Origin of the sequence: Streptomyces sp. NBC_01294 (genome assembly GCF_035917235.1) — a bacterium.
In the GTDB taxonomy this organism is placed as follows: Bacteria; Actinomycetota; Actinomycetes; order Streptomycetales; family Streptomycetaceae; genus Streptomyces; species Streptomyces caledonius.
Genome location: NZ_CP108423.1, coordinates 5,050,494 through 5,105,138, shown reverse-complemented (window position 1 = coordinate 5,105,138; position 54,645 = coordinate 5,050,494). Strand labels below are relative to the sequence as shown.

The window sequence follows — 54,645 nt, the reverse complement described above, 5'->3', positions numbered from 1 at the left end:
CTTGGTCCGCCGTTCGGCGATCTCATAGAGCGCATCGGTCAGTTGGCGGCCCGGAAGTACGTCCGGGAGCATGGACCTCAGTACGGATTCCCGCCACCCCTTCGGCAGCATCGGGGTTCCGTCCTCGTCCGCGTCCAGATCGCTGATCGCCGTGTGAAACATCGCGGTCCAGGCGTCCTGCGCGATCTGGGTAGCCGCGAGATCACGCAGCATCCGCTCCGCCGGGCTGCCACCGGACCCGCGGAGCGCCTCCATCAGGCCCTCGACGGCTCCGATGTTGAGGTACACGGTCGGAACGTCACCCGTGGTCTCGACGATCCAGGCAGACTCCTTGTAGGGCCGGAGCCACTCGTGCTCACCGTCCTTGAAATCCACCTCGACGATCTCGATCTCGCGTTGCCTCGCGGGCGTCGAAGCCTTCAGATCGACGTACCAGTCACTGCCGGCGGACCCCACCAGGCGGCCTGCCACGCCTTCCACCGTCGCGACCACCGACACGCCCAATGTGGCCCGCCGCAGGTACGCCACGCTGTCCAGCTCGATGGTTCCCTGCATCGTCCCGTCGCCGGCCGGGGACAGCACCACGGTCGTACGGGCGTTGGTCGCCTTCTCCGCGAGGACGGCGAGGAACACCACATCGGACCACGGGCCCGATCGGAGTTCCGCCTCCGGGAAGGTCACCGAGAGCCGGAGGCGTGCCCGGTCCCACGCGCCTCGCCCCGTCTGATGCAGGGCGACCGCCCGATCCGCGACGGAGATCATCGTGTACGGGAGCTCCCTGTTGTCCACCGAGACGGACACGACTCTCAGCTCCACGTCCCCGAAGAGCGTCGGATAGGGAAACACCGATGTCACGCCGAACCTCCGCGAGCCTTCTGGACCTCCACCACGAGTCGGGCGTACCCGCTGCGCACCAGGTGCGTGGCGGGATCCGTGACCCCGCGGAAGACCGCCCTGCGCACGCCGGGCTCGACGACGAGATCGCCCTTCTCCACACGGCAGTCTTCCTCGGCGGCAAGGGCCGCCCACTCGACTACCGGACGACCTCCCGAGCGCACATCGAACTTCGCGACGGGTGTCAATCGCCACGGGTCCTCGGCAAGGGGTAGCTTGACATCCACGATCACGCTCCAGGCACCGGATTCCTCCACTCGTGCCGTCACCCCGCGGACCGTGGGGAAACCTTGCGTCCGCCGTGCCGAGCCGGTGTGCGTGTCCCAGGTGAGCAGCTCGCGCAGCGCCGCGGGACCGCCCGCCCGCTTCGTTTCGCGCCTGCCTACCAAGGCGCGCACGGCCTTGTCCACATCACTGCGGAACTCCTTGAGACGGCTGACGGCGCCACGTTCGTAGAGCGAGGTGAGTTCCTCCGTCCGGTCCCAACGGTCGTGCTCGGGTGGCTCCGAAGCGCGCAGGAACTCCTCGGCCAGGGCCACGTCCTCGCCGACCCGGTCCGTTGCGTAGCCGGCCAGCAGCACGGCCTGGAACGGCATCGTTCCCAAGGGGAGTTCGCGTGGCCGATGCTCCGTGATGGTCATACGGTTTCCCCGCATGCAGACCACCCGGCTGTGCCGCTCGTCCGCGTCGGCCGCCGGAGTGAGCAGGAGAACGGCCAGGTGCTCCCGACCCTTGTCCCGCGCTCTGCCCTTGCCCTTCAAAGGCGTCACGATCAGAGGCACCTCGGCACGCGCCACGTGATCCTCCGACGTCAGACTGTCGACCGTCTGGCCGTCGAGGTGGGCTTGGAGGGCGCGACTCAATGCAGGGTGGCGGGTGTACGGATCGACCCGCTCCTCGGGCACGACCACTTCGCCGTCACGAAACGTGGACACGCACGCCTCCAACAGGGGACCGGCCGCGACACCCCCGATCATCGCCGCCCAGAAACCGTCGGCCAGTGATCGCACGACTTTGTCGTGGAGGTCACGCAGCTCCTCGGCGTCGCCCGAGGCGTCGTGGGCGCCGACAACCAGGAACGACGTGCCCGGTTCGCCGGAGTGCCGCTCGAGGTGCAGACTTCGCGCCGTCTCCTCGTCGGCCCACCAAGACCGCGACACGTCCTTGTGTGCAGGGTCCGTATCCGGCTCGCCGAACCACGCCGGCCCCGCAAAGGCCTCGCCGTCGACCTGCCGCCACGGCAGGTCGAGACGTCCGATCACGCGTCGTTCGGTCCTGCCCTCGTGTGGCTCGGAAAGCGTGGAGTTGATGAGCACGAGACCGAAACGGCTGGCCGCCCACAGCGTTGCCTTGCCCAGTCCATAGGACCCGCCCGCACGACCTCCGGACTGCTTGTGACTGTCGAGCTGACGCCTGACGACGGCGGCGAAGCGACCGTCGTGATACTCCGGTCCGGTGAGCCCGTTGGCGTTGAAGTCGTCCACCCGCAGCAGAAGCAGCGAGTCCTTCGAATCGAGCTCGTCCAACGCGGCCCGCAGGCTCCTCGACACCTTCTGCTCCGCCGAGGCCGCCCGATCGTAGTGCGGGCGCAGCTCGTCCCATTGGAGGGCGGCCAGGAACGAGGACAGGTGCCGGCCCGTCAATTCGTGGAGGGTGTAGTGCACTCGAACCGGCGCGTCGGTGTCGAGTCGCTCGTCAAGCGCGTTCTGGGTGGCTTCCCTGGCCAGTACGGCCATGTCCGCGTCGAAGGCGAAGGCAGCGGCGTTGCCGTACTCGCGCCCGCCGTCGGCATGGGCCGTGCGATGGTGCCAGCGCAATGGTCGATGTGTCGATATGTCGCTGGTTCGGCTGTCGACCAGATCGGGGTTGGTGCCGAACACCTCGGCAAGCGACCGTTTGGTCTCCTCCCGAGGCTCCGCTCGCCCGTTCACCCAGGCGGAGACAGCCGCACGGGTCAACCCGAGCCGGGTAGCCAGGTCGGATTGCGACATGTCCATCCGGCTCAACTGCCGCGCGAGCCAGGGGCCGAAATCCTCACCTCGGTGCTCCATGCATCGCCCTCCGCTGTTCGGCTCGCCACGGCGTACGTCGCGATCACCCTAACAGGGCATATTTGACAAGGAGAGTACTGTCAAATATTCGAGATGGATCCCTTGTTTCGGGCCTTGGGACCTGCGCTCGCGCGACGACTCGCAACGACGGCCAGCACGCGTGCCGCCGCCTCGTCCGCCTGCTCGTGCTCCCAGACGCGCACGGCCAGCCATCCCGCCTCGGCCAACCGGGCGTCCGTGTCCAGGTCCCGACTCCGATTCCCCTCGATCTTGGCGCGCCAGAACTCGGCGTTGTTCTTCGGCCACGTAGCGTGCACGGGGCAGCCGTGCCAGAAACAGCCGTCCACGAACACCGCCACACGCGCGGGTCCGAACACGATGTCGGCCTCGCGCCTCACGCCCTTCACCGGCTTTCGGTGGATCCGATACCGAGCCCCCTTGGCGTGCAGCGCCTTGCGCAATGCAACCTCCACGCCTGTGTCACGGCTCTTCTGGCGACTCATCCGAGTACGCACGGTGACCGTCGTTGCCAATTTCTCCACCCCACCATTGTGACCGGCCGGTCGCAGACCCATTCAGAGCGGCATCGGGAGCTGCCGGTGCCCACGCGCAGCGGTCGGCGAAGGGCTGGGGCTTGCCGCTGCCAAGGGGAGGAATGCAGGGAGAGCCGCCAGTGCTTCTGTCGGAGTGTCGCGGAGCAGCGACAGGGTGGTGGCCGCCATCGGGATACCGTGCAACGCCAAGGCATCGCGGGTGTAGTGGTAGTCCGCCCGATCGGTCGCCAGGGCCGCTCCCTAATCGGGCCAGTGGGCGTCCGGCCTCCTACGATGGAGGGGTTCGCCGTTGCCGACGGGGGGCTGGGGGCGTGATGACGCAGGACGGATCGCTCAGGCTCCGGATGGTGCGGGTGTTGCCCGCGGCGCCCGGGGTGGTGTTCGAGGCCTTGACCGAGCCCGGGGAGCTGGCGAAGTGGTGGGGGCCCGACGGGTTCGTCGTTCCCCGGGTGGAGAGTGATCTGCGGCCCGGTGGGGCCTATCGGATCGAGATGCAGCCGCCCGAAGGGGCTTCGTTCTTCCTCGCCGGCGAGTTCCTGGAGGTGGACCCGCCCGCCCTGCTGGCGTACACCTTCCGCTGGGAGGATCCCGACCCCGACGACCGGGAGACGACCGTGAGCCTGGAGCTGCGCGGCGACGGCGCCGGTTCGACGCGGCTCGTGTTCGTGCAGGGCGACTTCGCCACCGAGGGGCGGCTCGCCCTGCACGACGAGGGCTGGACCCAGGGCTTCGACAAGCTCGAAGGCCTGCTGAGGCGTCGATGAGAGGCCGGTGCGGTCCCGATGGCGGGCCGCTCGAGGGCCTGCTGCGGCGCCGGTGAGGGGTTAGCGGTCGGCCGTTGCGTAGGCGGCTGCTGCCATCGTGCCCGCCGCGGTGAAGACCGCCGACCAGGGGCCGATCTTCTTGGCCAGGGGGTGCGATGCGGCGAAGGCGGCGATGTAGGCCGCGCCGAGCAGGGCCGTGGTCGTCGGTGAGGTGCGGCGGTGCCACTCGCGGGCCGCCAGGGCGCCGGCGGCCGCGAGGACCACGCCGCCGAGCGGCCGCTTTCCGGTCCAGCGGGCGGCGGCGTAGCCGCCGACCAGGCCGCCTGCGGCCACTGCCGAAGTGGGGATCTGTGCCATCGTGGGGGCCTCCAGCCGTTCGAACGTCACCGGTCGAGGCTAACGGGCACGGCGGGTGAAGCGGCGCGCGGCCATCACTCCCAGCACGACGACGGCTCCGCCGAGGACTCCGGGCGGGACGGTGTCCTGGATTTCGCGGGGGAGCACGGACATGACGCCCAGGAGGATGAAGAACGCCACCGCGCAACCCCCGACGGCGACCAGGACTCGGGTGAAGAGGGTGTGCGGCACTCTGGGCTCCGGTGGGGTCGTTCGACATCGCGCTGTACTGGTTCAACGCCGGGCCGGGCGTTGCCGATACGGGCGGTCCGAGGCACCGTACGGAAGTCGGATTTGTCGCACACCCTCCGGATCCGCGGACCTGCCGTCCGGGGAACCTCACCGGCGTAGATTCCCTCTACGAGAGGGGCGATACGACCGAAGCCGCCCAAGCCGGCCCAAGGAGCTGCAAACGTGATCTGTTATGGACCGGCCGTCCTGGACCTGTCGGACGAACTGGCCGACACCTACAGCGAAGTGTTCTCCGCTCCGCCGTGGAACGAAGACGAAGAAACCATTCGCCTCTTCACCGCCAGGCTGCAGGCCGACAGCCGCCGCACCGGATTCCGGACCGCCTTCGCGCAGTCGGCCGTCGGCATCGACGGATTCGCCACCGCCTGGCTGACGCCCAAGACCTTCCCCACGGACCGTGCGTACGGACAGGTCGCCGCCCAGCTCGGCCGCAAGCGCGTACGGGAACTGCTCATCGGCGCCCTGGAGATCGACGAGCTCGCTGTCCGCCCGCACGCCCGCGGGCACGGCACCGGGCGCGCCCTGCTCGCCGAGATCACCGCCGACGCCCCGGACGCGCGCGCCTGGCTGCTCACCGCCCGCGTGGCCACCGACACCGTCGCCACCTACCGCCGGCTCGGCTGGCACGAGGTCACCCCGCTGCCCGGGACGCAGAACGGCGTCGTCGTCTTCCTCGCCCCGAACCACCCCTCGGCCTGAGCATCGGGCGCCCGCCACCGGGCATACCCGGGGCATGATCACTCGTATCGCTCGTACCGCCCGGCGCCAGCTGAACCTGGCCACGTACCGCCAGCTCACGCAGGCCGGGATCCCGGCCGCGACCATCAGCGGCCGCAGTCGCCGGGGAGGGCCCTGGCAGCGGCTGCTGCCACGGGTTTACTTGTTGCAGACCGGGCCACCGGACGGCAGTCAGCGCGCGCTGTCCGCGGTCCTGTACGCCGCCCACCCCTCGGCCGATCCGCTCTCCGGGGCGACGGCCGCGCTCACGGGCGGCGCGGCCCTCGCGCTCCTGGGCATCCGCGACGCGCCGCCCGAGCCGCTGGACGTCCTCGTCCGCTCGCCGCGCTCGGCGACGCCCGCCGGACGGGTCCGGCCCGCCTCGACCGCCCGCTGGCCCGCGACCATCCACGTCTCCGGCGTCCCCAGCAGCCGCCCGGTCCGGGCCGCCGCGGACTTCGCGGCGCGCACCGACGACGCGGACCTGGTGCGCTCCGTCCTGGCGAACGTCGTCCAGGGCGGCTGGTGCCACCCGCACGACCTGCACGCCGAACTCCGTGCCGGCCGGATCGCGAACCGCCCGGCCGCCCGCGCCGCGGCCGGCGAGCTGGTCGCCGGGGTCCGCTCGATCGCCGAGGGCCGGGCCCGCGACACGCTGTCGGCCACGGACCTCCCCGCCCCGCTGTGGAACGCCCGCCTCCACGGCCCGGACGGCGCGTTCCTCGCCAGCCCCGACGCGTACTGGCCCGAGGAGGGCGTGGCGCTGGAGATCGATTCCGCCGAGTACCACTACACGCGCGACTCCTGGCAGGCGACGCTGCGCCGGCGGCTGCGGCTGGAGTCCCGAGGGGTCCTGGTGGCCAGTACGACGCCGGGGATCCTGCGCGACGCACCGGCCGACGTGATCACCGCCCTGCGCGCGCTCCTCGCCGTGGGAGCGGCCCGGCCCGCGCCCCCGGACGTCACGGCTCGCGGACACGCCCAGCTGGAGCTGTCGGTGCCGCTGTCGGTGCCGCGGCCGGTGCCGCGGCCGGTACCGCTGCCCGGGGCGCTGTCGGTGCCGCGGCCCGTCCCGCTGCCCGTACCACTGCCCGTCCCGCTGCCCGCGCCGCCGTCAGTGCCGCTGCCCGCCGCCTACGCTCCGAAGGCCCGGGACACCGTGTAGATCAGCAGGCCCGCCAAGGCGCCGACCACCGTGCCGTTGATCCGGATGAACTGCAGGTCACGGCCGATGTGGGCCTCGATCTTGCGGGAGGTGTGCTCGGCGTCCCAGGCCGCCACCGTGTCCGTGATCAGCGAGGTGATCTCACGCCGGTAGGTGGTGACGACGTAGACGACCGCGCCCTCGATCCAGCCCTCCACCTTCGCCTGCAGCCGGGCGTCGGTGGCCAGGCGCGCGCCCAGGGAGATCAGCGAGGCGCGGACCCGCAGGCGCAGCTCGCTCTGCTCGTCCTCCGCCGCCGAGATGATCATCGACCGGATCGCCGACCAGGCGGAGGCGATGACGTCCTGGACCTCGTCGCGCGCCAGGATCTCGGACTTGAGGCGCTCCACCTTCGCGCGCGTCTCCGTGTCCGACTGGAGGTCGTCCGCGAAGTCCGCCAGGAAGCGGTCCAGCGCCCCGCGCGCCGGGTGCTCGGGCATGTCCCGCATCTCCGTGATGAACCGGAGCAGCTCCTTGTACACGCGCTCGCCCACCTTGCGGTCCACGAACCGCGGGGTCCAGCCCGGGGCTCCCCCCTGGACCGCGTCCGTGATCGAGTCCCCATGCGTGACCAGCCAGTCGTGCGCCTTGACGCAGACGAGGTCGACGGCCCGGCGGTGGCCGCCGTCCGCGACGACCCGCTCCAGGGTCTTGCCGATGCCCGGCGCGATCTCGGCGGTCTCGGCGCGGCGGGTGATGGCCTCGCCCACGACGGCCTGCACGTCGGAATCGCGCAGTACGGTCAGGGCTCCGCGCAGCGCGGTCGCCAGCTCGGCCGTGACCCGGTCGGCGTGCGCGGGCTCGGCCAGCCAGGCGCCGAGGCGGCCACCGATGCCGAGGGCGTGGAGCCGGGCCCTGACCACGTCGGAGGAGAGGAAGTTCTCCCCGACGAACTCGCCCAGCGTGACGCCGAGCTGGTCCTTCTTGGTCGGGATGATCGCGGTGTGCGGGATGGGCAGGCCGAGCGGGCGCCGGAAGAGCGCGGTGACGGCGAACCAGTCCGCGAGCGCGCCGACCATGCCGGCCTCGGCCGCGGCGGCGACGTACGCGGCCCAGCCGCCGGCGCCCCAGGCGTGCTGGGCGTACTTGGCCAGTACGTAGACCAGCGCGACCAGGATCAGCAGACCGGTCGCGGTGGCCTTCATCCGGCGGACGCCGCGGCGGCGCTCCTCGTCGGCGGCGCTGAACACGAACGCTCCGCGAGAGGTGACGGGGTGCGGTCCGGGGGGCTCCGCCCGTGGTGCGGTGCCGGTTGTTGTGGTGCCGTTCTCCACGTGCTCCTGCCTTCCCCCGGGGCGCCGGTTTTGTCTGCTTGACGTCTCCCCAGGTGAATATGGGGATTCCCGCCTGGCCACCGCTGTTGAGCGCCGACCTTCGGGCGGTTCCTGTTTCATCACCCACCGCCCGGCATGCCGGGTCTCACACGGGCTCCGCAGGCGTTTTACGTGCCCGGTCGTCCCTCGGCCACAATCCTCCGTCCCTCAAAGCGTAGGTTGTGCTCGGCGTTCTGGTCCCGATCGTGGGTGGTGCCGCAGTCGCACGTCCAGGTGCGTATCCGTAGACCTTCGCGTCCCTTCGGTCCTGACAGGGAACCGCAGTACGAGCAGAGTTGAGTACTCGGGAAGAACCGGTTGACCCTGACGAAGGTGCGCCCGTACCTCACGCATTTGGCTTCAAGCGTACGAGTGAACATTCCGAGTGACTGGTCGTGGACGGACTTGCCGAACCGGCCGGAGCAAGCGATGCCCTTCACGTTCAGGTTCTCCACGTAGACCGCTTGGCTCTCACGGACTATTCGAGTGGTTTCCTGCTCAATGAAGTCGCGTCGCTGGTCGGCGATACGCGCATGAACCTTGGCGACGGCCAGCTTGGCCTTGCGGCGGTTGTTGCTGCCCTTCGCGCACCTGCTGAGCTTGCGCTGAGTGCGCTTGAGCTTCTTCTCCTGCCGACGAAAGAACTTCGGGGAGGCGATTTTCCGGCCGCGAAGGACCTCGATGACGAAGGAAGCGAAGAATCTTCCGGCGGCCCGATCTTCAGCCCCTTGCGGGTGCCCTTCTTCGACGCCCAGAAGTTACTGTGTGCCGCCTGGAGATCCCGGAGGGACGACTGGAGCACGACGGCCGAAACCTCGCCGAGCCATGCACGCTCAGGTGTTTTCTTGGCCTCGGTGAGCACCGATTTCGCCAATGCGGTAATGGACGGAACCGGCTTGCCCTGCTTGTAGGCGTCCTGGCGGATACGCAGCGCGTCATTCCATACGACGCGGGCGCACCCGAACGCCTTCGCCAGCTCCTGCTGTTGAGAAGGGCCCGGGTACACGCGGAACTGGTACCTGAGCTTCACAGTGATCACTGTACCCTAGGTGACACTATGATGGTGTCATGATTCGCATCACCCTTCGACTTCCTGACGACGTACACGAACGCCTCACTTCCCAGGCAGAGGCCGACCGGCGGTCCCTCAACTCTGAGATCGTGCACTTGCTTGAGGTCGCGCTCACCACCGTGGAAGCAGATGGCGAATCGCCCTGACGGCGATTCGTCTTCCCTACCCCGCTACGCCATTTCGCTCCCGTGGGGGGATGCGGTGTGGGTAGCCTTGGAAAACCCTTCGAGCCGCCCCCGCCCTTCCGCCGGGGATACCCCAGGGCCCCGGCAGGGCACCGCGTGGCCTTACAGCTCCTTGCGGAGTGAGTGGCCACCCAAGGGGGGCTTCGGGTGTTTGACCTTGACTTCCACGCCGCCCCAGAAGGCGAAGCCCGTCACCACGACCCGCGGGGCGCCCGGCTGGGGCGGGCCCGGGCTGTCCCGCTGGTCGAAGGCGCCCATGAAGCCGACGCCCCGTACGTCCAGCTCCACACCCGGTGGCACCGTGATCTCGATGCCACCCATGATCGCGACGCAGTTGATGACCACCTCGCGCTCCGCGAAGTCCGCCTCGCGCAGGTCCAGCTCACCACCGCCCCAGAACACCACCGCGTCGAAGCGGGCCGGCACCGTCCACCGCCCCCGGCGCTGGAACCCCGACATCACCGCGACGCCCGTCGTGGACGTTCCCGCCCCGCCGACCCGGCCCCGCCACGGCTCGGCCGCCGCCCCCGGGACCGCCGCCGCCCGGGCGGCCGGCCCGGTGGGCGACGGCAGGTCCCGCGTCAGCGGTTCCAGTTCCGCGTACGTCCGGGACTTGTACGCCGCCTCCAGCCGCTCCTCGAACTCCTCCATGTCGATCCGGCCCTCGGCGACGGCGTCCCGAAGGCGCTCCACCACCCGCTCCCGGTCGGCATCAGACGCCCTCAACTCCGGCAACGGCTTCTCCGGCCGCTCGTCACTCATGCACACCAGACTATGCAGTGTTCTCGGGGAGTTGTACGGGGCCCGCCCCTGAGATCGCCCCCGGCTTTCCCCTGATCCCCGGTCCCGCTTTCCCCTGACTCCCGGTCCCGTTTTCCCCTGATCGGGTTCCGGCCACCGTGCCGACGACCACCCCGAGCCCACCGAGCCCGCCGGACCCGCCGAGCCCGCCGGACCCGCCGGACCCGCCGGACCCGCCGGACCCGCCGACCGGCGGCCTCAGCCCCTGCCCGCGTACATCCGCGCGATCACGTCCTCGATGTCCGGCTCCCGCACCGACAGGTCCACCAGCGGGTACTGCGCCGCCACCGCCGCCACCAGCGGCGCCGCCGACGCCCCCGCCGGGAACGCCAGCCACTGCCGCGGCCCCTCCACCTTCACCACCCGCGCCCCCGCCACACTGATCGGCGCGAGCTCCCGCTCCAGGTCCACCACCAGCGTCCGCTCGCTCTCCGCCACCGACCCCGCCGCGTGCAGCCCGCCCAGCGCCCCGTCGTACATCAGCCGCCCGTGGTCGATCACCATCACCCGCTCACACAACTGCTCGATGTCCTGCAGGTCGTGCGTGGTCAGCAGCACCGTCGTGCCGCGCTCCTCGTTCAACTGCCGCAGGAACCCCCGCACCTTCGCCTTGCTCACCACGTCGAGCCCGATCGTCGGCTCGTCCAGGTACAGCACCTCCGGATCGTGCAGCAGCGCCGCCGCGATGTCCCCGCGCATCCGCTGCCCGAGCGACAGCTGCCGCACCGGAACGTCGAGCAGCTCGGCCAGGTCCAGCCGCTCCACGCACCGATCCAGGTTCTCCTCGAACCGCGCCCGAGGCACCCGGTACAGCCGCCGCATGAGCCCGTACGAGTCCTTCAGCGGCAGGTCCCACCACAGCGTGGTGCGCTGCCCGAAGACCACCCCGATCCGGTGCGCGAGACGCATCCGCTCCCGCGCCGGGTCGATGCCCGCGACCCGCAGCCGTCCGCCGCTCGGCGTCAGGATCCCGGTCAGCATCTTGATCGTGGTCGACTTCCCGGCGCCGTTGGGCCCGATGTAGCCGACCATCTCCCCCCGCGTGACCTCGAAGCTGATCCCGTCCACCGCCCTGACCTGGCGTTTCTCCCGGCGCATCAGGCTCACCCGGCGCCGTACGTCGAAGACCTTCTCGACCCCGTCCAGCGAGATCAGCGCATCCGCCACAGCCAACTCCTAGCTTCCCGTGCTTCGGTACGAACGGACTCCCGCGCGCCACGCCAGCGACGCGGGCAGGAACACCGCGAAGGCCACCAGCGGGCTCAGGTACGCGACCCACCCGGGCAGTCCCAGCGGATCGGGCCGCCCCAGCACGTACAGCGCGGGCAGCCAGTTGACGAAGGCCAGCGGGACGACGAAGGTCACCCCGCGCAGCAGGTCCTTCGCGAAGATCGTCGGCGGGTACTGGAGCATCGTGCAGCCGCCGTACGTGAAGGAGTTCTGCACCTCCGCCGCATCCCCGGCGAGGAACTGGAACGCCGCCCCGGCCACCATCACCGCCGCGAAGATCGCCGCCCCGGCCACGATCATCACGGGCACCAGCAGCACCTTCCCGGCCGTCCAGTCCACGTCCAGCGTCCAGAGCGCCCAGCCCAGCACCCCCAGCCCCTGCCCGACCCGCCCCAGCCGGCGCAGCGCGAAACGGTCCGCCGCGACCTGCGCGAGCACCGGGACCGGCCGCACCAGCATCGTGTCGAGCGAGCCGTCGCGGATCCGGACGCCGATCCGGTCGGTGTTGCCCATCAGCAGGTCCGCCAGGCCCAGGGAGGCCGAACAGGAGCCGTACAGCAGGGCGATCTCGGGCAGCGTGAAGCCCCCGAGGACGTCCACGTGGGAGAACATGATGTAGATCGCGAGGAAGTCGAGGAAGGTGATCGTCGCGTTCCCGAACACCGACAGGGCGAAGGACGTCCGGTACGTCATCGTCGAGCGGATCCACATCGCCACGATCAGCCCGTAGCCGCGCAGCCCTTCCCGGACCCGCCCGCGTCGCCGCTCCGCCGCCGGCACCGCCGGCGCTGCCACCACGGTCGCCGTCACCGCCGCAGCCACGGTCGCCGTCACCGCCGCAGCCCCATCAGCCCTCGCCGCCGCAGCCACCTCGGCCGTCTCCGCCGCAGCCACGTCCGCCGTCGCCGCCGTCTCCGCCGTCTCCGCCGTGTCAGCCACCCTGGACCACCACCTTCCGTGTCGCGGCCGACTGCAACAGCCGCCCCGCGCCCAGCAGTACGAGCGCCCACCCGGCCTGGAAACCCAGCGCCCTGGCCGCGCCCCCGGCCCCCGCGTGCTTGCCCAGCAGCACGTCCATCGGGACCTGGAGCATCGCCGCCCACGGCAGCGCCCGGACGAACTCGCCGAAACCACCCGGGAAGACGGTCAGCGGCAGCAGCATCCCGGAGAAGAAGATCGAGACGACCGTGGCCATCATGTTGATCCCCGACCCGTCCATCAGCCAGAAGGCCAGCAGCCCCAGCAGGTAGCGCACCGCGAAGCTCACCACCAGCCCGAGCGTGACCGACACCAGGAACAGCAGCCAGCGCAGCGGATCCACGGGCAGCGCCAGCGGAAAGGCCAGCGCCCCCGCCACCAGCGGCACCAGCCCGCGCCCCAGCAGCTGGAAGGCGGCCCGGCCCATGTCGGCCGCGAGCCACCACATCTGAAGGTCCGCCGGCCGGTACAGGTCGACGGCGATGTCGCCCGTGCGGACCCGCTCCTGGATCTCCTCCTGGAAGCCGCCCCCGATCAACGCCCCCGCGGCGAGCAGCGACTGACTGACCCACACGAACGTCAGGGCCTGCGCCTGGTCGTAGCCCCCGAGCCCCGGCCGCTCTTCCCACAATGCGATGTACGTGTACGCCACGATGAAGCCGAACACGGTGTTGGTGAACACTCCGGCCGCGGTGGCGGTCCCGTAGGTGGCGTACCGCCGGAATCCCCCTGCCGCGACCGCGAGGTACAGACGCACTCTCCGGCGCACCGTATCCCTCCGTTTTCCACGTCGTTCCTACGTCGGCCAAAGCGCGCGAGCTTAGTGCGGAGGGGCGATCCACGCGACCGATTTATGCCCGTCCGGAGCGTAATCACCGGCCATCGGGTAGACACCATGAGGTACAGAAGTGGATATTTCGAACGGCGTCGAGGAGTCCTGGAGATGAGCGACCAGTCACCACCCCCGGGCTGGACCCCTCGCGACCCGGACACCCCGCCCGACCGGCCGCAGCCGCGAAGACACCAACAGCCGCCGGGACCCCAGGCCGAACAGCAGCCGGGGTCGGGGCCGGAGCCGGGGCCCGGCCCGCGACCGAACCCGCCCGGGCCGGGGAAGAAGGCCCGCCGCAAACGGACCGGCTGGCGCCGCGCCCTCCCCACCTGGCGCATGGTCCTGGGCGGCGTCCTGCTCCTCGCCCTCCTCCTCGGCGGTGCCCTCGTGGCCGGCTACCTGCTGGTCGACATCCCGCCGGCCAACGCCGCCGCCACCGCGCAGTCCAGCGTCTACCTCTACTCCGACGGCTCGCAGATCGCCCGCGACGGCGAGGTCAACCGCGTCAACGTGCCGCTCTCACAGATCCCCCGGACCGTCCAGGAGGCCGTACTGGCCGCCGAGGACCGGGACTTCTACTCCGAACGGGCGGTCGACCCCAAGGCGATGCTCCGCGCCGCCTGGAACACGGCGACCGGCAAGGGCACCCAGTCCGGATCGACCATCACCCAGCAGTACGTCAAGAACTACTACCTGGGCCAGGAACAGACCATCAACCGCAAGGTCAAGGAGTTCTTCATCGCGATCAAACTCGGTCGCGAGAAGTCGAAGGACTACATCCTCGAGGGCTACCTGAACACCAGCTACTTCGGCCGCAACGCCTACGGCATCCAGGCCGCCGCCCAGGCCTACTACGGCAAGGACGTCGCCGACCTCACCACCGCCGAAGGCGCCTACCTCGCCACCCTCCTCAACTCCCCCAGCGCCTTCGACGTCGTCTCCCACCCCCAGAGCCGCCCCCGCGCCCTCGCCCGCTGGAACTACGTGCTCGACGGCATGGTCAAGAAGAGGTGGCTGTCCGCGGCCGAACGCGCCACGACGCAGTTCCCCGAGCCCGGCAAGGTCCGCGCGGCCGCCGGAATGTCCGGCCAGCGCGGCTACCTCGTGGAAGCGATCAAGGAATTCATCATCGAGCGGGGCATCCTCGACGACAAGACCCTCGCCGAGGGCGGCTACCGCATCACCACCACCATCGACAAACGCCGCCAGAACGCCCTCGTCGAGGCCGTGGACACACAGATGGTCGCCAAACTCGACCCCGGAACCCGCAAGGCGGACCGGCTGGTGCGGGCCGGCGGGGTCTCCATCGACCCGGCCACCGGCAAGGTCGTCGCCATGTACGGCGGCATCGACTACACCAAGCAGTACGTCAACAACGCGACCCGGCACGACTACCAGGTCGCCTCCACCTTCAAGCCGTTCGTCTTCGCGGCCGCCGTCGAGAACGACTCCCGCACCCAGGACGGCCGCCGGATCACCCCGAACACGATCTACAACGGCGACAACAGACGCCCCGTCGTCGGCGGCCGGATCCGCTTCGCCCCCGAGAACGAGGGCCAGGTGTCCTACGGCAACATCTCCGTCAACACCGCCACCGACCTCTCCGTCAACGCCGTCTACGCACAGATGGCCGTCGACGTCGGCACCACCAAGGTCAAACAGACCGCCATCGACCTCGGCATCCCCGAGAACACCCCGAACTTCGTCGTCGGCCCGGCCATGGCCCTCGGCACCCTGCAGGCCAGCGTCCTGGACATGACCCAGGCCTACGCGACCCTCGCCGACCACGGCCGCCGCACCCCCCACACCTTCGTGGAGAAGATCACCAAGGGCGACGACACGATCGGCCTGCCCGAGCGCACCCCCGTCCAGGCCATCAGCCGCGAAGCCGCCGACACCACCACGGCCATGCTGGTCAGCGTCGTGGACAACGGCACCGGTACGGCGGCCCTCGCCGCCGGCCACCCGGCCGCGGGCAAGACCGGCACCGGCGAACTGGACCGCTCGGCCTGGTTCGCCGCCTACACCCCGAACCTGGTCACCGTGATCTCGATGATGGGCCAGGACCCGGACACCGGAACCCTGCAGTCGCTGTACGGAGCCCTCGGCGAGGCCCGCATCGGGGGCGGCGGCTACCCGGCCCGGATCTGGGCCGCGTACACCAAGACCGCCCTGGAGGGCAGCGACCCCCTCGACTTCGACCTCGAACTCCAGCCGGGCGCGGCGCAGCCCCCGCCTCCCCCCTCCCTCCCGTCGGACGACCCGCGGGAGACACCCGGCGGCGGCCTCACCCCGACCCCCTCGCAGCGGCCGACCCCGCCGACACGCGGCCAGGACAACGGCGGGCAGGACAACGGCGGCCAGAACCAAGGGGGTCAGAACAACGGAGGGCAGAACCAGGGAGGCCAGAACAACGGCGGCCAGAACCAGGGAGGCCAGGACAACGGCGGCCAGACGCAGGGCGGTCAGAACAACGGCGGCACCACCCAGGGCGAGGGCGACCAGGGCGGCACCACCACGGGCAGCCAGGGCACGACGGGCTCGGGAGGCGCGGACGGCGGGACCACCGAAGGCCTGCGCCCGCCGTCCGCGTTCCTGGAATAGCCGGTGATCAGTGGCCGGAGGTCACCTTCAGCCCGATCACGGCGACCAGCAGCAGACCGATGAAGAAGATCCGGGAGGCGGTGACGGGCTCACCCAGCACCGCCATACCGAGCACGGCCGCACCGGCGGCGCCGATGCCCACCCACACCCCGTACGCCGTACCGATGGGCAGGGTCTTCGCGGCGTAGGACAGCAACACCATGCTCGCGACGATCCCGGCACCCGTGAACACACTGGGCCACAGACGTGTGAAGCCCTCGGTGAATTTCATGCCGATCGACCAGCCGACTTCGATCAGACCGGCGACGAGAAGAAGAACCCATGCCATGACGGCACCTCCGAGACATCGAGCGATACGGGGGTGCGTCGTCTTGTCGTACCCGGTACGGCGCGTCTCGTCGGGTTCCCCTCCACCGTAGCAAAGGGCAGCCGAAAGGGCCGGTGACCTCGGCCACCGGCCCTTTCACCCACTACTCGACATCAGAGGTACAGCAATCAGAGGTACAGCCCGGTGGAGTCCTCCGACCCCTCCAGCCGCTCCGCGGCCACGGCGTGCAGGTCCCGCTCGCGCATCAGCACGTACGTCGCGCCCCGCACCTCGACCTCGGCACGGTCCTCAGGGTCGTACAGCACCCGGTCGCCGGGCTCGACCGTCCGTACGTTCTGCCCGACCGCGACCACCTCGGCCCAGGCCAGCCTCTTGCCCACGGCGGCCGTCGCGGGGATCAGGATGCCGCCGCCCGAGCGCCGCTCGCCCTCCGGAAGGTCGGACTTCACGAGCACGCGGTCGTGCAGCATGCGGATGGGCAGCTTGTCGTGGGTGGTGTTCTCGCTCACGCCCCGAACCTACCTGTCCGCGAGCGCCCCGTACCGCGCAGGGTCATCCGCGCCTGCGGCGCGCCGACACCACGAGCAGCCCGACCAGGCCCACCGCGACCAGCGCGACGGGCGCGATGCGGTCGAAGCGCGGGGCCCCGTCGTCGTGGCGCAGGCCGTCCCGCAGATCCGTCACGAGCGCGTTGACCGTGGCGAAGGCCCGGCCGGCGGTGTGGTCGACGGTCGAGGCGACCCGGGCCCGCACGTCCCCGATGATCGTCTTCGGATGCATGCGCACGCCGATCTCGTCGAGCGTCTCGGCGAGCTGCTCGCGGCGGCGGACGATGTCCGCCTCGATCTGTGCGGGGGTCCTGGCTTCCTGTGCGGGGGTCCTGGCTTCCGACACCGCGCTGCCTCCGTCGTCGTGGTCTGTAGGGCGTAGTCCGCCATGAACAGTCTGTCAGCTTAGTCTCAGTGGGATACCGATCCCCTCCCGAGGAGACTGTCACGATGAGCGAGCGACTCCAGCCGGGCGACACCGCCCCCGCCTTCACCCTGCCCGACGCGGACGGCAACGACGTCTCGCTCGCCGACCACAAGGGCCGCAAGGTGATCGTCTACTTCTACCCGTCCGCGCTGACGCCCGGCTGCACGAAGCAGGCCTGCGACTTCACGGACAACCTGGCCGTCCTGGCCACGGCGGGCTACGACGTCATCGGCGTCTCGCCGGACAAGCCGGAGAAGCTGGCGAAGTTCCGCGAGAAGGAAGACCTCAAGGTCACGCTGGTCAGCGACCCGGAGAAGGAGACCCTGACGGCGTACGGCGCGTACGGCGAGAAGAAGCTGTACGGCAAGACGGTCACCGGGGTCATCCGCTCCACGGTGGTCGTCGACGAGGCGGGCAAGATCGAGCACGCCTTCTACAACGTCAAGGCCACGGGCCACGTAGCCAAGATCATCAAGGACCTGGGCATCTGACCCGCCCCCCTCTCCCTGACGCAGCGGCCCGCACCCAACCGGTGCGGGCCGCTCCGCTTATCGGACAAAACAAGCCGTAACCGTCCGACTATCGGTCCGTTACTCCGTACGAGGGCCGCACGCGCGGCCGGAAATGGAGGAGTGACGGGATGCCGATCAGCCCGTACACGAGGGAACGCCTGGCGCAGGCGGCCGAGGCGTCGCGCACGCTGACGGAAGCGCTGGAGCGGCTGGGGGTGGACCCAAAGAGCGGCTCGCGCCGGTACCTGCACGACCGCATGCGGAAGCTGGGCGTGGACGTCTCGCACTTCGAGCCGGAGGGGGCGAAGTGGACGAGGGAGATCCTGGCGGAGGCCGTCGCCGCCTCGACGACGATGTGTGAGGTGCTCCGGCGGCTCGGGCTTGAAGTCGTCGGCGGCCACCACACCCACATCACTCGCCGCGTGAAGACCTTCGGCATAGACACGTCCCACTTCAAGCTGCCGTCACCGGCGGGCCGCCCCAAGGTCCGGCGGACGCCGGAGGCGATCCTCGTCATGCACGACGGGCCTCGCGCCCGCCGCGTACAGGGCGAACGGCTGAAGAGGGCACTCGCATCACTGGGCACCCCGGAACAGTGCCGACTGTGCGGCATCGCACCCACCTGGCAGGGATATCCGCTGCCGCTGGAGGTCGACCACATCGACGGCGACTGGCGCAACAACCGCCCCGAGAACCTGCGGCCCCTGTGTCCCAATTGCCACTCGACCACGGACACGTACCGCGGCCGGGCGAAGGGGCGCCAATGAGCACGGGCAACCGCTACACCCGTGAAGTCCTGGCCGAGGCCGCGGCGAGGTGCAATGACATCAACGAGGTCATCGCCCACCTCTGAACCGAGCCCTACGGGCAGCTCGCGCGCTACTTGATGAGGCGCTTCGCGCACCACCGGATCGACGTCTCACACTTCGCGCCCACCCGCGGGCGCGGCAGGCCGACCCGCGATGAACTCCAGGGCGCGGTGGCCCAGTCGTGCAGCATCGCCGAGACGCTGCGACGCCTCGGGCATCCCGACACCAGTGGCCGACGTGCGGCGCTCCGTCAGTGGACGACCGACTACGGCATCCCCACGGCACACTTCCTCGGTCAGGCACACCAACGCGGCAGGGTCGGGCCCACGCCGGTCAAGGCCGCGGCAGAAATCCTCGTCAAGCACGACGGGAAGCGGCGCTCCGGAACCCACCTCCTGCGGCGCGCTCTGCGCGAGATCGGCGTCCCGGAGTGCTGCGACATGTGCGGAACGCCTCCGGACCGGCTCGGACGGCCGATGACGCTGGAGGTCGACCACATCAACGGCGACTGGAGCGACGACCGGGCGGAAAACCTCCGGCTCCTGTGCCCCAACTGCCATGCGGTCACTGACACGTGGTGCAGGACACGTCACCGCAAGGCGGTCGCCCCTCGGACCTCAACGGTCGTAGACTGACCGGAGCCAAACTGGCCCAATGTCTGAATTGGGCCAAAATAGGCGGCCGTGGTGGAATTGGCCTACACGCAACTTTTAGGTAGTTGTGGGAGTAATCCCTTGAGGGTTCGAGTCCCTCCGGCCGCACCGATACGACGGCCCTGTACGCAGCAGTTGCGTACAGGGCCGTCGGCGTGTCCGGGCTCAGCCCAGCAGGGCGCGGACGAAGGGGATCAGGGCGCGGAAGGCCTGGCCTCGGTGGGAGATGGCGTTCTTTTCCGACGGGGTCAGTTCCGCGCAGGTGCGGGACTCGCCCAGGGGCTGGAGGATCGGGTCGTAGCCGAAGCCGCCCGTGCCGGAAGGGGTGTGGCGCAGGGTGCCCAGGAGGCGGCCCTCGACCACGCGTTCGGTGCCGTCCGGGAGGGCCAGGGCGGCGGCGCAGAAGAAGTGGGCGCCGCGGTGCTCGTCGGCGATGTCGCCGAGCTGGGCCAGGAGCAGGTCCAGGTTGGCCTTGTCGTCGCCGTGCGCGCCGGCCCAGCGGGCCGAGAAGATGCCCGGGGCGCCGTTCAGGACGTCCACGCACAGGCCGGAGTCGTCGGCGACCGCGGGGAGGCCGGTGGCCTGGGCCAGGGCGTGGGCCTTGAGGAGGGCGTTCTCGGCGAAGGTGACGCCGGTTTCCTTGACGTCCGGGATCTCCGGGTACGCGTCCGCGCCGACCAGCTCGTGCGGCAGGCCGGCGTCGGACAGGATGGCGCGGAGTTCGGAGACCTTGCCCGCGTTGCGGGTGGCCAGGATCAGACGGGGCGGCATGGAGGGCGTGGAGGGCGTGGAGGTCATGTGCCTCATTATTTCCGGCCCGCCGGATCGCACGGCCCGTCAGGCCCCGCCCGGCTCGCCGGCCCCACCTGCCCCGCCCGGTCTCGTCAGCCCGGGGTGCAGACCTTGGAGATCTCGCTCGCCGCGTCCGCGACCGGCTGGATGTCCGGGACGGTGTTGCCGCTCTCGATGGAGGTGCGGACGTTCTTGACCGCGGTGTTCATCGAGTCGATGGCCTTGCCCAGGTCGGCGTTGTTCGTCTGGTCGCCGATCTTCTTGAGGTTCGCGTCGATCTCGTCGAGGGCCTTCTGGGCCTCCTGGGGGCTGTTGCCCGCCTGGGAGACGGCCTGCTGGAGGTCGTTCGCGCCGTCGGTGATGGCCACTGCCGTGCTCGCGCAGTCCATCGCCGTGGAGATCGCGTCGCAGGCGGTAAGGGCCGGGACGGTCAGGACGGCTGCCACGGCTACGGCCGCTATGCGGAGCTTCATGCGGTTCTCCCCCGGTGGGCTCGGATGTGCAGGTGCATGGATGGTACGTACGTACATACATGCGTGCAGACGTACACGGCGGATGACATGTACGCGGACGGGCGCACGGCTGTGACGCCGTGCGCCCGTGTCTGCGTAGACGCCGGGCCGGGCCCGGCGGTTGCCGCCTACAGTTCGAGCGCGCCCAGCTGGATGGCTTCCAGGTCCGCGCAGCCGCCGGCCGCGAGGTCGAGGAGGGCGTTCAGTTCCTTGCGGTCGAAGGGCTCGCCCTCGGCGGTGCCCTGGACCTCGACGAAGCGGCCGTCGCCGGTGCAGACCACGTTCATGTCGGTCTCGGCGCGCACGTCCTCCTCGTAGCAGAGGTCGAGGAGCGGGACGCCGTCGACGATGCCGACGCTGACGGCGGCGACGGTGCCGGTGAGCGGCTTGCGGCCGGCCTTGACGAGCTTCTTCTTCTGGCCCCAGGAGACGGCGTCGGCGAGGGCGACGTAGGCGCCGGTGATGGCGGCGGTGCGGGTGCCGCCGTCGGCCTGGAGGACGTCGCAGTCCAGGACGATGGTGTTCTCGCCGAGGGCCTTGTAGTCGATGACGGCGCGCAGCGAGCGGCCGATGAGGCGGGAGATCTCGTGGGTGCGGCCGCCGATCTTGCCGCGTACGGATTCGCGGTCGCCGCGGGTGTTGGTGGAGCGGGGCAGCATCGAGTACTCGGAGGTGACCCAGCCTTCGCCGCTGCCCTTGCGCCAGCGCGGGACGCCTTCGGTGAAGGAGGCGGTGCAGAAGACCTTGGTGTCTCCGAAGGAGATGAGGACGGAGCCCTCGGCGTGCTTGCTCCATCCGCGTTCGATGGTGACCGGGCGGAGCTGTTCGGGCGTACGGCCGTCGATGCGAGACATGGCTCCGAGCCTAGCCGCTGCCGGGGAACGCGAAGACCCCGTCCGGGTGGTTCCGGGACGGGGTCCGTCGTGCTGCGGGCGCGGGGCCGGACTAGGGGGTCCGGGTCACATCATGTCTTCGATGTCGGCGGCGATCGGGTCGGCGTCGGTGCCGATGACGACCTGGATCGCGGTGCCCATCTTGACGACGCCGTGGGCGCCGGCTGCCTTGAGTGCGGCCTCGTCCACGAGGGACGGGTCGATGACCTCGGTGCGCAGGCGGGTGATGCAGCCCTCGACCTCTTCGATGTTCTCGATGCCGCCGAGCCCGGCGACGATCTTCTCAGCCTTGGTGGCCATGTGCTTCTCCCTGAGTGTTTCGAAGAACGAGTCTCGACGGCCGGGTTGTGGGTGCCCACCTGCACGGACCGCTTTGTCACGGTAACGCACGGTTGGCCCATCTATGCGGGCGCATGACCGGTGGCTGCCGAATGATGACGATCAGCAGCAACCTGCCCACAACTGGTCTACACCAGTGTGCCGTAAGTGTTGCGGCAGCCAAAAACGGGCCGGTCAGGGAGGACGCCGATGACCGCGAGCATGTCCAAAGCAGTGCCACGACCGCCGTGGCGGAACCGCCTGTTCCAGGGGCTGCAGAAGATGGGTCGCAGCCTGCAGCTGCCGATCGCCGTACTGCCCGCGGCAGGCATCCTGTTGCGGCTGGGGCAGCCGGACGTCTTCGGCGAGGACGGCCTCAACTGGACGGACGTGGCGAAGGTGATGGCGGGCGCGGGCGGGGCGCTGCTCGACGCCGACCTGGGCCTGCCGCTCCTCTTCTGCATCGGCGTCGCGATCGGCATGGCGAAGAAGGCGGACGGTTCGACCGCCCTCGCGGCGGTGGCGGGCTTCCTCGTCTACCGGGGGGTGCTGCACGCGTTCCAGAAGGCCTGCCCGGCGGGGACCAAGGACATCGGGGGCGGCTGCCTGGGGCCGGACGACACCTTCGTGGCGTACACGTACCAGAACCCGGGCGTCTTCGGCGGCATCATCATGGGGCTGCTGGCGGCCTGGTTCTGGCAGCGCTACCACCGGGTGAAGCTGGTGGACTGGCTCGGCTTCTTCAACGGCCGCCGGCTGGTCCCGATCATCATGTCCTTCGTCGCGATCGCGTTCGCCGCGCTGTGCCTGTGGGTCTGGCCGCCGGTGGGTGACGCGCTGGAGAGTTTCTCCGACTGGCTGAGCGGGCTGGGTTCGTGGGGCGGCGGCATCTTCGGTGTGGCGAACCGCGCGCTGCTGGTGATCGGTCTGCACCAGTTCCTCAACGTGCCGGTCTGGTTCCAGTTCGGGTCGTACACGACGCCGGAGGGCAAGACGTTCCACGGCGACATCAACATGTTCCTGAACGGCGACCCGAATGCGGGCCTGTTCCTGTCCGGCTTCTTCCCGATCATGATGTTCGCGCTGCCAGCGGCGGCGCTGGCGATCACGCACTGCGCGAAGCCGCAGCGGCGTGCGGAGGTCGGCGGCCTGATGCTGTCGGTGGCCCTGACGTCGTTCGTCACGGGCATCACCGAGCCGCTGGAGTACTCGTTCCTGTTCGTGGCGCCGGCGCTGTACGCGGTGCACGCGGTGCTGACGGGCGTGTCGATGGCGGTGACCTGGGCGTTGGGCGTCCACGACGGGTTCAGTTTCTCGGCGGGCCTGATCGACTACGTCATCAACTGGAAGCTGGCGACGAAGCCCTGGCTGATCATTCCGATCGGACTGTGCTTCGCGCTCGTCTACTACGTGGTGTTCCGTTTCGCGATCACGAAGTTCAACATCCCGACGCCGGGCCGGGAGTCGGACGAGGAGATCGCGGCGATGGAGGCGGACAACACCAAGGTGTAACCGGTGTGGTGCGCAGGGCCGTTGGGCCCGCCCGTCGAAGGCCCTCGGATCCGGGATCCGAGGGCCTTCGGCCCGTCCCGGGATCCGGGGGCCGGGCCGTTCCGGCGGCGGGGGCCGCGTGTGGCGTAGACCACAGGAAATCGAAGGTTCCTTATCTAACCCTCACCGTGCTACAACTGGTCTACACCAGAATTGGTGTAGACCACGCAGGCCTGTCTGAGCCCGCGTACCCCCCAAATCTGAGACGTCGCCGTCCCCCGTTTCCCTCTGGCGTCGCCTTGCCCACTGGAGGAAGTTGTGTCCACGGCTACCGCCCCCGCGGCGGAAAAGAAGAAGGGCGCTGGCGTGATGGCCGTCATGCAGCGCATCGGCCGGAGCCTCATGCTCCCCGTTGCCGTGCTGCCTGCCGGCGCGCTCCTGCTCCGCCTGGGCGCGGACGACATGCTCGGCGACAAGGACGTCTTCCCGACGTTCGTCCTCAAGATCGCCGGTTACATGGCCGCCGGCGGTGGCGCGATCCTCGACAACATGGCGCTGCTGTTCGCCGTCGGCATCGCGATCGGCTTCGCCAAGAAGTCGGACGGCTCCACCGCCCTGGCCGCCGTCACCGGTTACCTGGTCTTCCAGAAGGTGCTCGCCACCTTCACGGACAGCAACCTGCCTCAGAAGGCCACGGTCGCCGGCGGCAAGATTGTCATGGTGGACGCCCCGGTCAACGCCGGTGTGCTCGGCGGTGTCGTGATGGGTGTCATCGCGGCCCTGCTCTACCAGAAGTTCTACCGGACCAAGCTGCCGGACTGGGCGGGCTTCTTCGGCGGCCGCCGTCTCGTCCCGATCCTCGCCGCCCTCGCGGGTCTGGTCACGGGCATCGTCTTCGGTCTCATCTGGCCGGTCCTCGGATCGGGTCTGCACGGCCTCGGTGAGTGGCTGACCGGATCCGGCGCCGTCGGCGCGGGCATCTTCGGCATCGCCAACCGTGCGCTCATCCCGATCGGCATGCACCACCTGCTGAACTCCTTCCCGTGGTTCCAGGCCGGCTCGTTCGACACCCCCGACGGCGCCGTCCACGGCGACATCGGCCGCTTCCTCGCCGGTGACCCGACCGCCGGACAGTTCATGACCGGCTTCTTCCCGATCATGATGTTCGCCCTCCCGGCGGCCTGCCTCGCGATCGTCCACTGCGCCCGCCCCGAGCGCCGCAAGGTCGTCGGCGGCATGATGTTCTCCCTCGCGCTCACCTCGTTCGTCACCGGTGTGACCGAGCCGATCGAGTTCACCTTCATGTTCATCGCCCCGGTGCTGTACGCGATCCACGCGGTGCTGACCGGTGTCTCCATGGCCCTCACCTGGGCCCTGGGCATGCGCGACGGCTTCGGCTTCTCGGCCGGCCTCGTCGACTTCCTGCTGAACCTGGGCATCGCGGAGAAGCCGTGGATGCTGGCGGGCGTCGGCCTCTGCTTCGCGGCGGTCTACTACGTCGTCTTCCGCTTCGCGATCACCAAGTTCAACCTCCCGACGCCGGGCCGCGAGTCCGACGAGGAGCTCGCCGAGCTGGTGAAGGCCGAGGCCAAGTAGGCAGCCCCGTACCACTGCGAAGCCCCCGCTCTCCCGAAAGGGAGGGCGGGGGCTTCGTGCTGCTGCGGGGGCCGGCGCCGGGGCCGGGACCGTCAGATCTCGTAGACGGCGCCCGGGTGCGCCAGGTCCACGCGGCCGTCGTAGACCGCGCGGGCGTCCGCCAGGTTCTGTCCGGCGTCCGTCCACGGCGGGATGTGGGTGAGGACGAGCCGGCCGACGTTGCCGCCGCGCGCGTACTCGCCGGCCTCGCGGCCGTTCAGGTGGAGGTCCGGGATGTCCTCCTTGCCGTGCGTGAAGGAGGCCTCGCACAGGAAGAGGTCGGTGCCGTCGGCGAGCAGGCCCAGTTCGGGGCAGGCGCCGGTGTCCCCGGAGTAGGTGAGGGAGCGGCCGCCGTGCTCGATGCGGATGCCGTAGGACTCGACGGGGTGGGCGACCCGCTCGGTGCGGACCTGGAAGGGGCCGATCTCAAAGGTTCCGGACTTCAGGGTGCGGAATTCGAAGACCTCGCTCATCGAGCGCTCGTCGGGGACGTCGTCGTAGGCCGTGGTCAGGCGCTTCTCGGTGCCCTCGGGCCCGAAGACGGGGATGGTGCCGCAGCGGCCGCCCTCGTGCCGGTAGAAGCGGGCGACGAAGTACGCGCACATGTCGATGCAGTGATCGGCGTGCAGATGGCTCAGGAAGATCGCGTCGAGGTCGTAGAGGCCGATGTGGCGCTGGAGATCGCCGAGGGCGCCGTTGCCCATGTCGAGGAGCAGCCGGAAGCCGTCGGCCTCGACGAGGTAGCTCGAACAGGCCGATTCCGCGGACGGGAACGACCCCGAACAGCCGACGACGGTGAGCTTCATGGAGCGTGAACCTCCGTGGACGGTCCGTGGACGGAATGCGGGCCGTGCGTGCGTCGAGCGTAAGGCGCGAAAGGTCCGGTCGCTCCTCCGCGGCAGGCCGTTGTGGGGGGAATCACCTGCGCTGTCACCCGGGGGAGCGACGGTGGGCACGGACGTTGCCGTGCCGGGGCCTTCCCGCACGGCTACGGTCGAAACATGGACACGTCCTGGTGGCTCGCGGTGGCCGCGGTCGTGGCCCTGGCATTGGTGATGCTGATCGCCGGGGGGCGGCTGGGGCTCCCCCGTCGGGCTCCGCCGGCGCACGGCAGCGGCCCGCCGCCGCATCCGCGGGCGGGCGAGCTGTGGGGCCTGGCCGACGGCCGGACCTGCCTGGTCCTCGCGGTGGGCCCGGTACGGAGCCATCGGGCGCGGGTCGCGTGGATCACCGGGAAGTACGACGACCGGCGCGCCGGGGTGATTCCGCTGCCCCCGGGGACGGTGGGGGTCCAGGGCCGGGCGAGCTTCCTGGAGGCGGACCGGCCGGCCGAGGTGTCGCTGTGGGAGTTCCGGACCCGGATGGGGGTGCTGGACCCGGCGGTGTGGGACGAGGTCAAGGGACTGGGAGGCGGAGGGTGATGGCGGCGAAGCCGGTGGTGCGCGGGGTCCGCGTGCGGCGTGTGTACGACCCGCCGGAGCCGGGGGCGGACGGGGTCCGGGTCCTCGTGGACCGGCTGTGGCCGCGGGGGCTGGCGAAGGCGGCGGCGGGGGTGGACGAGTGGCCGAAGGCGGTCACCCCGTCCACGGAGCTGCGCAAGTGGTTCCACGACGGGGGGTCGGCCGAGGAGTTCCGGGCGCGGTACGAGGCGGAGCTGGCGGAGCCGGGGGCGGTGGTGGAGCTGGAGCGGCTGCGGGGCCTTGTGGCGGCGGGGCCGGTGACGCTCCTGACCGCGGTCAAGGACCCGGCGTCCAGCCATGCGGCCGTGCTCGCGGAGCTGCTGTCGGCCTGACCGGGCTCCGCCGGGCCCGGTCCTCAAGCGCCGGACGGGCTGGAATGGTCCGGCGCCGGTCACGACACGGCGCTCCGCGCCCGCGCCTCAAACGCCGGCGGGGCTGGAATTGCGCTTCGCGCGTCCAGCCCCGACCGGATACAAGGCGGCGCCGGCACATCCAGCCCCGCCAGGGGGCACCTCCCAGCGGTAGCTGGGGGAGTTTGAGGCGCGGGGGTCTGGGGGCGGAGCCCCCAGGAGCGGCGGCCCGCCCGGGCCGGACGGGCAACCCCGCCGGGCAACCCCGCAGGGGCTACGCCCAGAGTTGGCCCTGGAGGACCTCGATGGCCTCTTCGGTGGTGGCGGCCGTGTAGACGCCCGTCGAGAGGTACTTCCAGCCGCCGTCGGCCACGACGAAGACGATGTCCGCCGTCTCGCCCGCGGCCACCGCCTTGCGGCCGACGCCGATCGCCGCGTGCAGGGCGGCTCCCGTGGAAACGCCCGCGAAGATCCCCTCCTGCTGCAGCAGCTCCCGCGTGCGGGTGACCGCGTCCGCCGAGCCCACCGAGAAGCGGGTGGTGAGGACGGAGGCGTCGTAGAGCTCCGGGACGAAGCCCTCGTCCAGGTTGCGCAGCCCGTACACGAGGTCGTCGTAGCGCGGCTCGGCCGCGACGATCTTCACTCCGGGCACGTGCTCGCGCAGGTAGCGGCCGACGCCCATCAGGGTGCCGGTGGTGCCCAGGCCCGCCACGAAGTGGGTGATCGAGGGGAGGTCGGCGAGGATCTCCGGGCCCGTGGTGGCGTAGTGGGCGCCCGCGTTGTCCGGGTTGCCGTACTGGTAGAGCATCACCCAGTCCGGGTGCTCCGCGGCCAGTTCCTTGGCCACCCGGACGGCGGTGTTCGAGCCGCCGGCGGCCGGCGACGAGATGATCTCGGCTCCCCACATCGCCAGCAGGTCGCGCCGCTCCTGGCTGGTGTTCTCCGGCATCACGCACACGATGCGGTAGCCCTTGAGCTTGGCCGCCATCGCCAGCGAGATGCCGGTGTTGCCCGAGGTGGGCTCCAGGATGGTGCAGCCGGGCTGGAGCCGGCCGTCCTTCTCGGCCTGCTCGACCATGTGGAGCGCGGGGCGGTCCTTGATCGAGCCGGTCGGGTTGCGGTCCTCCAGCTTCGCCCAGATGCGGACGTCGTCCGAGGGCGAGAGCCGGGGCAGGCGGACCAGCGGCGTGTTGCCGACCGCGGCCAGCGGGGAGTCGTAACGCATTACTTCGATCCGCCGGCCACGGCCGGGAGGATGGTGACGCTGTCGCCGTCCTTGAGCTCGGTGGAGATGCCGGCGAGGAAGCGGACGTCCTCGTCGTTGAGGTAGACGTTCACGAAGCGGCGCAGCTCGCCGCCCTTGGCCTCGTCGATGATGCGCTCCTGGATGCCCTTGTGGCGGGTCTCCAGGTCGGCGAAGAGGTCGGCGAGGGTCGCGCCCTCACCGGTGACGGCCTTCTCGCCTTCGGTGTAGGTGCGGAGGATGGTGGGGATGCGGACCTCGATGGCCATGGCTGGGCTCCAGTCGTCAGGGCGTGGGCAGGGGGTGCGTGGGACACGGGCGCGCGGTTCTCGGCCCCCGCGCGCGAGGGCTCTGGTGCTCAGGCGGCAGTACAGATGGCGCTGGCGAGGCGGCACAGGTCGACGTGCAGCCGCGCCACGAGCAGCAGCCTGCCGGGCGTCTCGATGCTCACGTCGTGGGAAACCATGCGGTCATGTTAACGATTCCCGGTCCCCGCTTTGGAGTGTGATCCCGCATCGTGGACGCAGACTGCTCACATGATGGTCAGTAGGCCTCGACGACCCGTACTTCTTCCTCGGTGATCACGCCGTCGACGATCCGGTACGAGCGGAACTGGAACTCCCCGAGGCCGTCCTTGTCCGCCGTGGAGACGAGGACGTAGTGCGCGCCGGGCTCGTTCGCGTACGTGACGTCCGTGCGCGAGGGGTAGGCCTCGGTCGCGGTGTGCGAGTGGTAGACGATCACCGGGTCCTCGTCGCGGTCGTCCAGCTCGCGGTAGAGCTTGAGCAGATCCTTCGAGTCGAACTCGTAGAACGTGGGCGAGCGGGCCGCGTTGAGCATCGGGATGAACCGCTCGGGGCGGTCGGTGCCCGCCGGGCCGGCCACGACGCCGCACGCCTCGTCGGGGTGGTCCTGGCGGGCGTGCCCGACGATCTGGTCGTACAGGGCCTGGGTGAGGGTCAGCATGAGCGACAGGATAAGCAGACGGGCCCCCGCGTACCGAGGAGTGGTACGCGGGGGCCCGGATGCTGGACAGGGGGTCCGTGGCGTCAGACGTCCACGCTCAGCGAGACCTTCACGGAGGTGCCGCCGCCCTGGCCGCGGCGCTGGGAGAACAGGTAGGCCAGACCCAGGATCAGGCCCCACAGCGGGGCGCAGTACAGCGAGACGCGGGCGTCCTTGTCGGCGCCCATCATCACGATGACCATGCCGATGAAGGCCAGGGCGAACCAGCTCGTGTACGGGGCTCCGGGGGCGCGGAACGCGGACCCGGGCAGCTCGCCGCGGTCGGCCTTGGCCCGGTAGCGGATCTGGCAGACCAGGATCATGATCCAGGCCCACATGCCGGAGATGGTGGCGAAGGAGACGACGTAGTCGAAGGCCTTGCCGGGGGCCACGTAGTTGATCCAGACGCCCACCAGCATCAGCGAGGCCGAGAAGGTGGTGCCGACGAGCGGGGTGCCGTTCTTCGTGAGCTTGGTGAAGAACTTGGGGCCCTGGCCGTTGAGCGCGAGGTCGCGCAGCATGCGGCCGGTGGAGTACATGCCCGAGTTGCAGGAGGACAGGGCGGCGGTCAGCACGACGAAGTTGACGATGGCCGCGCCGATGCCGAGGCCCATGCGCTCGAAGGCGGCGACGAAGGGCGAGACGCCCGGCTGGAAGTGCGTCCACGGGACGACCGACAGGATCATGATGAGCGCGCCGACGTAGAAGACGGCGATGCGCCACGGCACGGTGTTGATGGCCTTGGGCAGGGTCTTCTCGGGGTCCTTGGACTCGCCGGCGGTGACGCCGACCAGCTCGACCGCGAGGAAGGCGAACATCACGATCTGCAGGGTCATCAGCGTGCCGCCGATGCCCTTGGGGAAGAAGCCGCCGTCGTTCCACAGGTTGCTGACGGTGGCGGTGTCCGCCGCGTCGGAGAAGCCGATGGTGAGGATGCCGGCGCAGATCAGGATCATGCCGACGATGGCGGTGACCTTGACCATGGAGAACCAGAACTCCAGCTCACCGAAGAGCTTCACGGAGATCAGGTTGGCGGCGTAGAGGATGACCGTGAAGATCAGCGCGTAGGCCCATTGCGGGAAGCTGTCGTGGGTCCAGTACGACATGTACTGCGCGGCCGCGGTGACCTCGGTGATGCCGGTGACCACCCAGAACAGCCAGTACGTCCAGCCGGTCACGTATCCCCAGAACGGGCCCAGGAACTCGCGGGCGTAGTCCGAGAAGGAGCCGGCGACGGGGCGGTACATGAGCAGCTCGCCCAGGGCCCGCATGATGAAGAAGATGACCAGGCCCGCGATCGCGTAGGCCAGGATCAGGCTCGGCCCGGCCTTGGAGATCGCCTTGCCGGCGCCCAGGAAGAGGCCGGTGCCGATGGCTCCGCCGATGGCGATCATCTGGATCTGACGGGCCCCGAGGGTGCGGTGGTACCCCTCGCCGCCCTCGTCCCCGGTGCCCTCACCGGGCGTCTTGCCGTGCTGCTCGACCTGCACTGAGGTCATGTCTGGTGCGCCTTTCTCCACGCCGACCCGCGCCTCGACTGGCTGCGGATCGGGTCCTCGATCCCCCCGGATACGGATGGAGTTGCACGCCGGCGGTCAGCCGGTCCAGCGAGCCGGGGGACAGGGGTGGCGCCCCTCCGGCAGTCGTGAAGATTTATCACGCGCTTACGGCTGTCCGAGGGGGAGAAATGTGGCGTGGGGCACCAAAATTTCTGGACAAAGATCACCGAAAGGATCAGATCACCGCATGACGGTGATCTGATCGTTATCCGGATTTGAGCGTCCGCTGAGCGAACACCGTTCCCTCTTGAGGATTCTCAGAGGGTTTCGATCAAGGTTTCCTGGAGGCCGCCGAGCCAGAGGTACGCCATCACCATCGGCTTGCGCGGGTCGTCGTCCGGCAGCCGGAACAGCACCGCGCTCTCGTCGTCCTCGGTGATGTCGAGGCGGGCCGCGATGGTCAGGCGCAGGTCGTTGAGCGCGCCGAGCCAGCGCAGCGGCAGCTCCCCGGTCAGCTCCAGCACCGCCGCGCCGTCGCCGGCCGGGGTGAGCCCGTCCAGGCTGCGTACGACGGCCAGCGCGTCCTCGCGCTTGCGGGTGCGCAGGTCGGTCTCGGTGAAGCGGCGGAACTCCGCCGAGCGGGCGCGCAGCTCCTCCGGGTCCTCCTTCTCCCCCGGGCCGTCCGGGCCTCCGTAGGCGTCGGGGAAGAGCCGGGCGAGCGCCGGGTCGGACGGGGGTTCGGAGGGGCCCTCGGCGAACAGCGCGGCGAGCGGGTCGGCGTCCTCGGCGGGCTCCCCGGCGCCGGGGCCGATCAGCTCCAGCAGCTGGACGGCCAGGGAGCGCAGGATGGAGATCTCGATCTCGTCCAGCGCGATGGCGGCGCCGCCGCCCTCCAGGGGCTCGAACGTGCCGCCCATCAGTTGCGGTCCTGCGAAAGGGTCGCCCACAGGCCGTAGCCGTGCATGGCCTGCACGTCGCGCTCCATTTCCTCGCGGGTGCCGCTGGACACGACGGCCCGCCCCTTGTGATGGACGTCGAGCATCAGCTTGTGCGCCACGTCCTTCGAGTATCCGAAGTACGCCTGGAACACGTACGCCACGTAGCTCATGAGGTTGACCGGGTCGTTGTGCACCAGGGTCACCCAGGGGACGTCGGGTTCGGGGACCGCGAAGGTCTCTTCGGCCGATTCGGTGCGTTCGATCTCAATGGGAGCAACACTCACTCGTCCCATGCTGCCACCGTGACGGGCCCGTTGCATAAACGGGCCCTACATCTCGTCACTCTGACGAGATGTGCGCTAGCATCCGTGACATGAACCCTGCGGACCTGGGCCTGCCGGTGGACGTCCCGTCGACAGCGCTCTTCACGGACCATTACGAGCTCACGATGCTGCAGGCCGCCCTGGCCAACGGCACCGCCGACCGCCGCTCGGTCTTCGAGGTGTTCACCCGGCGGCTGCCCGAGGGACGCCGATACGGCGTGGTGGCGGGAACCGGCCGGGTGCTCGACGCGGTGGAGAACTTCCGCTTCGACGGCGCCGTGGTGGAGTTCCTGCGCGAGCGCGCCGTCGTCGACATGCGGACCCTGGACTGGCTGGCCTCGTACCGCTTCTCCGGCGACATCTGGGGCTACCCGGAGGGGGAGGTCTACTTCCCCGGGTCGCCGATCCTGCGGGTCGAGGGCAGCTTCGCCGAGTGCGTGCTGCTGGAGACGGTGATCCTCTCGATCCTGAACCACGACTCGGCGATCGCGGCGGCCGCCTCCCGGATGTCCTCGGCGGCGGGCGGGCGCCCGCTGATCGAGATGGGCGCGCGGCGCACGCACGAGCTGGCGGCCGTCGCCTCGGCGCGGGCCGCGTACGTCGGCGGCTTCGCCTCGACCTCGGACCTGGCGGCCGGATTCCGGTACGGCATCCCGACCGTCGGCACGAGCGCCCACGCCTTCACGCTGGTGCACGACAGCGAGCGGGACGCCTTCACCGCGCAGGTGGCCTCGCTGGGGCGGGGCACCACCCTGCTGGTGGACACCTACGACGTCGCCGAGGCGGTCCGCACGGCCGTCGAGGTGGCGGGCACCGACCTGGGCGCGGTCCGGATCGACTCCGGGGACCTGCTGCTGGTGGCCCACCGGGTGCGGCAGCAGCTCGACGAGCTGGGGGCGACGGCGACGAAGATCGTGGTCACCTCGGACCTGGACGAGTACGCCATCGCCTCGCTGGCGGCGGCTCCGGTGGACGCGTACGGCGTGGGCACGCAGCTGGTGACGGGCAGCGGGCACCCGACGTGCTCGATGGTCTACAAGCTGGTCGCGCGGGCCGTCTCGGCGGATCCCAAGGCGGTACTGGCGCCGGTGGCGAAGAGGTCCACGGGCGGGAAGACCTCGATCGGCGGCCGCAAGTGGGCGGCGCGGCGGCGGGACGCCGACGGGGCGGCGGAGGCGGAGGTGATCGGCGTGGGGCCCGTTCCCTCGGCCCTGGCGGACTCGCAGCTGCTGACCCAGCTGGTCAAGGCCGGCGAGGTCGTCGCCCGCGAGCCGCTCGAGGCGGCGCGCGACCGGCACCGGGCCGCGCTGGCGGGGCTGCCGCTGTCGGCGTCGCAGCTGTCGCGGGGCGAGGCCGTGATCCCGACGGAGTACGTGTAGCCCTGCGGCGCCGTTGCGGGGGCTCCGCCCCCGAACCCCCGCGCCTCAATCGCCGGCGGGGCTTGATTCGGGCGGGGCGGGGGAAGAGCCCCCGCAGGGCCCCGCCGCCGCACATGCCACACCGAGCCGAAGGGCAACGTCATGCACCGCGCACTGATCGTCGTCGACGTACAGAACGACTTCTGCGAAGGCGGCAGCCTCGCGGTCGCCGGCGGAGCCGACGTCGCCGCCGCGATCACCGAGCTGATCGGCCAGGCCACGGCCGGCTACCGGCACGTCGTCGCCAGCCGCGACCGCCACATCGACCCCGGGTCGCACTTCGCCCGCCCCCCGGCGAAGCCGGACTACACGACCTCCTGGCCCGTGCACTGCGTCGCCGGCACCGAGGGCGTCGGGTTCCATCCGAACTTCGCTCCCGCCGTCGCCTCCGGAGCCGTTACCGCCGTCTTCGACAAGGGGGCCTACGAGGCCGCGTACAGCGGGTTCGAGGGGGCCAACGAGAACGGCACCCCGCTCACCCAGTGGCTGCGAGAGCAGCGCGTGAGCGAGGTGGACGTCGTCGGGATCGCCACCGACTACTGCGTGCGGGCCACGGCCCTCGACGCCATCCGCGCCGGCTTCTCCACCCGCGTGCTGCTGGACCTGTCGGTCGCCGTGGCCCCCCACACCGCCGCCCGGGCAGTGGAGGAGCTCCGGTCGGCCGGGGTCCGGATCGTCGGCGAGATCCCACGCCAGAGCCCCTGACGGCCCCGGCAGCCGCGCGGCCGTCCAGGCCCCAGTGGCGGCCCGGCAGGGCTACTGGCCCAGCAGGGCCCGGATGGGGTGCCAGAGCTCCTGCGCGCGGTCGGGCGCCCCGCGCCACAGCAGGCCGTCCGGATGGTGCAGGACGGCCGTCACCTCGTCCGGCGTCGGCGGCTGCGCGTTGCCCCGCAGGTACACCGCCCGCATCCCGAGGTTCCGCAGCCTGGTCAGGGCGCGGGCCCGGTTCGCGGCATGCACCAGCACGCGGACATTTCCACCTTCTCCGGACGGCCTCGGCAGTGTGAGCGCCACCACCACACTGCCGCCCGGCAATCTCACGAAACCTCCGCCTGGCATGGCTGTCATCTCCCCCGTCAATAAGACACTCGTACCGCGCATCTAAACGCGATCGGCCGCCGCCCGCTAGAGGGCGACGGCCGATCATGTTTTGACCTGCGGTTTTACCGAATTACTTCTTCGAGGGACCCACCTCGACGGTCATGACTTCACCGTCGTAGGTCTCCTTCAGGATCTTGATCTTGGTGTTGGTGTCAGTGACCTTCACCGATCCGGTCGGGTTCTCGTCGTAGTAGTACTTGCCCTTGTGGTCGTCGAAGACCAGGTTCGTGGGCTTCGGCTTCAGGAACAGCGACTCGCCGTTCTTGTGCAGGGTGAAGGCGTCCGTCGAGTACGCGCTGAAGGTGGCGTCGTACGGCTGGATCTTGTTGCGGAGCAGGGTGCCGTCCGCCCACTTCATGGGCTTGGCGTTGGCGTCGATCGGCAGGATCAGACCCTGGCCCGGGTGGGCGCTGGTGTTGTTGTCCTTCTGGGAGGTGTCCCACTGCCAGATCAGCAGGCCGTCCTGGTACGGGTAGTGCTCGACCCAGTCCGGACGGGTGTTGCCGAAGCCGAAGTTGTACGGGCCGACCTTGAGGGTCTTGTCGTACGAGACGTAGCGACGGTTCTCGGCCAGGTAGTACTGCGCGTACTCCTTGGAGAAGCTGGCGCCGATGCGCGAGAAGCCCTTGCCGGTCCAGCCGTTGTCGCCGTTCTCGGCGCCGTCGGTGAACAGCGGGGAGCCGTCCGCGGTGAGGGTGACGGCGTCGGCCGTGAAGCCCTTGCCGCCCGCGCCGCCGTCCGTCTGGTAGCGGAAGCGGAGGTCGATCTTCTTGCCCGCGTAGGCGTCGAGGGGGAAGTTCAGGTTCTTCCAGGCCTCGGAGACACCGGTCAGCGACGGGCTGCCGGAGGCGTCGGCCGGGAGGGCCGTGCCGTCGGCGGTGCCGGCGAGGGCGGTCCAGTTGGCGCCGCCGTCCGTGGACACCTCGGTGTAGAGGTAGTCGTAGTCGGCCTCGATGTCCCACCAGCCCTTGAGGGACAGTGCGGCGGACGTCTTGCCGGTCAGGTCGACCGAGCGGGTCAGGGTGTTCTTGAGGTCGTCACCCATGTTGCTCCACCACTGGGTGGAACCCTCGGCGGGCGCGACGACCTCGGTCTTGACCTGCTTCTTCGGCAGCTCGACGACGAGCGCCTGCTTGTCCTTGGTGTTGAACGCCGACACGCCCAGCTTGTGGGTGGACTTCGTCGCGGCCTTCGCCGTGTCGTAGTTCAGCCAGCCCAGCTGGAGCTTGTCCCAGGCGGTCATGTCGCCCGGGAGGTCGCCTATGGAGTCCTTGCCGGTGCCGAGCCAGGAGCCGGCCGACATCAGGGACCAGAAGCCGACGCCGTTCTCGCCGCCACCGGAGGTGTCGTAGAGGTCGGGCAGGCCGAGGTCGTGGCCGTACTCGTGCGCGAAGACGCCGAGGCCGCCGTTCTCGGGCTGCATCGTGTAGTCGCCGACCCAGATGCCGGTGTCGCCGATCTGGGTGCCGCCGGCCTTGTTGTTGTCCGGGCCGGTCTTGCCGGCCGCGGTGCCGTAGGCGTACCAGCGGTGCGCCCACAGGGCGTGCGTGCCCTGCACGCCGCCGCCGGCGGACTCGTCCTCGCCCGCGTGGACGATCTGGAAGTGGTCGATGTAGCCGTCGGACTCGTTGAAGTTGCCGTCGGCGTCGAAGTCGTAGCGGTCCCACTGGTCGTACTGGGACAGCTGCGCCTTGATCTGCGCGTCGGTCTTCCCGGCCTTCTTCTGGGCCTCGGTCCAGGCGGCGACGCCGTCCTTGACGGTGTCCCACACGTTGGCGCAGTTGCTCTGGCCGCAGTAGTTGGAGCCGTAACGGCCCTCGTTGTACGGGACCTTGACCCAGTCGGAGACCTCGCCCTCGACCGAGTAACGGCCCGAGGAGGTCTTCTCGTAGTAGGTCTTCAGCGAGTCCTTGCCCTCGCCCGTGGCGAAGTACAGGTCCTGGAAGTACGCGCGGCTGAAGTCCTTGCGCCAGGCGGTGCTGTTGTCCTTGGCGCGGTCCGGCTCGGCGATCGTGTTGTGCAGCGGACCGGGGGTGCCGCCGAACTTCGGAACGGCCGGCTTGGGGCCGGGGCCGTCCGGGTCGAACATGGTCGTGTCGTCGACCTGGTCGCCGAACTCGACGAGAATCGTGAAGATCTTGTCGGTCTTCTCGCGGCCGAGCTCGACGTACTTCTTGTCGTCGAGCTTGACGACCTTGGAGGCGCCACGCTGCTCGACGTCCTTCTTGCCCGTCAGGACCTGCTCCAGGGCGGCCTCGCGCTGCTGCGCCTGCTGCTCGCTGAAGGGACCCTTGAGGTCGTGCTCGACGACCTTGGCAGGAGCGGTCGGGTCCTGCCGGTCGGCTGCGGGGGCGAGGGTCCGGGCGGCGCCCTTGTCCTCCGCCTGGGCCGCGGTGACGCTGAAGAAGGTCGCGCTGGTCGCGCACGCGGCCATGGTCACGGTGACGGCGGCAGCACGCATCGCACGCCGTCTGGCTGAATTGCTGGTCACTTGACGTCGTTCCCCTCCCGCGGCCGCGACGTAGGTCGGAACTTCTCCATAGGAGCGGGGGGTTCCGCGCGGCGCGCGTCTCAAGTGACGACATTTGACCGGAGGGAAGCAAGAAAAGACAGACCTTGACTTGTCCCTTACAACTGCACTATGCGGTCAGGCAGTTCCGGTATCCGGACGTTCTGCTGCCATCCGGGGCGAAGGGCGCTTCCCGGCCGCTCCCCCGGTCCGTCCCGTCCGGATTCGCCCCCTGTCGCGGGCGCGGGAAATGACCCCGTGCGCCCCCCGTGCTCCGGCACCGTGTGTTAGGTCACGCTTACCGGCGGTTCCTCTCGGGCATCTCCCGTCATAGAGTCACTTGACGCGCGACCTGTTGAGCCGACTCCCCCTCCCCTCCCGAGGACGGATACCGCCATGCCGCGTCCGACTGCCGCACAGCTCGCCTACGGGTCCGCCACGGTCATCGTGTCGACGATCGCCATGCTGCTGCTCTCGCAGACGAGCACCGGGCTCGGAGTCGCGGTCATCTCCGCCGCCGCGCTCGCCCTGGGTCTGCTCGTCGCCCTCACGGTGCCCATGCCGAGGCGTCGTGGCCGCCACGCGGCCCGTGCGGGCGCTCCCGCGGCCCCCGCGCCCTCCGCTTCCCACGGGGACGCGACGCCGGCCGCCCAGGTGCCCGAACCCCGGACGGCCACGGCCGAACACCCCGTCCACCACTGAGCTTTCGCCGGCCACGCGGTCGGCGCGCGGTCGGTACGCCGTCGGTGCGCGGTCCGTACGCCGTCGGTGCGCGGTCCGTACGCCGTCGGTGCGCGGTCCGTACGCCGTCGGTGCGCGACGCGGCGCGGGCGGCCTCCCCGGAGGGACGGCCGCCCGCGCCGCGCTGCGCCGCGTACGTGCTAGCCGGTGGCCTGGACCACCACCGTCTTGCCGACCTTGTCGTGCAGGCCCTGCTTGTACGGCTTGTCGACGAGGATCGAGACGATCAGCGCGATCGGCCACAGGCAGGGGCAGCAGAGCAGGGTCGGCAGCCAGAGCACCGCGGCGCGGCCCAGGGACGCGCCGGAGTTGGGCACGCTGCCGTCGTTGAGCATCGCGACGCGCATCCCCAACGCCCGCTTGCCGACCGTCTGTCCGCTCTTCTGCGTGAACCACCAGTCGTAGCCGAGGTACGCGACGATCGCGATCAGGGTCATCACCAGACCGGTGCCGCTGTACGACTTGGCGATGAGTTCGCTGACGTCCTCGCCCTGGTCCGTCTCGAAGCGGTACCGGCTCGTGCCGAAGGCCAGCTGGATGAGCGCCAGCGGGACGGCGACGATCAGCACGTCGATGATGCGCGCGGCCAGCCGCTTGCCGAAGTCCGCGAGCGGGGGCATCCCGGCGAGCGGATCGGGCATGCCGTAGCCGCCGCCACTGCCGTACGGGTCGCCGCCACCGCCGTACGGGGGCGGCGGGGGCGGATATCCCCCGCCGCCGCCCGCGCCTCCGGGAGGCGGGGGCGGCGTACCTCCGCTTCCGGGCGGCGGGCCGTACGGCGAACCGCCCGACGGAGGCGTCGGCTCCTGGGGCTTCTTGAGGAACGGGTCGTCCTCGGGCGGCTGGCCCGGCGGCGGCTGGTCGGTACTCATGGCCCGAGTCGAACCCGGCTCCGCCGACCCCGCAACGGGACCGCGTCCATCCGGGGGAGGGGCCCGCCACGGCGCCCCGAAGACACGCCCTAGCGGGCCACGTACGTCTTGGCCGCCTTGTCGTGCCAGCCCTGGCGGCTCGGGCGGTCCACGAGGCACCAGAGGCTGCCGGGGAGGCCCAGGAAGGCGTACATGAGCCAGCGGCGCAGGGCCGCGCCGAAGGAGGGCGGGCGCTGGGTGGAGGCGGCCAGCACCCGGACACCGAGCAGCTTCTTGCCCGGGGTGCGGCCCCAACGGGCCGTGGGCAGCGCCTCGTACAGGATCCCGAAGAGGAGGACCGCGCCGAGGACCAGGCCCACGTGGCCGGCGATGGTCCCGTCGAAGAGCCAGACGGTGGTGGTGCGGCCGCTCGCCCGGGCGGCGTCCACCTTGGCCTGTACGTGGGCGGTCGCCTCGGGCAGGAGGAGCCGGGCGACCCCCGCCGCGACGGCGGCGTAGACGAGGGAGTCCAGGGCGCGGGCCACGGCCCGGCGGGTCAGCCCGGCGGGGCGCGCGGCCCGTTCGGCCATCCGCTCGAACACGGCCCGGGGCGTACCGGTGCCCGCCGGGCGGGAGGCGGAGGCGGAGGAAGAGGCGCCGGGGCGGGCCCCCTCGCCTCCGCGCGGCTCCCAGGTCCGGGGCCGGGGCTCCGCCGGGGCGGTCGCGGCGGGGAGCGGCACCTTCGGGCGGACCCCCGCGGGCCGGGGAGCCCACACCTCGGGGCGCGGGGTCGCGGCGGGCTCGGCGGCGGCGGGGCGGGCAGTCGCTGCGGGCTCGGCGGGGGCGGGGCCGCGCCGCAGGGCCTCGGAGCTCCGGGGCTTCCGGCTCGCCGGTGCGGCGGGCGCCTGGGGCCGGGACGGCGCGGGGGCGGCGGCCGCCTCGGGCCAGGAGGACGTGAGCCCGGACCCGCCGGCTCCGGGGGCGTCGGGCCACTGCGGAGCCGGGGGCCGGGTGGCGGGGGCGGCAACGTTCGGGGCGGGAGCGGCCTGGGCCGGTGCGGCCTGGGCCGGTGCGGCCTGGGCCGGGCGCTGGGCGGCCGGGGAACGCGCCGACAGGATCCCCGCAGCTCCCGCGGGGGCCTGCACGGAGGCCTGCACGGGGGCCTGCACGGGGGCCTGCGCGGGGAGTCTCGCGGGCGCCGCCGCGGCAGCCGCCGTACGGGCCAGGGAGATCCCGGCCGACCGCGCGGAGCCGGGCCCGGCCTCGGGCTCCGGCGGGCTGCCCCACGACACCCGGTGGTCGCGGGGCCCGCCGAAGCCGGCCTGGTGCAGGGGGTCGGCCTGCCACACCACGGGCTCGGCGACGGCAGCAGAAGCGGAGCCGGAGGCGGAGGCGTCGGAGGACACGGCGCCCGGGCCGGGGGCGGGCTCCGGCAGCGCCTCGGTCACGGAGGTCTCGTCCAGGAACACCGGCCCCGTCTCGTCGGGGCGGGAGGCGCGGGAGGCCGCGAAGAACGGGGAGACCTGGGCGACGGGGGACACGGGTGCGGCGACCGGAGCAGGGGCGGGCACGGGTGCGGGCACAGGAGCGGGCACGGGCGCAGGAGCCGCCTGCGCGGCAGGCGCCGAAGCCGCGGCAGGGCGGCTCGTACCCGGAACCCAGCCCGCTCCGTTCCAGTACCGGATGTACCCGGGGATGGACGGATCGGGGTAGTAGCCCTCGCGGGCCGCGTGCTCGCCGTCACCAGGGGAGGCCGTCAATGTCCCCAACTCCGATCGTGGCTTGAGGCATGTGCAGGGCAGGACCATAGCCAAGAACCACCCCCCGACAGGTCCGGTAACGGGAGATTGTCAACCTTCGAGCGAAACTCGGGCATGCGGCTATTTCCGGTCACCCGACAGAATCAAGCCAACTTTCGCTTCCTCGCCCGAGTCGCGTCATACCCGGGCGCATCGGCGCTCTCTTCGGGTGTGGGGTGCCATCCGGCCCCACGCACCGAACCGAAGTGAGGCCGTCATGCACCACCCCGTCATCGAGCGCGAGCTGGAACTGAAGCTGGTCCTGTCCCCCGAGCGCAGCATCCCCGTCCCCGCCCGGCTCCTCTACCTGACGGACGACCCGTACGCCGTCCACATCACCTTCCACACCGGCTCCAACACCCCGGTCAACTGGACCTTCGCCCGCGAGCTGCTCGTCGAGGGGGTGTTCCGCCCGTGCGGCCACGGCGACGTCCGGATCTGGCCGACGAAGGTCGACAACAAGGCCGTGCTCTGCATGGCGCTCAGCTCCCCCGACGGCGATGCCCTCCTGGAGGCCCCCGCCGTCTCCGTTTCGGCCTGGCTGGAGCGCACCCTGCGCGTGGTCCCGCCCGGCAGCGAGTCCGAACGGCTCGGCCTGGACGCGGCGCTGGCCGAGCTGCTCACCCCCACCCCGGCCGACGACCTGTGGCTGCGGGATCCGTGGCCGTCGGACGAGTCGGCGGACGGGGACCTCTGATGCCGGGCACCTCCGGACCCGGCCGCCCCGGTCCCCCCGGTCCCCCCGGTCCCCCCGGTCCCCCCGAGCGGCCCGGTCCCCCCGAGCGGCCCCGCCGCCCCGACCTCGTACGGTCAGAAGAGCTTGCCCGGGTTGAGCAGCCCCAGCGGGTCGAAGGCCTGCTTGACGGCGCGCTGCATCTCCAGTCCCACCGGGCCGAGTTCGCGGGCCAGCCACTCCTTCTTCAGCACGCCGACCCCGTGTTCGCCGGTGATGGTCCCGCCGAGGGCGAGGCCCAGCGCCATGATCTCCCCGAAGGACTGCCGGGCCCGCCGCGTCTCGTCCTCGTCGGCGGGGTCGAAGCAGACGATCGGGTGGGTGTTGCCGTCGCCCGCGTGCGCGCAGACCCCGATGAGCAGGTCGTGGGCGCGGGCGATGGCGGCCGTCCCGTCGAGCATCTCGCCGAGCCGCGAGCGCGGGACGCACACGTCGTCGATCATCGTCGCGGGCCGCAGGGCCTCCAGCGCGGGGAAGGACATCCGGCGGGCCTGGAGCAGCAGTTCCGACTCCGCCTCGTCCTCGGCGGGCACGACGGCGGTGGCCCCGGCGGCCGTGCACAGCTCCCCCACGGCCGCGAGGTCCTCGGGGGCGTGCGGGGTGTCGAAGGCGGCCAGGAGCAGGGCCTCGGTGGCCTCTGGCAGGCCCATCCTGCCGAGCGCGTTGACGGCCCGGACGGTCGTGCGGTCCATCAGTTCCAGCAGGGAGGGGGTCAGGCCCGCCTCCATGACGGCGCAGACGGCCTCGCAGGCGGCCGCGACGGAGGGGAACTCGGCGGCCAGCGCCAGCTGCCGGGGCGGCGCGGGCCGCAGGGCGAGCACGGCCTGGACGACGACGCCCAGGCTGCCCTCGGAGCCCACGAAGAGCCGGGTGAGGTCATATCCGGCGACGCCCTTGGCGGTGCGCCGGCCCGTGCGCAGCAGCCGCCCGTCGGCGAGGACCACGTCGAGGCCGAGCACGTACTCGGCGGTGACCCCGTACTTGACGCAGCACAGGCCCCCCGAGGCGGTGCCGATGTTGCCGCCGATGGTGCACTGCTCCCAGCTGGAGGGGTCGGGCGGGTAGTACAGGCCCCGTTCGGCGACGGCCCGTGAGAGGACGGCGTTCACCACGCCCGGCTCGACGACGGCGATCCGGTCGACGGCGCTGATCTCCAGGATCCGGTCCATCTTCACGAGGGACAGCACGATGCAGCCGTCGGAGGCGTTGGCGCCGCCCGACAGGCCCGTACGGGCACCCTGCGGGACGACGGGGATCCGTAGGGCGGTGGCGGTGCGCAGGACGTGCTGGACCTGTTCGACGGTCCGGGGCAGGACGACGGCGGCCGGGGTGCCGGCGGCGCAGAAGCTGGCCATGTCGGTGGCGTAGGAGGTGGTGACCTGGGGATCGGTGAGCAGCGCCTCGGCGGGGAGGCCGGCCAGCAGGCTCGTCCGCAGACGTGCGAAGAGATCGTCATCCATGGGACCAGCGTGGCACCCGGGGCCATCGGTGTGAACACGCCCGCGCCCCTCTTCGGACACCCCGGCATGCTCTTCATATTGACGCACAGTGACCCCATGGACCGTATCGACGAGGAATCGCAGACGCCGGCGCCGCCCGTGACCTTCACCGGCCGCAAGACGCTCGTGGCCGCCGCGGTCGCCGTGGTCCTGATCGCCGCGGCCCTGCTGATCCGGCCGGCCCGGACCGGTGACGACGCCCGTCCGCCGGACCCGAGCGAGCGGGCCGCGTCGGCGGTGGGCATGGGCGCGCCCGCGGCCGCGGTGGACCTGACGGCGCTGGTGGCGGACCGGGAGAAGTGGCTCGCGGCGCACGCGGACGACGACGCCTCGTGGGCGGTCCTCGGCGCCGCCTACCTCGAACAGGCACGGCGCACCACGAACTCGGGCTGGTACCCGAAGGCGGAGAAGGCGCTGAAGCGGTCGCTGGAGGTCCGCCCGGCCGAGAAGGGCAACTTCGACGCGATGACGGGCATGGGTGCGCTGGCCAATGCCCGGCGGGACTTCGGCACCGGCAAGAAGTGGGGCGAGCTCGTACGGGCGCAGGCGCCGAAGCGGTGGACGGCGTACCCGGTGCTGGTGGACGCGTACACCGGGCTCGGCGACTACAAGGACGCCCAGAAGGCGATGGAGCTGCTGCTGGAGCTGCGGCCGGGCCTGGCCGCGTACGTCAGGGCCTCGCAGGTGTACCGGGACCGCGGCTGGCGCGAGGACGCGGTGGTGGCGATGGAGCACGCGGCGGGCGCGGCGAAGGCCCCGGCGGAGAAGGCGTACGCGCTGTACCGGCTCGGGGAGCTGTCCTGGGAGCGGGGCGACGCGGTGGAGGCGCTGCGGCAGTACGAGGGCGCGCTGCGGACGGATCCGGCGCAGGCGGAGGCCCTGGGCGGCCGGGCCCGGGCGCTGGCCGCGCTGGGGCGCCACGGGGAAGCGGTGCGGGACTACCGGATGGCGCTGGGCCGGACCCCGGTGCCGCAGCTGGCGAGGGAACTGGGCGAGCTGCTGCAGTCGCTGGGGCGCGAGCAGGAGGCGCGCACGCCGTACGCCATGCTCGGCTCGATGATGACCCGGGACGGCGCGAACGGCGTCGACGACGACGTGCTGCTGGGCCTGTACGAGGCGGACCACGGCGATCCGGCGGCGGCGGTGCGGCGGCTGTCGGAGGAGTGGTCGCGGCACAAGAGCATGCAGGTCGCGGACGCGCTGGGGTGGGCGCTGCACAAGGCGGGCGAGGACGAGGCGGCGCTGGAGTACGCGAAGAAGGCCACGGAGCCGGGGCTGCGCAACGCCGACTTCGCGTACCACCGGGCGGTGATCGAGCGCGGCCTCGGCGACGAGGCGTCGGCCCGGCGCCACTTCCAGGAGGCCCTGCGGACGAACCCGCACTTCTCGCCGCTGCGCGGGCCGCTGGCGAAGCAGGCCCTGGCGTCGATCGGCCAGCCGCCGCCGGGCGGCCCGGAACACCTGAAGCCGGTCACTCCGTGGGTCGAGCCGGTCCTGCCGAAGCCCAGCCCGACACCGAAGCCCGAGTCGACCCCGAAGCCGAAGCCGTCACCGTCCTCGTCCACCACCTGACCCGCCCGCGGCCCTCCCCTCGCGGGGCCGCGGACACGTCACTCGGAGGACATTCCAGGCACTGCTTCAGCCCAGCCGGGCCACCTCCAGCCCCGCCGGGCCACCTCTGGCCCCGCCCGGCCTTCTCCAGCCCCGCCCGGCCTTCTCCAGCCCCGCCCGGCCACCTCTGGCCCAGCCGGGCCATCTCCAGCCCCGCCGGCGTTTGAGGCGATCTTTGAGCCCAGCCGGCGCTCGAGGCGCGCTCATCCAGCCCAGCCGGCGCTTGAGGCGCGCTCATCCAGCCCCGCCGGCGCTTGAGGCGCGCTCATCCAGCCCCGCCGGCGCTTGAGGCGCGGGGGTCCGGGGGCAGCGCCCCCGCGACGGCGCCGCACCCGGACACGGGCGGACCCCCTGGCGGCAGCCAGAGGGTCCGGCAACACGCGCAACCGACCTAGAGGTTGCCGCGCTTCTCCTGCTCCCGCTCGATCGCCTCGAACAGCGCCTTGAAGTTCCCCTTGCCGAAGCCCATCGAGCCGTGCCGCTCGATGATCTCGAAGAAGACCGTCGGACGGTCCTGCACCGGCTTGGTGAAGATCTGCAGCAGGTAGCCGTCCTCGTCGCGGTCGGCCAGGATCTTCAGCTCGCGCAGCTCGTCGATCGGCACCCGGGTGTCGCCGACCCACTCGCCGAGCGTGTCGTAGTAGCTGTCCGGCACGGACAGGAACTGGACGCCCGCCGCACGCATCATGCGCACCGTCGCGACGATGTCGTTCGAGGCCAGCGCGATGTGCTGGACACCGGGGCCGCCGTAGAACTCCAGGTACTCGTCGATCTGCGACTTCTTCTTCGCGATCGCCGGCTCGTTGATCGGGAACTTGACCTTCTTGGTGCCGTCCGCGACCACCTTGGACATCAGCGCCGAGTACTCGGTCGCGATGTCGTCGCCCACGAACTCCTTCATGTTCGTGAAGCCCATGACCTTGTTGTAGAACGCGACCCACTCGTTCATCCGGCCGAGTTCCACGTTGCCGACGCAGTGGTCGATGGCCTGGAAGGTCCGCTTGGCCGGCGGCGCGACCATCGGCTCGACGGCCACGTAGCCGGGAAGGTACGGGCCGGAGTAGTCGCCGCGCTCGACCAGCGTGTGGCGGGTCTGGCCGTACGTCGCGATCGCCGCGAGCACGACCGTGCCGTGCTCGTCCTTGACCTCGTGCGGCTCGTCCAGGCCGCGCGCGCCCTGCTCGACGGCGTAGGCGTACGCCGCGCGGACGTCCGGGACCTCGATCGCGAGGTCGATGACGCCGTCGCCGTGCTCGGCGACGTGCTCGGCGAGGAAGCGGCCGTGGTCGGTCGCCGGCTTGATGACCGAGGTCAGCACGAAGCGCGCGGAGCCGTTGGTCAGGACGTAGCTGGCCGTCTCGCGGCTGCCGTTCTCCGGTCCGGAGTAGGCCACGAGCTTCATGCCGAAGGCGGTCGAGTAGTAGTGCGCGGCCTGCTTGGCGTTGCCGACGGCGAAGACGACCGCGTCCATGCCCTTCACCGGGAAGGGGTCTGCCTCACGCGCGGTGTGCGGGGTGGTGTCGAGGGTCTCAGTCATGGACGCAGAGTCCCGCCGATCCACAAGCTGCGCAATAGTTTCCTATTTGGCTGTACAGACTGCCCAGCATGAGCGCAGGATGATTGAAACATCTGTGCACTATGACCACCTGCGAGCACACGTGGGCACCCGGAGGCTTCCATGGGCATCGACGAACTCGACGGCCGGCTCATCGTCCTGCTCGCCCGCGAGCCCCGGATCGGCGTCCTGGAGGCCTCGCGCCGTCTCGGCGTGGCCCGCGGCACCGTGCAGGCCCGCCTGGACCGGCTGCAGTCGAACGGGGTCATCCGCGGCTTCGGCCCGCAGGTCGACCCGACGGCCCTCGGGTATCCGGTGACCGCCTTCGCCACGCTGGAGATCAAGCAGGGACAGGGGGCCGACGTACGGGCCCACTTGGACGGGGTGCCGGAGGTGCTGGAGCTGCACACCACCACCGGGCACGGGGACATGCTGTGCCGGCTCGTGGCCCGGTCGAACGCCGACCTCCAGCGGGTGATCGACCGCGTCGTCGGGTTCGAGGGGATCGTCAGGGCGTCGACGGCGATCGTCATGGAGAACCCGGTCCCCCTGCGGATCATCCCCTTGGTCGAACAGGCGGCAGAGGACGACAGCCGGTCCTGAGCCCCCGACCGGGCTGGTTCCAAAGGAAGCGTTGCAAAGAAAGGCTTGCATAGAACCCTTTGCAACTCTAGAGTCGAGCCATGCCCGAGAAGCCCGAGCCCTTCGAGCCGGTCGCACCGGCAGAGCCCGTGGAGCCCAGCGTCCGCGTGCTCGACGCCCGCGCGCTGCGCGGCCTCGCCCACCCCCTGCGGATGCGTCTGCTGACCGTCCTGCGCCAGGACGGACCCGCGACCGCCTCTCAACTGGCCGAGCGCCTCGGCGAGTCCAGCGGCGCCACCAGCTACCACCTGCGCCAGCTCGGCGCGCACGGCTTCGTCGAGGACGCGCCCGGGCACGGCAAGGGCCGCGAGCGCTGGTGGCGGGCCTCCCACGACGCCACCCTCTTCGACGAGACGTTGGTGGACGAGTCCGACCCGGCCACGCGCGGCGCGGCCGACGTGTTCCTGCACGAGATCGCCACGATCCACGCGCAGGAGGTCGGCACCTGGCTCGCCACCGGGCACACCTGGTCCGCGGGCTGGCGGCGCGCCTCCGACTTCAGCGACTTCACGCTGCGGCTGACCGCCGAGCAGACCGATGAACTGGTCCACCGGCTGCACGACGTGATCAACAGCTACCGCGACCTGCCCGAGGCGGAGGGCACGCAGACGGTCCGCTTCCACACGCACGCCCTCCCGCGCAACGCCGACGCCTAGCCACCCCTCCCTCACACCGCACCGTAGGAGTCCTGTCGTGCACGCCTTACCCATACCGAGCGCCGTATGAGCCGGCGCCCGCTGGTCGCCGTCCTGGCAGCCAACACCATTTCCACGGCCGGGAGTTCGCTCACCCTGATCGGCGTCCCGTGGTTCGTCCTGCAGACCACGGGCAGCGCCGGCCGGGCCGGGGTCGTCGCCTTCTGCGCCACCCTGCCCGTCGTCGTGGCCGCCCTGGTCGGCGGACCGGTCATCGACCGGATCGGCCGCCGCCGGGTGTCCGCCGCCTCCGACCTGATCTGCGGACTGTCGGTCGGCGCGATCCCGCTCCTGCATCACACGGGCGCGCTGGAGTTCTGGATGCTGTGCGCGCTGATGGCCCTCGGCGGCCTCGTGCACACCCCGGGACTGACCGCCCGCCACGTGCTCCTGCCGAACCTGGCCGAGCACGCCGGCACCACCATCACCCGGGCCGCCGGCCTCTACGACGCGGTCTCGCGCGGTGCGCGGATGATCGGGGCCGCGGTGGCCGGCGTACTGATCGCGGCGTTCGGCGCCGAGACCGTCCTGATGGTGGACGCGGCGACCTACGGAGTGTCGGCGCTGCTGGTCACCGCCTTCCTGCGCGGGGTCCCCGCCGCCGAACCGCAACGGGCCGCCGGGAAGGTGTCGTTCGGGGCCTACCGCGCCGAACTCGCCGAGGCCTGGGCCTTCCTGAGCCGCTCACGGCTGCTGATGGGCATCACGGTGATGGTCATGATGACCAACGGCCTGGACCAGGGCTGGTCCTCGGTCCTGCTGCCCGTGCACGGCCGGGACGCCCTCGGCGGCGCCACCGCGCTCGGCCTGATGATCTCCCTCTTCGGCGGCTTCGCGCTGCTGGGCGCCCTGCTCTACGGGATGTGGGGCGAGCGGTTCCCGCGCCGTGCGGTGTTCGCGGCGGCCTTCCTGGTCTCCGGGGCGACCCGGTACGTGGTGGCGGCGTTCACCGACACGACGCTGCCGCTCGCGGTGACGATGGCCCTGGCCGGCCTGGGCGCGGGCATGCTCAACCCGATCCTGACCACGGTCATGTACGAGCGGGTGCCGGAGGAGCTGCGCAGCCGTGTCTCGGGGGTGACCACGGCGGGCTGCGAGCTGACGATGCCGCTGGGCGGACTCGCGGCGGGCCTGCTGGTCGACGGGTTCGGAGTCGGCACGGCGCTGCTGCTGTTCGGCGGCACGTACCTGCTGACGACGCTGGCCCCGCTGGTCTTCCCGGCCTGGCGCGGCCTGGACCGGGGGCCGGGCGTCAGCAGGACGGGGCGGCCTCTCCCCGGTTCAGCGCGCGAAGAGAGTTCACCGCATCCGTCAGCGAAGTGACGGGGACCAGCCGCAGCCCCTCGGGGAGCTCCGCCTGGGCGTCCGCGCACTCGGCCTTCGGTACGAGAAACACGCTCGCCCCGTCGCGCCGCGCGGCCTGGGTCTTCAGGGCCACACCGCCGACGGCGCCGACCGTGCCGTCGGCGGTGATGGTGCCCGTACCGGCGATGTTGCGTCCGCCGGTGAGGTCGCCGCCGCTGCCGTCGCCGTCGAGCTTGTCGACGATGCCGAGGGAGAAGAGGAGCCCGGCGCTCGGCCCGCCGACGTCGGCGAGGTTGAGCGCGACCTTCACGTCCTTGGGGTCCTTGTGGAGATAGCCGAGGGCGGCGTCGGCGGCGGCCGACTGCGACTGGGCCATCTCTTCCAGGTTGTGCTTCTCGATCTCCTCGTCGGTTCCGCCCGAGGAGTAGACGGCCTCCCTGGGCAGGACCGCCTGATCGGTCTTGAACCAGTGCCCGACCAGCTCGTGCAGCTTCATGGTCGAGGACGGACCGGTGGCCTGGATGGTGGTCATGCGCAGCTGGCCCTTGGTCTCCCGGACGGGGGCTCCGGTGACGGTGATGACCTGCTTGCCCTTGTCGGAGCCCAGCACGTCGGCCGTCAGCCCCGGCACGGCGACCACGAAGGGCAGCGGCGCGAAGGCCGCGGCGGCGAACAGCCCGAGCACGGGCACGGCGCAGACGGCCAGGGCGGCGGCACGCGGCAGACGCGAGAAACGAGAGAGCACCCGCCCAATCTATCCGCCCCGGCCCCCACCACAGCCCCGGCAACCCCCACCAGCCCCACCGGGCCAATTCAGCCCCACCGGGCAATTCCAGCCCCGCCCGGCAATTCCAGCCCCGCCGGCGTTTGAGGCGCGCCGTTCAGCCCCGCCGGCGTTTGAGGCGCGGGGGCCCGGGGGCAGCGCCCCCGCAACGGCGCCGCACCCGGCAGCGCACCGGCACCGGCACCGGCACCGGCACCCACAGCCCCGCCAAGCCCGCGGCTCAGCGCAACGCGTCGGCGACCTCACGCGCCGCGTCGACCACCCGCGGCCCCACCCGCTCCGGCACCGCGTCGGCCAGCATCACGACGCCGACGCTGCCCTCCAGCCCGGTGATGCCCACGAGCGGCGCGGCCGCGCCGCTGGCGCCCGCTTCGAGCTCTCCGTGGGTCAGCGTGTACCCCGGCTCGATCAGGGAGCCCTGACGGGCGGCCAGAATGGCCCGTCCGGCGGCCCCGCGGTCCAGCGGGTGGCGGAAGCCGGCCCGGTAGGCCACGTGGTAGTCCGTCCAGGTCGGCTCCACGACGGCGACGGCGAGCGCCTCGGTCCCGTCGACGAGGGTCAGGTGCGCGGTGGCACCTATGTCCTCGGCGAGCGACCGCAGCGCGGGCAGGGCTGCCTCCCGTACGAGCGGATGGACCTGTCGGCCCAGCCGCAGCACGCCGAGCCCGACGCGGGCCCGGCCGCCGAGGTCGCGGCGGACCAGGGCGTGCTGTTCGAGGGTGGCGAGGAGCCGGTAGACCACGGTGCGGTTCACACCGAGTCGGTTGGAGAGCTCGGTGACGGTCAGACCGTGGTCGGTGTCGGCGAGCAGTTTGAGGACTCTGAGCCCTCTGTCGAGAGTCTGGGAGGTTTCCGCGGTCACGACGCCTCTCCCTCTTTCGGTGGGCGGCGGTGACTCTCGGGGTGGCGCGCCGCCGGTCCCGCGGCGGCGCACGGAGAGGCCGCCGGTAGCGGCCATGGCACCGGCTGCGCTCCCGCGGCGGCGCTGCCACGGTGCGTTCGATGCGGGGACAGTAGCGAGCGGGTCCGCTCAGCGGAAGGGCTCGTCCAGAATCCGGGCGCCTGCTACCTGTTTATGCCGGTTCCTGATCGGTGCCAGTGTCGATTCGTAACCTCAATTGCCACAGGACGCCTTTACGGCCCCATTACTCTGAGCATGTTCAAAACGATAGTGATCGGCCCCCGGGGGGATGCGCCCACCCGCACCTGGAGCATGAGGGGGGTTCACCTCGGGTGCCGGCTGGAGCGAGTTCTCCCTGCACGTGGACAACTCGGGCCGCGAGGCGGTCGACGACTACTCGCTCGAACTGGTCCTCTGGACGCTCGACACCTTCGGCTGGGAGGCGGGCGACATCCAGACGGAGGTCTACGCGCCCGATTCCAAGGGCACCTGGGGCTGGCACGCCGTCGAGGCGTACGGATCCGAGGAGGTGTACTCCCTGAGCCTCGCCGACGTCGATGTCGAAAAGAACGAGGTCTTCGACCTCAAGCTTCGGATGAAGTTCGGCAAGGACACCCCGCCCACCCGCTTCTCCCTCTCGACGACCGCCGAGGGCGGGACCGCGGACCGCGTCCGGTACGAGTCCAAGGTCACCGGTCCCCAGCTGGAGGAGAAGGAGGGCCCGAAGCTCGCGCTGCAGGGCCTGCCGGCGGGCGGCTTCACGGCCGGCGGCGCCTGGCAGCCGTTCTCGCTGAGCGTCGACAACTCCGGCAAGGAGAAGATCGACCGGTACGGCTTCACGTTCATCTTCGACAACGCCGCCAACAGCCTCCAGTCGCGCCACCTCGACCTCGAGGTCTGGGACGGCGAGCGCTGGGTCCCGAGCGAGTACGCGGCCGAGGTGGTCTTCGCCTACAACTCGATCCTCCCGGCGCGCACGGGCAACCAGCCCACGCCCGACGGCGGCACCAAGCCGATCGCCGACGGCAACGGCAACGGCAACGGCAACGGCAACGGCAACAGCACGTCGCCCACCACAGGCGGCCGGCTGGCCGAGACCGGCACCGACGCCGCCACCAGCTGGGCCCTCGGCGGCGCCGGGATCGCGCTCGCCATGAGTGCGGCGCTCGTCGCCGGCACCGGCAGGCGCCGCCGCCCCACCGCGTAGGGCCGGTCACACGCGAACGGGGTCCGTGCGATGCTCCGCACGGACCCCGTCCCCTGTTCTGTATGAGCTCACCCTCGGTGCGAACTCACCTCATGCGGGTGGCCCACTCCTGCACCTTCTTGATCCGCTCGCGCAGCTGCCCCGCGGTCGCCTCCGCGCTCGGCGGCCCGCCGCACACCCGGCGCAGCTCCGTGTGGATCACCCCGTGCGGCTTCCCGCTCTGGTGGACGTACGCGCCCACCATCGTGTTCAGCGACTTCCGCAGCTCCAGCAGCTCCTTGTGCGAGACCACCGGACGCCGGTCGGCCGGCAGCTCCAGCAGGTCCGCCTCCGCGTCGGGCTTGCGCCGGCTGTGCGCGATCTGCCGCGACTGCCGCTTCTGCAGCAGCATCTGCACCTGGTCCGGCTCCAGCAGCCCGGGGATGCCGAGGTAGTCCTGCTCCTCCTCGCTGCCCGGGTGCGCCTGCATGCCGAACTCGGCGCCGTCGTACAGCACCCGGTCGAAGACGGCGTCGGACTCCAGCGCCTCGAAGGACATCTGCTCGTCCTCGCCGGTGTCCTCGTCCTCCTGCTTGTTCGCCTCGTCCATCTCCTTCTCGGACTCGGCGTACGGATCCTCCTCGCCCTGCTTCTTCGGCTTGTCGAGGACGTGGTCGCGCTCGACCTCCATCTCGTTGGCGAAGCCGAGGAGGTAGGGAATGGTCGGAAGGAACACGGAGGCCGTCTCGCCGCGCCGGCGCGAACGCACGAAGCGCCCGACGGCCTGGGCGAAGAACAGCGGGGTGGAGATCGTCGTCGCGTACACGCCGACCGCGAGGCGCGGCACGTCGACGCCCTCGGACACCATGCGGACCGCGACCATCCAGCGGCTGCCGTCCGCGCTGAACTCGTCGATCCGCTTCGAGGCGCCGGTGTCGTCGGAGAGCACCACGGTCGCCTTGCTGCCGGTGATCTCCCGCAGCAGCTTGGCGTAGGCGCGCGCCGAGTCCTGGTCGGCGGCGATGACGAGGCCGCCCGCGTCCGGGATGCCCTTCCTGACCTCCGTCAGCCGCTGGTCGGCGGCGCGCAGCACGTTCGGCATCCAGTCGCCGCGCGGGTCCAGCGCCGTGCGCCAGGCCTGCGAGATGGCGTCCTTGGTCATCGGCTCGCCGAGCCGGGCGGCGATCTCGTCGCCGGCCTTGGTCCGCCAGCGCATGTTGCCGCTGTAGGAGAGGAAGATGACAGGCCGGACGACGCCGTCGCCGAGCGCGTTGCCGTAGCCGTAGGTGTAGTCGGCGGACGACCGCCGGATGCCGTCGTTGCCCTCTTCGTAGGTGACGAAGGGGATGGGGTTGGTGTCGGACCGGAAGGGCGTGCCGGTCAGGGCCAGGCGCCGGGTCGCCGGGTCGAAGGCCTCCTGGCAGGCCTCGCCCCAGGACTTCGAGTCGCCGGCGTGGTGGATCTCGTCGAGGATCACCAGGGTCTTGCGCTGCTCGCAGCGGTTGCGGTGCAGCATCGGCCGCACGCCGACACCGGCGTAGGTGACGGCGACCCCGTGGTAGTCCTTGCTGAGCGGTCCGGCGGAGTACTCGGGGTCGAGTCGGATGCCTATCCTCGCCGCCGCCTCCGCCCACTGCTTCTTGAGGTGTTCGGTCGGCGCGACCACGGTCACCTGCTGGACGACGTGGTGGTGCAGCAGCCAGGAGGCGAGGGTCAGCGCGAAGGTGGTCTTGCCTGCGCCGGGCGTCGCGACCGCGAGGAAGTCCCGCGGCTGGGTCTGGATGTAGCGGTCCAGCGCCCCCTGCTGCCAGGCGCGCAGCGCACTGGCGGTACCCCAGGGGGCACGGCCGGGGAAGGCGGGTGAGAGGTGGTGGGAGGCGGTAGTAGTCACGGTCTCCGGTTCGTGCTCTCGGTGTATCTGGTACGGGTGGCAGGCAGTCGTACGTAGGACAACCGGGCCACCCTACCGGGACGGGCCCGCCCCTCGCGGAGGGACAGGCCCGTGACCTCGGCGGGTGCGGCGAGCGTCACATCGCTTCGTGCAGCGACCGGAGCCGGCGCGCGATCTGCGCCACGTCCTCGAGGCTGCCGGTCGCCACTTCGATCACCAGCTTGTACGACTCGTCCTGGTCGACGTCGATCATGTCGGTCCCGTTGAAGTCGAGGAACACGACGGTGCACATCCACGCCATGCGCTTGTTGCCGTCGACCAAGGGGTGATTGACGGCGAGCGACTGGAGCAGTGCGCCCGCCTTCTCGAACAGGTCCGTGTACGCCTCGACCCCGAACATCTGCGACTGCGGCCGGTGCACGGCGGAGCTGAGCAGGCCCAGGTCGCGGACCGCGACCTGCTGTCCCGCCATGGCGAGCTCAGCCAGGTCCAGGGCTTCCTGGACGGTCAGGTACTTCACTCACTCCCCCAGGCGGCGCAGCAGGTCGGCGTGACCCTTGGCGTATTTCTCGCCCAGCCGGCGGACCGTCTCGCGATCCGCCTCCTGGTCGAGATAGCGGTCGATCGCCTGAAGCACTATGGCGTGCATACTGCGGCCCTCCTCCTCAGCGCGGATCTTGAGGGCCTCTTGCTGGTCGTCACGGAGACGCAGGTTCATCGCCATACCAAAACGGTACCACCAGGGTGGGGCCACCGTGGTACTACATTGCGGCAGGCGCTGGGACGGGCTCCAGCCGGGTCGCGACCCAGGCCCCCACCAGCGCCACGCACGCCATCGGCAGGAACACCACGACGAACGCGGCGGGGTGCGAGGCCGTGCCCCCGGCGGTGACGGCGTGCGCGGCGCCCACCGCGCCGCCCCCCAGTGCGGCGAAGGCGGCGCCCCCGCCGGCCAGCAGCACCACGTTCGCCAGCGCGTCCGAGATCTGCAGCGAGGCGGAGTTCGAGCCCGCCTCCTCCGGCGCCGACAGCTTCAGCAGCAGCACGCTCGTCGAGCCGATCACCAGCCCCATGCCGAGGCAGCCGACCGCCCAGGCCAGCGCCAGCGTCCACACCGGCACGGACTCGATCAGCACGGCGGGGGCCGCGGCGATGGCGAGCGCCACCAGCACCATGCCGGTCACCATGAGCCGTTCCCGGTACGGGGCCATCCGCCCCTTCGACTGCACCCACGAGCCGCCCGCCCAGGTCACCCCGCCGAGCGCGAGGGAGAACCCGGCCATCGTCGGGCTCAGCCCCCGCTGGGTGACCAGCATCAGCGGTACGAAGCTCTCCGCCGCGATGAAGGAACCCGCGGCCACCCCGCGCAACAGCACCACGGACGGCAGTCCGCGCCGCGCCCGGTAGGTCCCGCGCGGCAGCAGCCCGAGCACGGCGGGCACCAGCAGGGCCGCGCCGGCGATGCCCGGTGCCAGCGACAGCCACCGCAGGTCCTGGGCGGCGTACTGGAGGAGACCCGCGCCCGCCGAGATGCCGAGGGCCAGCCGGATCCGGCGCCGGTCGAAGGCCGCGGGCGGCGCGTCGGGGTCGACGGGCCCGGACGCGGTCCGCCGTATCGCGGGCAGGGCCACGATCAGCGGTACGACGACGAGCGCCGGTATCCCGAGGAACACCCACCGCCAGCCGAGGTGCTCGGTGACCGTGCCCGAGGCCAGCGGGCCGACGATCGAGGGGACCACCCAGCACGCGGCGAAGGCGGCCATGATGGCGGGGCGCACGCGCTCCTCGTAGGCCCGGCTGACCACCACGTACAGGGCGACGATGACCAGCCCGCCGCCGAA

59 protein-coding genes, 1 tRNA gene, 1 pseudogene and 1 riboswitch (2 of these 62 running past the window's edge) are annotated in these 54,645 nt (G+C 71.0%); of the genes and pseudogenes, 22 read left to right on the top strand and 39 right to left on the bottom strand.

The features are described from left to right. From OG534_RS23150 to OG534_RS23140, 3 genes are all read right to left on the bottom strand, one after another. Window positions 1-855 carry the 5' portion of a hypothetical protein gene (locus OG534_RS23150; protein ID WP_326590359.1) on the bottom strand. 129 nt of this gene lie to the left of the window's left edge, so only the first 855 of its 984 coding nucleotides appear in the window; its start codon is at window positions 853-855; its stop codon lies beyond the left edge, outside the window. Continuing rightward, the gene (locus OG534_RS23145; protein ID WP_326590357.1) at window positions 852-2,945 is read right to left on the bottom strand and encodes a helix-turn-helix domain-containing protein; all 2,094 of its coding nucleotides are present in this window, start codon (window positions 2,943-2,945) and stop codon (window positions 852-854) included. Before OG534_RS23145 ends, OG534_RS23150 begins: the two co-directional genes overlap by 4 nt. An 80-nt stretch (window positions 2,946-3,025) precedes the next feature. Further along, on the bottom strand, window positions 3,026-3,487 hold the full coding sequence (locus OG534_RS23140) for a very short patch repair endonuclease (protein ID WP_326590356.1): 462 nt from the start codon (window positions 3,485-3,487) through the stop codon (window positions 3,026-3,028). Between the two features lie 326 nt (window positions 3,488-3,813). Here OG534_RS23140 and OG534_RS23135 point away from each other — a divergent pair, with 326 nt between their 5' ends. Beyond that, window positions 3,814-4,263 carry an SRPBCC family protein gene (locus OG534_RS23135; protein WP_326590354.1) on the top strand — a complete coding sequence of 150 codons (450 nt, stop codon included), beginning with the start codon at window positions 3,814-3,816 and terminating at the stop codon, window positions 4,261-4,263. 60 nt (window positions 4,264-4,323) lie between these two features. Here the strand turns inward: OG534_RS23135 and OG534_RS23130 are convergent, their stop codons facing one another. Together OG534_RS23130 and OG534_RS23125 are read right to left on the bottom strand one after the other, a co-directional pair. Beyond that, entirely contained in the window at window positions 4,324-4,620 is a 297-nt protein-coding gene (locus OG534_RS23130; protein WP_326593774.1) for a hypothetical protein, read from the bottom strand. 39 nt (window positions 4,621-4,659) lie between these two features. Beyond that, complete coding sequence (locus tag OG534_RS23125) at window positions 4,660-4,851, bottom strand: hypothetical protein (RefSeq protein ID WP_326590353.1); 192 nt, start codon at window positions 4,849-4,851, stop codon at window positions 4,660-4,662. Between the two features lie 222 nt (window positions 4,852-5,073). On the opposite strand from OG534_RS23125, the gene OG534_RS23120 reads away from it, so the two are divergent. Continuing rightward, window positions 5,074-5,610 carry a GNAT family N-acetyltransferase gene (locus tag OG534_RS23120; protein WP_326590352.1) on the top strand — a complete coding sequence of 179 codons (537 nt, stop codon included), beginning with the start codon at window positions 5,074-5,076 and terminating at the stop codon, window positions 5,608-5,610. A 34-nt stretch (window positions 5,611-5,644) separates the two neighbouring features. Next, window positions 5,645-6,793, top strand: a complete 1,149-nt coding sequence (locus OG534_RS23115) for a hypothetical protein (protein ID WP_326590350.1) — start codon at window positions 5,645-5,647, stop codon at window positions 6,791-6,793. Here OG534_RS23115 and OG534_RS23110 read toward each other — a convergent pair. The 3 genes and pseudogenes from OG534_RS23110 to OG534_RS23100 form a co-directional block, all read right to left on the bottom strand. Continuing rightward, complete coding sequence (locus OG534_RS23110) at window positions 6,763-8,226, bottom strand: DUF445 domain-containing protein (protein ID WP_442807134.1); 1,464 nt, start codon at window positions 8,224-8,226, stop codon at window positions 6,763-6,765. The two genes, OG534_RS23115 and OG534_RS23110, sit on opposite strands and share 31 nt — an antisense overlap. 47 nt (window positions 8,227-8,273) lie before the next feature. Next, the gene (locus OG534_RS23105; RefSeq protein WP_326593773.1) at window positions 8,274-8,804 is read right to left on the bottom strand and encodes an RNA-guided endonuclease InsQ/TnpB family protein; all 531 of its coding nucleotides are present in this window, start codon (window positions 8,802-8,804) and stop codon (window positions 8,274-8,276) included. Window positions 8,805-9,100: 296 nt separating this feature from the next. Next, window positions 9,101-9,151, bottom strand: a pseudogene (locus tag OG534_RS23100) (hypothetical protein); the annotation flags it as partial. A 62-nt stretch (window positions 9,152-9,213) separates the two neighbouring features. Here OG534_RS23100 and OG534_RS23095 point away from each other — a divergent pair. Further along, a complete protein-coding gene (locus tag OG534_RS23095; RefSeq protein ID WP_326590347.1) occupies window positions 9,214-9,363 on the top strand; it encodes an Arc family DNA-binding protein in 150 nt (49 codons plus the stop codon). A gap of 141 nt (window positions 9,364-9,504) precedes the next feature. Here the strand turns inward: OG534_RS23095 and OG534_RS23090 are convergent, their stop codons facing one another. The 4 genes from OG534_RS23090 to OG534_RS23075 all read right to left on the bottom strand — a co-directional run bounded on the left by OG534_RS23090 (window position 9,505) and on the right by OG534_RS23075 (window position 13,168). Continuing rightward, complete coding sequence (locus tag OG534_RS23090; RefSeq protein WP_326590345.1) at window positions 9,505-10,164, bottom strand: DUF1707 SHOCT-like domain-containing protein; 660 nt, start codon at window positions 10,162-10,164, stop codon at window positions 9,505-9,507. Between the two features lie 237 nt (window positions 10,165-10,401). Further along, on the bottom strand, window positions 10,402-11,376 hold the full coding sequence (locus OG534_RS23085) for an ABC transporter ATP-binding protein (RefSeq protein ID WP_326590343.1): 975 nt from the start codon (window positions 11,374-11,376) through the stop codon (window positions 10,402-10,404). 3 nt (window positions 11,377-11,379) lie between these two features. Next, window positions 11,380-12,255, bottom strand: coding sequence for an ABC transporter permease (locus OG534_RS23080; protein ID WP_442807237.1), 876 nt, complete (start codon window positions 12,253-12,255; stop codon window positions 11,380-11,382). Between the two features lie 109 nt (window positions 12,256-12,364). Next, a complete protein-coding gene (locus OG534_RS23075) occupies window positions 12,365-13,168 on the bottom strand; it encodes an ABC transporter permease (protein WP_326590342.1) in 804 nt (267 codons plus the stop codon). A gap of 186 nt (window positions 13,169-13,354) precedes the next feature. Here OG534_RS23075 and OG534_RS23070 point away from each other — a divergent pair, with 186 nt between their 5' ends. Then, window positions 13,355-15,847, top strand: a complete 2,493-nt coding sequence (locus tag OG534_RS23070) for a transglycosylase domain-containing protein (RefSeq protein ID WP_326590341.1) — start codon at window positions 13,355-13,357, stop codon at window positions 15,845-15,847. A 7-nt stretch (window positions 15,848-15,854) separates the two neighbouring features. Here the strand turns inward: OG534_RS23070 and OG534_RS23065 are convergent, their stop codons facing one another. The 3 genes from OG534_RS23065 to OG534_RS23055 form a co-directional block, all read right to left on the bottom strand. Further along, window positions 15,855-16,175: a DMT family transporter gene (locus OG534_RS23065; protein WP_326590339.1), complete on the bottom strand. Its 321-nt coding sequence runs from the start codon at window positions 16,173-16,175 to the stop codon at window positions 15,855-15,857. Between the two features lie 32 nt (window positions 16,176-16,207). After that, a riboswitch (guanidine-III (ykkC-III) riboswitch) is annotated at window positions 16,208-16,278 on the bottom strand. Between the two features lie 64 nt (window positions 16,279-16,342). Then, entirely contained in the window at window positions 16,343-16,684 is a 342-nt protein-coding gene (locus OG534_RS23060; protein ID WP_030009035.1) for a GroES family chaperonin, read from the bottom strand. Between the two features lie 43 nt (window positions 16,685-16,727). Continuing rightward, a complete protein-coding gene (locus OG534_RS23055; protein ID WP_326590335.1) occupies window positions 16,728-17,069 on the bottom strand; it encodes a DUF3618 domain-containing protein in 342 nt (113 codons plus the stop codon). Between the two features lie 104 nt (window positions 17,070-17,173). Between OG534_RS23055 and bcp the strand changes: the two genes are divergently transcribed. From bcp to OG534_RS23035, 4 genes are all read left to right on the top strand, one after another. Further along, window positions 17,174-17,641, top strand: coding sequence for a thioredoxin-dependent thiol peroxidase (bcp, locus tag OG534_RS23050; protein ID WP_326590333.1), 468 nt, complete (start codon window positions 17,174-17,176; stop codon window positions 17,639-17,641). A 149-nt stretch (window positions 17,642-17,790) separates the two neighbouring features. Next, the gene (locus tag OG534_RS23045) at window positions 17,791-18,429 is read left to right on the top strand and encodes an HNH endonuclease signature motif containing protein (protein WP_326590331.1); all 639 of its coding nucleotides are present in this window, start codon (window positions 17,791-17,793) and stop codon (window positions 18,427-18,429) included. A gap of 119 nt (window positions 18,430-18,548) precedes the next feature. Next, window positions 18,549-19,106, top strand: a complete 558-nt coding sequence (locus tag OG534_RS23040) for an HNH endonuclease signature motif containing protein (RefSeq protein WP_326590329.1) — start codon at window positions 18,549-18,551, stop codon at window positions 19,104-19,106. Window positions 19,107-19,148: 42 nt separating this feature from the next. Then, window positions 19,149-19,232: transfer RNA gene (locus OG534_RS23035), tRNA-Leu, on the top strand. Between the two features lie 57 nt (window positions 19,233-19,289). Here the strand turns inward: OG534_RS23035 and rdgB are convergent. The 4 genes from rdgB to OG534_RS23015 all read right to left on the bottom strand — a co-directional run bounded on the left by rdgB (window position 19,290) and on the right by OG534_RS23015 (window position 21,711). Next, window positions 19,290-19,922 carry an RdgB/HAM1 family non-canonical purine NTP pyrophosphatase gene (gene rdgB / locus OG534_RS23030; RefSeq protein WP_442807133.1) on the bottom strand — a complete coding sequence of 211 codons (633 nt, stop codon included), beginning with the start codon at window positions 19,920-19,922 and terminating at the stop codon, window positions 19,290-19,292. A gap of 86 nt (window positions 19,923-20,008) precedes the next feature. After that, window positions 20,009-20,389 carry a hypothetical protein gene (locus OG534_RS23025; protein WP_326590325.1) on the bottom strand — a complete coding sequence of 127 codons (381 nt, stop codon included), beginning with the start codon at window positions 20,387-20,389 and terminating at the stop codon, window positions 20,009-20,011. A gap of 167 nt (window positions 20,390-20,556) precedes the next feature. After that, a complete protein-coding gene (rph, locus tag OG534_RS23020) occupies window positions 20,557-21,282 on the bottom strand; it encodes a ribonuclease PH (RefSeq protein WP_326590324.1) in 726 nt (241 codons plus the stop codon). 105 nt (window positions 21,283-21,387) lie between these two features. Next, window positions 21,388-21,711, bottom strand: a complete 324-nt coding sequence (locus OG534_RS23015) for a PTS glucose/sucrose transporter subunit IIB (protein WP_326590322.1) — start codon at window positions 21,709-21,711, stop codon at window positions 21,388-21,390. 138 nt (window positions 21,712-21,849) lie between these two features. Between OG534_RS23015 and OG534_RS23010 the strand changes: the two genes are divergently transcribed. After that, window positions 21,850-23,151 (top strand): PTS transporter subunit EIIC, encoded by a 1,302-nt coding sequence (locus tag OG534_RS23010; protein ID WP_442807132.1) that lies wholly within the window; start codon window positions 21,850-21,852, stop codon window positions 23,149-23,151. 348 nt (window positions 23,152-23,499) lie between these two features. Then, window positions 23,500-24,726 carry a PTS transporter subunit EIIC gene (locus OG534_RS23005; protein ID WP_326593771.1) on the top strand — a complete coding sequence of 409 codons (1,227 nt, stop codon included), beginning with the start codon at window positions 23,500-23,502 and terminating at the stop codon, window positions 24,724-24,726. A gap of 92 nt (window positions 24,727-24,818) precedes the next feature. Here the strand turns inward: OG534_RS23005 and OG534_RS23000 are convergent, their stop codons facing one another. Next, entirely contained in the window at window positions 24,819-25,571 is a 753-nt protein-coding gene (locus OG534_RS23000; RefSeq protein ID WP_326590318.1) for an MBL fold metallo-hydrolase, read from the bottom strand. A 195-nt stretch (window positions 25,572-25,766) separates the two neighbouring features. On the opposite strand from OG534_RS23000, the gene OG534_RS22995 reads away from it, so the two are divergent. Then, complete coding sequence (locus OG534_RS22995) at window positions 25,767-26,186, top strand: hypothetical protein (protein ID WP_326590316.1); 420 nt, start codon at window positions 25,767-25,769, stop codon at window positions 26,184-26,186. Continuing rightward, window positions 26,186-26,557 carry a DUF488 domain-containing protein gene (locus tag OG534_RS22990; protein ID WP_326590314.1) on the top strand — a complete coding sequence of 124 codons (372 nt, stop codon included), beginning with the start codon at window positions 26,186-26,188 and terminating at the stop codon, window positions 26,555-26,557. The genes OG534_RS22995 and OG534_RS22990 overlap by 1 nt, the downstream gene beginning before the upstream one ends. A gap of 292 nt (window positions 26,558-26,849) precedes the next feature. Here the strand turns inward: OG534_RS22990 and OG534_RS22985 are convergent, their stop codons facing one another. The 7 genes from OG534_RS22985 to clpS form a co-directional block, all read right to left on the bottom strand. Continuing rightward, window positions 26,850-27,800: a PLP-dependent cysteine synthase family protein gene (locus OG534_RS22985; RefSeq protein ID WP_326590312.1), complete on the bottom strand. Its 951-nt coding sequence runs from the start codon at window positions 27,798-27,800 to the stop codon at window positions 26,850-26,852. Then, a complete protein-coding gene (locus OG534_RS22980; RefSeq protein ID WP_326590310.1) occupies window positions 27,800-28,087 on the bottom strand; it encodes a MoaD/ThiS family protein in 288 nt (95 codons plus the stop codon). Before OG534_RS22980 ends, OG534_RS22985 begins: the two co-directional genes overlap by 1 nt. Window positions 28,088-28,176: 89 nt before the next feature. Beyond that, window positions 28,177-28,284, bottom strand: a complete 108-nt coding sequence (locus tag OG534_RS22975; protein ID WP_323182362.1) for a putative leader peptide — start codon at window positions 28,282-28,284, stop codon at window positions 28,177-28,179. A 77-nt stretch (window positions 28,285-28,361) separates the two neighbouring features. Continuing rightward, the gene (locus OG534_RS22970; RefSeq protein WP_326590306.1) at window positions 28,362-28,784 is read right to left on the bottom strand and encodes a M67 family metallopeptidase; all 423 of its coding nucleotides are present in this window, start codon (window positions 28,782-28,784) and stop codon (window positions 28,362-28,364) included. Window positions 28,785-28,867: 83 nt separating this feature from the next. Further along, complete coding sequence (locus OG534_RS22965; RefSeq protein ID WP_326590304.1) at window positions 28,868-30,322, bottom strand: amino acid permease; 1,455 nt, start codon at window positions 30,320-30,322, stop codon at window positions 28,868-28,870. 317 nt (window positions 30,323-30,639) lie between these two features. Continuing rightward, window positions 30,640-31,239, bottom strand: a complete 600-nt coding sequence (locus tag OG534_RS22960; RefSeq protein ID WP_326590303.1) for a DUF2017 domain-containing protein — start codon at window positions 31,237-31,239, stop codon at window positions 30,640-30,642. Beyond that, window positions 31,239-31,553 (bottom strand): ATP-dependent Clp protease adapter ClpS, encoded by a 315-nt coding sequence (gene clpS / locus OG534_RS22955; protein WP_052030818.1) that lies wholly within the window; start codon window positions 31,551-31,553, stop codon window positions 31,239-31,241. The genes OG534_RS22960 and clpS overlap by 1 nt, the downstream gene beginning before the upstream one ends. A gap of 80 nt (window positions 31,554-31,633) precedes the next feature. Between clpS and OG534_RS22950 the strand changes: the two genes are divergently transcribed. Further along, on the top strand, window positions 31,634-32,962 hold the full coding sequence (locus tag OG534_RS22950; RefSeq protein ID WP_326590300.1) for a nicotinate phosphoribosyltransferase: 1,329 nt from the start codon (window positions 31,634-31,636) through the stop codon (window positions 32,960-32,962). 141 nt (window positions 32,963-33,103) lie between these two features. Continuing rightward, a complete protein-coding gene (locus tag OG534_RS22945; RefSeq protein WP_326590299.1) occupies window positions 33,104-33,706 on the top strand; it encodes an isochorismatase family protein in 603 nt (200 codons plus the stop codon). Window positions 33,707-33,757: 51 nt separating this feature from the next. On the opposite strand, the gene OG534_RS22940 is transcribed toward OG534_RS22945, so the two are convergent. Both OG534_RS22940 and OG534_RS22935 read right to left on the bottom strand, forming a co-directional pair. After that, window positions 33,758-34,060, bottom strand: coding sequence for a hypothetical protein (locus tag OG534_RS22940; RefSeq protein ID WP_326590298.1), 303 nt, complete (start codon window positions 34,058-34,060; stop codon window positions 33,758-33,760). Between the two features lie 112 nt (window positions 34,061-34,172). After that, on the bottom strand, window positions 34,173-36,536 hold the full coding sequence (locus OG534_RS22935; RefSeq protein ID WP_326593770.1) for an immune inhibitor A domain-containing protein: 2,364 nt from the start codon (window positions 36,534-36,536) through the stop codon (window positions 34,173-34,175). A gap of 471 nt (window positions 36,537-37,007) precedes the next feature. Between OG534_RS22935 and OG534_RS22930 the strand changes: the two genes are divergently transcribed. Further along, a complete protein-coding gene (locus tag OG534_RS22930) occupies window positions 37,008-37,313 on the top strand; it encodes a hypothetical protein (RefSeq protein ID WP_326590297.1) in 306 nt (101 codons plus the stop codon). Window positions 37,314-37,492: 179 nt separating this feature from the next. On the opposite strand, the gene OG534_RS22925 is transcribed toward OG534_RS22930, so the two are convergent. Both OG534_RS22925 and OG534_RS22920 read right to left on the bottom strand, forming a co-directional pair. Beyond that, a complete protein-coding gene (locus tag OG534_RS22925) occupies window positions 37,493-38,224 on the bottom strand; it encodes an RDD family protein (protein WP_326590296.1) in 732 nt (243 codons plus the stop codon). A gap of 89 nt (window positions 38,225-38,313) precedes the next feature. Continuing rightward, complete coding sequence (locus OG534_RS22920; RefSeq protein WP_326590294.1) at window positions 38,314-39,963, bottom strand: RDD family protein; 1,650 nt, start codon at window positions 39,961-39,963, stop codon at window positions 38,314-38,316. Between the two features lie 256 nt (window positions 39,964-40,219). Between OG534_RS22920 and OG534_RS22915 the strand changes: the two genes are divergently transcribed. Continuing rightward, the gene (locus tag OG534_RS22915; protein WP_326590291.1) at window positions 40,220-40,699 is read left to right on the top strand and encodes an SsgA family sporulation/cell division regulator; all 480 of its coding nucleotides are present in this window, start codon (window positions 40,220-40,222) and stop codon (window positions 40,697-40,699) included. A 113-nt stretch (window positions 40,700-40,812) separates the two neighbouring features. Here the strand turns inward: OG534_RS22915 and OG534_RS22910 are convergent, their stop codons facing one another. Next, window positions 40,813-42,195 (bottom strand): FAD-binding oxidoreductase, encoded by a 1,383-nt coding sequence (locus OG534_RS22910; protein WP_326590290.1) that lies wholly within the window; start codon window positions 42,193-42,195, stop codon window positions 40,813-40,815. 96 nt (window positions 42,196-42,291) lie between these two features. On the opposite strand from OG534_RS22910, the gene OG534_RS22905 reads away from it, so the two are divergent. After that, a complete protein-coding gene (locus OG534_RS22905) occupies window positions 42,292-43,806 on the top strand; it encodes a tetratricopeptide repeat protein (RefSeq protein ID WP_326590289.1) in 1,515 nt (504 codons plus the stop codon). Window positions 43,807-44,236: 430 nt separating this feature from the next. Here OG534_RS22905 and hppD read toward each other — a convergent pair whose 3' ends face one another. Further along, a complete protein-coding gene (gene hppD, locus OG534_RS22900) occupies window positions 44,237-45,382 on the bottom strand; it encodes a 4-hydroxyphenylpyruvate dioxygenase (RefSeq protein ID WP_326590287.1) in 1,146 nt (381 codons plus the stop codon). 141 nt (window positions 45,383-45,523) lie between these two features. Between hppD and OG534_RS22895 the strand changes: the two genes are divergently transcribed. The 3 genes from OG534_RS22895 to OG534_RS22885 all read left to right on the top strand — a co-directional run bounded on the left by OG534_RS22895 (window position 45,524) and on the right by OG534_RS22885 (window position 48,060). Further along, window positions 45,524-46,003 (top strand): Lrp/AsnC family transcriptional regulator, encoded by a 480-nt coding sequence (locus OG534_RS22895; RefSeq protein ID WP_326590286.1) that lies wholly within the window; start codon window positions 45,524-45,526, stop codon window positions 46,001-46,003. An 80-nt stretch (window positions 46,004-46,083) separates the two neighbouring features. Continuing rightward, the gene (locus OG534_RS22890; protein ID WP_326590285.1) at window positions 46,084-46,698 is read left to right on the top strand and encodes an ArsR/SmtB family transcription factor; all 615 of its coding nucleotides are present in this window, start codon (window positions 46,084-46,086) and stop codon (window positions 46,696-46,698) included. A gap of 66 nt (window positions 46,699-46,764) precedes the next feature. Beyond that, on the top strand, window positions 46,765-48,060 hold the full coding sequence (locus tag OG534_RS22885; protein WP_326590283.1) for an MFS transporter: 1,296 nt from the start codon (window positions 46,765-46,767) through the stop codon (window positions 48,058-48,060). Here the strand turns inward: OG534_RS22885 and OG534_RS22880 are convergent. Both OG534_RS22880 and OG534_RS22875 read right to left on the bottom strand, forming a co-directional pair. Then, window positions 47,990-48,787: a S16 family serine protease gene (locus OG534_RS22880; protein ID WP_326590282.1), complete on the bottom strand. Its 798-nt coding sequence runs from the start codon at window positions 48,785-48,787 to the stop codon at window positions 47,990-47,992. The two genes, OG534_RS22885 and OG534_RS22880, sit on opposite strands and share 71 nt — an antisense overlap. 259 nt (window positions 48,788-49,046) lie before the next feature. Then, on the bottom strand, window positions 49,047-49,688 hold the full coding sequence (locus OG534_RS22875) for an IclR family transcriptional regulator (protein ID WP_007264382.1): 642 nt from the start codon (window positions 49,686-49,688) through the stop codon (window positions 49,047-49,049). Window positions 49,689-50,088: 400 nt separating this feature from the next. Between OG534_RS22875 and OG534_RS22870 the strand changes: the two genes are divergently transcribed. Beyond that, entirely contained in the window at window positions 50,089-50,934 is an 846-nt protein-coding gene (locus OG534_RS22870) for a hypothetical protein (protein ID WP_326590279.1), read from the top strand. 85 nt (window positions 50,935-51,019) lie between these two features. Here the strand turns inward: OG534_RS22870 and OG534_RS22865 are convergent, their stop codons facing one another. The 4 genes from OG534_RS22865 to OG534_RS22850 all read right to left on the bottom strand — a co-directional run. Beyond that, window positions 51,020-52,804: a DEAD/DEAH box helicase gene (locus OG534_RS22865; RefSeq protein WP_326590277.1), complete on the bottom strand. Its 1,785-nt coding sequence runs from the start codon at window positions 52,802-52,804 to the stop codon at window positions 51,020-51,022. Window positions 52,805-52,940: 136 nt separating this feature from the next. Beyond that, window positions 52,941-53,324, bottom strand: coding sequence for a type II toxin-antitoxin system death-on-curing family toxin (locus OG534_RS22860; RefSeq protein WP_326590276.1), 384 nt, complete (start codon window positions 53,322-53,324; stop codon window positions 52,941-52,943). Next, window positions 53,325-53,522 carry an Arc family DNA-binding protein gene (locus OG534_RS22855; protein ID WP_326593769.1) on the bottom strand — a complete coding sequence of 66 codons (198 nt, stop codon included), beginning with the start codon at window positions 53,520-53,522 and terminating at the stop codon, window positions 53,325-53,327. A gap of 43 nt (window positions 53,523-53,565) precedes the next feature. Then, window positions 53,566-54,645, bottom strand: the 3' portion of a protein-coding gene (locus tag OG534_RS22850) for an MFS transporter (RefSeq protein WP_326590275.1). 384 nt of this gene lie beyond the right edge of the window; the window shows 1,080 of its 1,464 coding nt (coding positions 385-1,464); its start codon lies off the right edge, out of view — the gene reads right to left on this strand; its stop codon occupies window positions 53,566-53,568.

Bases quoted from the DNA above. Each gene is read 5' to 3' on its own strand.
- OG534_RS23145 (WP_326590357.1), bottom strand. From the start codon at position 2,945: ATGGAGCACCGAGGTGAGGATTTCGGCCCCTGGCTCGCGCGGCAGTTG.
- OG534_RS23135 (WP_326590354.1), top strand. From the start codon at position 3,814: ATGACGCAGGACGGATCGCTCAGGCTCCGGATGGTGCGGGTGTTGCCC.
- OG534_RS23130 (WP_326593774.1), bottom strand. From the start codon at position 4,620: ATGGCACAGATCCCCACTTCGGCAGTGGCCGCAGGCGGCCTGGTCGGC.
- OG534_RS23115 (WP_326590350.1), top strand. From the start codon at position 5,645: ATGATCACTCGTATCGCTCGTACCGCCCGGCGCCAGCTGAACCTGGCC.
- OG534_RS23110 (WP_442807134.1), bottom strand. From the start codon at position 8,226: ATGAAACAGGAACCGCCCGAAGGTCGGCGCTCAACAGCGGTGGCCAGG.
- OG534_RS23095 (WP_326590347.1), top strand. From the start codon at position 9,214: ATGATTCGCATCACCCTTCGACTTCCTGACGACGTACACGAACGCCTC.
- OG534_RS23090 (WP_326590345.1), bottom strand. From the start codon at position 10,164: ATGAGTGACGAGCGGCCGGAGAAGCCGTTGCCGGAGTTGAGGGCGTCT.
- OG534_RS23070 (WP_326590341.1), top strand. From the start codon at position 13,355: ATGAGCGACCAGTCACCACCCCCGGGCTGGACCCCTCGCGACCCGGAC.
- OG534_RS23065 (WP_326590339.1), bottom strand. From the start codon at position 16,175: ATGGCATGGGTTCTTCTTCTCGTCGCCGGTCTGATCGAAGTCGGCTGG.
- bcp (WP_326590333.1), top strand. From the start codon at position 17,174: ATGAGCGAGCGACTCCAGCCGGGCGACACCGCCCCCGCCTTCACCCTG.
- OG534_RS23045 (WP_326590331.1), top strand. From the start codon at position 17,791: ATGCCGATCAGCCCGTACACGAGGGAACGCCTGGCGCAGGCGGCCGAG.
- OG534_RS23040 (WP_326590329.1), top strand. From the start codon at position 18,549: ATGAGGCGCTTCGCGCACCACCGGATCGACGTCTCACACTTCGCGCCC.
- rdgB (WP_442807133.1), bottom strand. From the start codon at position 19,922: ATGACCTCCACGCCCTCCACGCCCTCCATGCCGCCCCGTCTGATCCTG.
- OG534_RS23025 (WP_326590325.1), bottom strand. From the start codon at position 20,389: ATGAAGCTCCGCATAGCGGCCGTAGCCGTGGCAGCCGTCCTGACCGTC.
- rph (WP_326590324.1), bottom strand. From the start codon at position 21,282: ATGTCTCGCATCGACGGCCGTACGCCCGAACAGCTCCGCCCGGTCACC.
- OG534_RS23010 (WP_442807132.1), top strand. From the start codon at position 21,850: ATGACCGCGAGCATGTCCAAAGCAGTGCCACGACCGCCGTGGCGGAAC.
- OG534_RS23005 (WP_326593771.1), top strand. From the start codon at position 23,500: ATGGCCGTCATGCAGCGCATCGGCCGGAGCCTCATGCTCCCCGTTGCC.
- OG534_RS23000 (WP_326590318.1), bottom strand. From the start codon at position 25,571: ATGAAGCTCACCGTCGTCGGCTGTTCGGGGTCGTTCCCGTCCGCGGAA.
- OG534_RS22995 (WP_326590316.1), top strand. From the start codon at position 25,767: ATGGACACGTCCTGGTGGCTCGCGGTGGCCGCGGTCGTGGCCCTGGCA.
- OG534_RS22990 (WP_326590314.1), top strand. From the start codon at position 26,186: ATGGCGGCGAAGCCGGTGGTGCGCGGGGTCCGCGTGCGGCGTGTGTAC.
- OG534_RS22985 (WP_326590312.1), bottom strand. From the start codon at position 27,800: ATGCGTTACGACTCCCCGCTGGCCGCGGTCGGCAACACGCCGCTGGTC.
- OG534_RS22980 (WP_326590310.1), bottom strand. From the start codon at position 28,087: ATGGCCATCGAGGTCCGCATCCCCACCATCCTCCGCACCTACACCGAA.
- OG534_RS22975 (WP_323182362.1), bottom strand. From the start codon at position 28,284: ATGGTTTCCCACGACGTGAGCATCGAGACGCCCGGCAGGCTGCTGCTC.
- OG534_RS22970 (WP_326590306.1), bottom strand. From the start codon at position 28,784: ATGCTGACCCTCACCCAGGCCCTGTACGACCAGATCGTCGGGCACGCC.
- OG534_RS22965 (WP_326590304.1), bottom strand. From the start codon at position 30,322: ATGACCTCAGTGCAGGTCGAGCAGCACGGCAAGACGCCCGGTGAGGGC.
- OG534_RS22960 (WP_326590303.1), bottom strand. From the start codon at position 31,239: ATGGGCGGCACGTTCGAGCCCCTGGAGGGCGGCGGCGCCGCCATCGCG.
- clpS (WP_052030818.1), bottom strand. From the start codon at position 31,553: ATGGGACGAGTGAGTGTTGCTCCCATTGAGATCGAACGCACCGAATCG.
- OG534_RS22950 (WP_326590300.1), top strand. From the start codon at position 31,634: ATGAACCCTGCGGACCTGGGCCTGCCGGTGGACGTCCCGTCGACAGCG.
- OG534_RS22945 (WP_326590299.1), top strand. From the start codon at position 33,104: ATGCACCGCGCACTGATCGTCGTCGACGTACAGAACGACTTCTGCGAA.
- OG534_RS22940 (WP_326590298.1), bottom strand. From the start codon at position 34,060: ATGCCAGGCGGAGGTTTCGTGAGATTGCCGGGCGGCAGTGTGGTGGTG.
- OG534_RS22935 (WP_326593770.1), bottom strand. From the start codon at position 36,536: ATGGCCGCGTGCGCGACCAGCGCGACCTTCTTCAGCGTCACCGCGGCC.
- OG534_RS22930 (WP_326590297.1), top strand. From the start codon at position 37,008: ATGCCGCGTCCGACTGCCGCACAGCTCGCCTACGGGTCCGCCACGGTC.
- OG534_RS22925 (WP_326590296.1), bottom strand. From the start codon at position 38,224: ATGAGTACCGACCAGCCGCCGCCGGGCCAGCCGCCCGAGGACGACCCG.
- OG534_RS22915 (WP_326590291.1), top strand. From the start codon at position 40,220: ATGCACCACCCCGTCATCGAGCGCGAGCTGGAACTGAAGCTGGTCCTG.
- OG534_RS22910 (WP_326590290.1), bottom strand. From the start codon at position 42,195: ATGGATGACGATCTCTTCGCACGTCTGCGGACGAGCCTGCTGGCCGGC.
- OG534_RS22905 (WP_326590289.1), top strand. From the start codon at position 42,292: ATGGACCGTATCGACGAGGAATCGCAGACGCCGGCGCCGCCCGTGACC.
- hppD (WP_326590287.1), bottom strand. From the start codon at position 45,382: ATGACTGAGACCCTCGACACCACCCCGCACACCGCGCGTGAGGCAGAC.
- OG534_RS22895 (WP_326590286.1), top strand. From the start codon at position 45,524: ATGGGCATCGACGAACTCGACGGCCGGCTCATCGTCCTGCTCGCCCGC.
- OG534_RS22890 (WP_326590285.1), top strand. From the start codon at position 46,084: ATGCCCGAGAAGCCCGAGCCCTTCGAGCCGGTCGCACCGGCAGAGCCC.
- OG534_RS22885 (WP_326590283.1), top strand. From the start codon at position 46,765: ATGAGCCGGCGCCCGCTGGTCGCCGTCCTGGCAGCCAACACCATTTCC.
- OG534_RS22855 (WP_326593769.1), bottom strand. From the start codon at position 53,522: ATGAACCTGCGTCTCCGTGACGACCAGCAAGAGGCCCTCAAGATCCGC.